Source organism: Actinomadura harenae (assembly GCF_003696215.1).
Taxonomy (GTDB): Bacteria; Actinomycetota; Actinomycetes; order Streptosporangiales; family Streptosporangiaceae; genus Spirillospora; species Spirillospora harenae.
Genome location: NZ_RFFG01000016.1, coordinates 56,349 through 111,925, shown reverse-complemented (window position 1 = coordinate 111,925; position 55,577 = coordinate 56,349). Strand labels below are relative to the sequence as shown.

Genomic DNA, 55,577 nt, shown 5'->3' with positions numbered 1-55,577 from the left:
AGGACACGGCCCCCTGTCAGGCGACCCCTACGCGCGGCGGCGGCCGGCCCCGCGAACCCCGGACGGGCGGCCCCGGGGCTGGCCGGGTTCAGCGGCGGAACGTCCACGCCGCCGGGGCCGGCAGCGCGTCCAGGACCTCAAGCTGATGCGTTCCGCCGGACGCCTGCACCCGCGCCCCCGAAAGCTTGTCCCCGACCGGCCACGCCAGCTCACCGGGTCCCCACACTGGACTTCAGCCACTCGCACCGGCTATGACGGCGGGAAGAAGATCAACGGGGTCAAGCGGTTCGTCGCGGTGGACGCGATGGGCCTATTTAGTGCTCACCGTGGTCACCTCCGCCGCGATGACCGACCGCGACATCGCCCGCGACGTGCTGTTCCGGCTGTGCCTCGCCCACCCGCAGCTCGCCCTGGTCCGGGCCGACTCGGCGTTCTCCGGCGAGCTGGTCACCTGGGCACGCGAGTCTTGGCCGCGGTCTCGGTGGCCTTGACCGACTGGGTGTCGATCACGGCCGTGACCGGGTTCGGGCAGCGTCCCGCGCGCTGGCGGATCTGCGCGGTGAGCAGGGCGAACGGTGCGACACCGATCCCGACCAGCCACAGGGCGCGGCCGAAACCGAGCCGCCGCACGAGCGCGGGCGCGGCCGTCGAGCCGAGGAACGCGCCCAGCCCACCCGCCGCGAGGAACAGACCCAGCACCCCGGCCGGCAGACGCAGCTCACTGGCATGTCGGGGTCGTCGGCCACGCACCGAGGTTTCAGGGACGATCTTCGCGTTGATCGTGAACGTGCATGGGGCGGGCCGTTGTGGAATGCGAGGTTCCTGCTCGTTGCTGTCGGGCTGGCATAGTCGTGGGGTGGATCATCGCTCTCGGTTGAGGATGCGGCGGCGGTTGCGCTCGTTGGCGTGGCTGGAGCTGTTGAACGTCCCCCTGCAGGCGGTGGTGTGGTTCGGCGTGATCGGTCTTCCGCTGACCATGGCGAACGTCTCCGGGTTCGCGTTGTTCGTGCTGCTGCTCCTTGAGGGGGCCGGGTACTGGGCGGCCAAGGTTCGGCAGATCGCAGCACCGGGCTCGTGTCTGCGCGGCGCCGGAGCCTTGGCGTTTGCCCGCGTGGGAAACGTCGTCGTGCTCGCCGCCGGGCTGCCGCTCATCGGCTGGGCGGTGGTGGCCGAGCCTGGGGCCGGTAGCTGGCCGGGTCTGGGGTTCGCGCTGCTCGCGGCGCTGGAGCACGTGAACTACTTCCACGTCCAGCTCATGTACGACACCACCGCGGACCTGCGTCACCTGCGCGCGCATGGTCTGCGCCGCGCGCACCTGGCCCGCGATCTGGCTCTCCGTGCGAGAACCACCGAGCAATACCGAACTCACCGCGCCTACTAGGTCACGACCTGTGAGTGGGTTGTGGGTGCCCGGGACACGGGGAACGGCCCCCGCCGGACGTGACTTCGCGTGATGATGTGCCCCGGCTTCAGTAGAGGTAATCAGAAGCCGTGGAGGCCGTGCGTTGAGTCTGGTGGATCGACGTGCTCGCGTTGAGGTGGGGGAGTGTTGTCCGGTTTCCGGACGGAGTTCTACCAGGCTGCCATCCACCTCACCGTCGTGGCCTAAGACCACGTCCGGGGGGATCCTCCCTGGGGCCATCCGGCAGGCTTACCAGGCCGGTGCCCCGCCCGGGTCCCCGGCCTGCTCGTGCAGCGTTCAGCCCCGATGGCAGAACGCTGGCCACCGCCAGCATCGCCCCCTTGGTGGCCGATGGCGGGCGGGACAGGTCGCCGCCGGGCCGCAGCCGGGCCGGGGCCCGTATCAGCGCGGCCCGGTCCATGCCTACGAGTCGCTCGCGCAGCATCGCGGGGGCCGAGCCAGCGGGCCGCGGATCTGGTTTATCGCCTGAGTGCGGGCCTGACCGCGCTACGGCGGGCGATCTGCAGGACCCAGACCGCCTCGACCACCCCGTCCCGGCTTTTGGGGATGCCGGTGGCGCGTCCCGCGAGCACGGCCGTCGCGGCGGCGTAGGCGTCGATAGGGTCGGACTTGCCCTTTGACCTGCGGGTCTTGCGATCCGGGCGGCCCACCTCGATGACCGTGACGCCAGCGGCGGTCAGCACCCGGGCGAGCTCGGCGCCGTAGGCGCCGGTGCCCTCCACACCCACCGCGACGAGCCCGCCGCCGTGTGAGCGCATCCAGTCCAGCAGGTCACGGTAGCCGCCGATCGTGGCGGGGAACTCCTGGTCGGCCAGGTGCCGGCCGACCGGGTCGATCATGGGCGCGTGATGTGTCAGGCCGTGGGTGTCGACTCCGCTCGTGATCTGCAAGCCATCATGCGTCGTGCTGGTCATGTCCGTCCATGTGGCGTGTCCGTTGCCAGGGTGGCACGCGCCGGTCGGGCGGGTGGACAAGACAGTGACGGGGCTTCTGGACCGAGCTCCGATAAGGTCACAACCGCCCGCCCGGCCGCCTGCGTGGTGACGCCCGGCAGGGCCGACAAATCCGATACAGGACAGCCGAGACGTCAGTCAGTCGAAGGGCCAGACCCCACCAGCAGCGTCACCACGAACATCATCACTGTCAGTCGATGCCTTCGATGATGCGGAAGTCGCGCTCGTAGCCGTCGGGGAGGGCCACCAGGGCCTTCTGGTACGCCTCGCTCTCGTATGTCGCGACGGCCTGTTCAAAGCTGTCGAACTCGATCAGAAGGACACGTTCCGTGATTCCGGCCTCGTGGGCGACGATTCGAGCGCCACGGGACAGGAGGCGCCCGCCCCCAGCCTGGACAGCCGCACGGGCCAGCTTGTCGTAGGCAGTCAGCATCTCTGGGTCGGAAATGGCGGGGTAGACGCTGACCCAGTAGCCCTTGGCCATGGAACCTCCTGTGTTCGGCCGGACACGTCTGACTTCGAAATTGACACTCAGATCGATCGATCCCGGCATGCGCAGGCTAGGGCTTGATGCGTGGCCGAGGGAAAGACCGGTACGGGATAGAGTCAGAACGGATCGTTATCAATCGGCAGGGAGAGCACGTGGCGCCGGATACGGTGAGCCTGCGGTACTTCCTGGTGCTGGCGCAGGAGTTGAACTTCACCCGCGCGGCCGCACGGATCGGTATCGCACAGCCCGCACTCAGCGCCCGGATGCGCCGGCTGGAGGCGGAACTCGGTACGGCCCTGCTGGTCCGCACCACGCGCAGCGTCGTATTGACCACGGCCGGTGCGGCCTTGGCGGAGTCCGCGCCGCCCGCGCTGGCGGCGCTGGACCGGGCATGGGACACCGCCCGGAGCGCGGCGGCCGGTGAACTGGGCACGCTGCGCATCGGATACAGCCTCAGTGCCGGAGCGGAGACGGCACCGGCCCTGGTGGACAGGCTGATTCGCGGCAACAACGGACTCGAGGTCAGCGCGGTCCCGATGGCGACACCGGAGATTTCCCCCGCGGTCGCCGACGGCCGCATCGATGCCGGGATCACCCGCGGTGAACAGCCGGGCCGTGGCGTGCGCCGGTCCCTGCTGCGGCGTCAGCGCATCGGGGTCCAGCTGGCGCAGCACCATCCGCTGGCCGAACACGCGGAGATCGAGATCGCCGACGCGGCCGCGTATCCGCTGCGACTCCCGGACCGTGCGGCCAACCCCGTGATCCACGACCAGCTGTCCGCACTTTTCCGAGACACCCGACCACACCCCCAGTTCCTCACGCCCGCAGTCTCCTTCGACATGTCTCAGCGCGACCTGCGCGACGGGGTCACTCTCGCCCCGGCCGGAGAAGCCGCGGTCACGACACAACCGGCCGGTCTCACCTGGCGACCGCTGCGGGGCGCGCCCAGCCTGACGATCCACCTGGTCCTCCCACGCGAGCAGTCGCCACTACACCGCCGCATCCGTGCCGTCGCCAAAACCCTGGCGCACGAGCTGCACTGGCTGCCGGACTGACGCGCAAGAGGTCAGCGAGACGGACGCCTGCGGTGGCGAGGCCGAAGACCGTGCGCCAAGCGAACTTCGCGGGGATGACGAAGACGGCGGTCTTGCTGAATGTCCGACACGACCTCGCTACGCCAGCGGATCAGCATCCGATGATGGCCCCGGGCCCGGTCCGAGTCGTAGACCGCGGCCCCGCCGACCCCGACCATTGAGAAGGGTGTTGCGTTCCCGCGCCCTTGGCGCTGCCCGATGACCCGCTGCTGCCTGAACCCGCCATGCTCAGCGGCGCGCTGATCGGCTACGTCTGCGTCTCCACCCGTGACCAACACCTGGACCGCCGGCTCGCCGCGCTCACCGGCGCGGGCTGCATCCGGATCTTCGCCGACAGAAGTCCGGCAAGAACGCCGAACGCGAAGAACTGGGGAAGACCCTGGACTACCTACGGCCTGGCGACACCCTGGTCGTCCCGTCCCTGGACCGGCTCGGCCGCTCCCTGCAGGACCCCATCGCCATCGTGGGGGCCTGCGCGAACGCGGCACCGGGTGCCGCTCCCTGCACGAAGCCCTGGACACCACCACCACCGGCGGCGGCCGCCCGGTCTTCCACGTCTTCGCCGCCCTGACCGAGTTCATCCGCGAACTCATCATCGAGGCACCAGCGAAGGACTGGACGTCGCCCGCGAGCGCGGTACCCGCCTGGGCCGCGCGCCCGCGATGGACCGCGACCAGATCGCCCAGGCCCGCGCGATACTCGCCCGCCCCGCCGCCAGCATCGCCCGCTTGCTCGGGGCCTCCCGGGCGACCTTGTACAAGCACCTGCCCGAACTCGCCGCCGGAGAACCCATATGACCGCCCGGCTCACCGACAACCACGCCGAACCCGGCGAGCCGCCGCCCAAAACAGTAGCCCGCCGTCGCCACCGAGTACGACCCGCCGCTCGACACCCCGGCCGAGGACCAGGAACCGTACGTGCGTCTGCCTTTCGACCCGAGCGAACCCATAGCCTCCTCGCTGGTGATCATCTAGGTCAGGTAGGAGCCTGTGAATCGAAAGTCCAGGTTCCGCTGCCGAGGAGGCGGTCTAGGTCGTCCGCGACCTGTGCGAGAAGGTCTTCTCCGAAGACGACAAGGGTTTGTTCGAGGTAGTGACCGAACGTTCCCACGCGGGCGTCCGCTGTGGTGAGGAACTGGAACTCCTGGTCGGCGATGGCGGTTCCCGGCCAGGACGGTTGTCCGGGGCCACCGACGCGGTGCGGGTCGAACTCCCATCCGTTGAGGTAAGGCCGACACTCGTACACCCATTCCCCGGGGCGGACGCAGGCGCGCAGGCCGCGTTCGATGACGCTTTCAGCGGCTGCGATCGTCGGGTCGTCGCGGTCGCCGAGCAAGCCGTAGAACCAGCGGCGCGAGTCGGCTGGCGCACGATAGCGTCCGCTGCCGCTGTCATAGTCGAAGCCGACGCGGGCCTCGCACCGGCGCTCGATTTGTCTGACCTCGCCGTTGTTGAGCGAGTGCCTTGCGGGCGGGGTCGCCGCAGGTTCGCCCGGCGGGGTCCAGTGGTGGGATCGTACAGTCGTGACCTCACGGAATCCGGTGGCGAGCAGGACGTCACGCACCTCCCCGTCGGCGTCGGCGACCAGGAACTGCTTGGACAGCGGCCGGAACCGCCATAGCGGCAGGTGGGCCAGGAGTTCGGGGCGGGCTGCGGTCAGCCCGCCGATGACGGCGTAGGCGGTGTCGGAGACGTTCTCCAGCCAGCAGGCCCCGGTGACCATTCCGCGGTGGGTCAGCACACGAACCTCAACGTCCCAATACGGAGCGGAGCGCATTGCGTGCCAGGTCTCCAAGGGGACCCGGTGCGGGCCGGTTCGCGCCGCAAGGTCGAGTGCCTGCTGCGCCTGTGGTTCATCCCAGCGGACCGATCCGGCTTCCCACATCGGCTCCGGCTCGGGGAAGTCGAGCTCGGCGATCTCACCGACCAAGACACTGCGCTCCCAACCTGCGGAGAAGCCGGCCGTGCCGAGCGCAATGCTCAGGTGCGACGCCGCTGCGTCGTGGTGGAACACGCGCCACTCCACGGGCTCTGTACGTGCGGCCGCGGATACCTGCACCATCTCGGCAAGCCGTGCGGCCGAAGCCGAGTCCTCCGCGTTCAGCGGGGGATGGTCAACGACGCAGTGGGTGCCGTAGTGCGTGAGGTTCAGCGGACCGATCCGCTCTACGACGGTGCCAAGCCGCGGAGGCATTCGAACGTGACCCCGCAGAGTGCCGTCGTGCTCCGCCAGGAGCTGCCCCGTATCCAACGCCACGTCGGCATTCAAGCAGCGTGATGCCCCAGGTACCACCACTTTGTTCCTGGCTCTCGGCTTTGTCCGACGGAAGGAAGGGCGGGGCGGCGCGGCACGCTGGTCACCACCGCAACCCCGAGATCGCGCCGACCTACCTCGAGGCGCAACAGACCTCGAGCGGCCGGTGGGTGGGGCTGCTCCTACGCCCCAGAGTGGGCCGCCTGAAGCGCTGAGCCCTGCTGCCCCAGCCGTCACCTGGCTTCAACTATCGACGTTCCTGACGATCACCGGTGATCGTCAGGGGAGCGCCGACGCACCGTTCGAAAACTCGTTCAACAACCCCTCGCATCCCTCGGGTCAACAACCACGGGGCGCTGTTGTTGAGTGACTGAACTTCTGACGACGGTTCCGCCCCCGCACTGGAGCTCCCCGGCGACCCGCTGACCGCCTTCCCCGCGCTCTTCTCGGAGGCCCGCGGACAACCGCCTCGTGGCCCAAGATGTGACTGTCCGTCGTTTTCTCTGCCTCGGTACTTGTCGTGTCCGTTTGGCCGGGGGTGGGCTGTTCGGGAAGCAGAAGGGCCGCCGCGGCGCCGGTGAGCGGTGTCGGCCGGGGCCGCGGCGGGCGTTTGCGGTTCGTGGTGCTCTGCTTAAAGGGCAGCGGTGAGGTCGACCTCGATGAGCTGGTCGGAAAAACCCAGCTGGGCGACTCCCAGCAGGGTACTGGCGGTGGTGAACGCAGCTCCCAGGGCCGAATCGACCAGCCTGGCCCACGCCTGTCCCAGAACCTTCTGCTCGTCGGACAGCACGTAGATCACCGACCGTATGACGTCCTCCGGCCCCGCCCCCACGGCCCGCAGGGCCGCCATCGAATTGGCCACCACCTGGTCGATCTGCGCGTCGAGGTCCCCGGCACCCACCACGGCGCCGTCCGGGCCGATCGGACACTGACCCGCAAGATGCGCGGTACGGCCCGCCTCCACGACGGTGATGTGGTGATAACCGGGAGTCTTGTGAAGCCCTTCGGGATTGATACGAGTGATCTTCTCTGCCATGCGGCCGAGTCTGGCAGGCCCATCCCGGCAGGCCGCAACTCGATTTCATGGCCGACACCGACTGCCGGCTCCCCAAGAACTGCACCAGCCCCTGGCCCGCGCCCGAACCGAGCAGACCACCCAGACGTGGAAGGACAAGCACACCATCCGCGCCAACGCCGGAAGTACCCTCCACCAAGCCGTCGCAACTTGCGGCATCCGGCGCGCCCGCTACCGGCGGCCTGCTCGCCGTCACCCTGCAGCACGTCTGCACCGCCAGCGCGATCAACCCGATCCGCCTGGACAACCGGCGGAACACCCCACCCCTCGACCACACCCGGACCAGCCACCTCACTCGACTCGATCACGCCCTGGCGGCCTGACGGAACTGGGCAGCAGGGCCAACGGGCACGACGAACACCGAGGCAGAAGACACGACGCTCAGCGAGTCACGTCCCAACCCAAGGCTCCAAGATCCGTTCGCGGGCGCTCACCGGAACAGCGCGCCTGAACCGAACCCACCAGCTCCAGGTGACTGGCGGGCCTACTCAGGTCGGGTCAGCTTCGGGAGTGGGACGCCTGGACCGTGGCGACGGGTGGGGGTGAAGCCCTTGCATCGGGTACCACCCGGGTGCGGCACAATCGTGATCACTTGCTTCGCGGAGAAGAGATCGTGATGACGTGGCTGCCCGCTGATTTCGTCCATCCCACTCGCGTCGCGCTCCCGGGCGGCGGCTACCACCTGCGCCCGATCAGCGGCTCGGACGCGCCGCTGGACTACCCGGCGGTGATGGGCTCGCGGGAGCGACTCGCGTCGTTCTACGGCGGCTGGCCGCGGACCGACATGACCTATGAGTACAACCTGGCGGACCTGGAGCGGCACGCGCGGGAGATCGAGGCGCACGAGTCCTTCAACTACGCGCTGTTGGACGATGCCGGGACCGCGCTGCTCGGCTGCGTCTACATCGACCCGCCGGTCCGCCAGGGGGCTGACGCCGAGATCTCCTGGTGGGTGGTCGACGGCCGCGTCGGCACCGAGCTGGAGAAGACGATGGCGGGCTTCGTCCCGGCCTGGATCGCCGGGGCCTGGTCGTTCGAGCGTCCGTGCGTCATCGGCCACGACGTGACCTGGGACGAGTGGCGCGCCCGGCCCAAGCTCGCCTGACAACGAATCCCAAGGCCCAGGTCGGTGCCACCAGAGGAGTAGGGCTGTTCGTGGCTGCAGCCCGGGGAGCCGGGCTCTGACAGAGCTCCCGAATCCCTTTTCCATCGAGCATCTCCGTAAGGTTCCAGCTGCCTGGACTCAGGTGTTCTGAGTACCGTCTGGAGCGCCCCGGAGAAGCTGGTCACTGTGACGTGGTCTCTGCCGAACTCGTGGCCGTTGGACGGCCCGATAGGCGGGCCATGGCCAGCCTCTCGACGTATCTGTGCAGCAGCCAGGCCGCTGCAAGGGAGGAGGGGATGATGAGGAATAGCGAGCACGCGGTCGCACCCAGGATGTTGAACGCTGCGTCCCATCCGAATACGAACCGGAACAGATACATAATCACAACATAGTGGATGATGTACAGCGCATAAGAGCGGTCGCCCAGGTAGCGCATAACGGGATGATGCAGGAAGGAAGGGGCTCCATGGAGTTCGCGGCTTGCGGTCCCCGCCACGATCAGCAACATCGGAAGCGCAAAGTAGGGTCCGAATGCGAAAATGGGAGGAAGGAATGCGAGCATCGCCATCGCGGCCAGGAGGAGGCCGATGCCGTATCGCAGGGGTACTTGTGGCCAGATGCCCTCCTGGAGCATGCGTGCGCCCAGCGTGCCGAGAATGAACTCTGGAAGCCTCGCGAGAGGCAGTGTGTATGCGAACCAGATTTGGCCGAGGGGAAGAGGAGCGTCGGGCGTGCTACCGGGACCGTCGATCATGAGAGCCACGCATGGAACTGATAGGCAGATTGCCACGGCAAATGCGCTGGCAGGCGCGAGATAGCGAGACGGGATTCTGCGGATGCCCGGGAGAAGGAACGGAAAGAGAGCATAGAAGAATACTTCGCATGCCAGGGACCATGTGGGTGGGTTGGCGACGAACGGGACGTGGTCGCGCACTGGGATCCAGGACTGCAGCAAGAGGAGATCTGCCACTTTGCTGGTGATGTCAAAGCTTGCATGGTCGGCGACGATGAAAGTTGCGTGGCTCCCACAAGTGGCGATGAGGAACACGGCCAGTATCCACGCCATGGAGTGGTTCGAGTATATCCGGACCATCCGGCGCCGCCAGAACTGGGCTCTGGTATCCGACTCGCGGGACGACCAGGTGAGAACGGTTCCGGAGAGTATGAAGAAGAGACTGACGGCTGCAGTGGCTAGAGGAAGAAGTGCGCCGGCGGCTTTTTGGGCGGCGCCATTTGTATAATGGAGGGGGATGAAGAAAGCGTGGGCGAAGAGTACGAAGCCCGCTGCGACCGCACGCAGGCCGGTCAGGGAGTGGAGGCGCCGCGTGGATTGGGTGGCCGACTCGGTCATGGTGTGCCGTCGTGGAAAGCGAACAGTTCCTCAGGGTAGATAGGACGGCCGACTCGAGGCCGGGCAGGTGAGCGCTCGGTTTCGAACGCCGCCGCCTGTGGCGATTCGACCGGCCGCTCACCATCAAAGCCGCGCAGGCGTTCCTGCTGTCCGGCGTCGACGGAGGGGCGTTGGGCCGTTGCCGCAGCACCACCGGGGTTTTCCGGGAGCGGCCCCGCCCGCCTGACCGGCCGATGACGCTCGTCGGCCGCCGTCCTACAGCTGCGCTGCAGGACCTGCTGGAGCGGAAGTCGGCCGGGCGCCGCTACCTCAAGGCGATGGTCCATGCCGTCGACCGCAGCGGGAGCGCGGTACCTACCAGCTTCATCGTGTCGGCAACCGGGACCGTGACGCGCCCCAGCCGGCTGGGTTCCGGACTGGTCGACATCGACCTCGATCACGGTATCCATGAACCCCTGCCCGAGGGGGCCCGGGAGATCTGGAACCTGTGGCATGTCGGCCGTCCCACCAGTCCGAATCTGTGGTCCGGCTACGCCCGAGCCATGCGCGATGAATGGTGCCGGGCTGCCGTGATCTACCATCCCTACGCCCAGCCGGAACGTCCTCCCGGACGCACCTACGAGCTCGACGGCTGCCACATCACCGACGTCGAAGGCTTCTACTGCGCCCTCGGCGAGGCCATCAACGAACCCGGCGGCTACTTCGGCTGGCATCACCAAGCCCTCCTCGAGTGCCTGCGCGGCGAGTGGGGCGCCGCCCCTCCGTTCCGGCGGCGCTGGCACCACTCCAACGTGGCACGCCACCACCTGATCCCGGGCTACGACCGCCCGTCTTACGACATCCGCGGCTGGGGCCCCCGCGTCACCTTGGAGGACATTCTCGCCGACCTCACCGATGCTGGGATCACTGTCGACCTCCGCTAAATGCGAGTGGATCTCTGCTGTTCAGTGATTGCGCCGGGTCGGATGTAGCGCATCGCGGTGGCTACCGTGTGAACGGTGAGCCTCAGAGACGTCGGCTGGTCCCAGCAGCACCCCACCAAGACCCTCACCGACCCCGACGACGGACCGATCGAGGTCGACGTGGAGATGGTCCCGCTCATCGAGGCCGTCTGGGCCGCAGGCCACACCACGATCATGAGCTGCCAGGACATCGGAGAGTCCATCCTCACCGGCGGCACCGTCATCCCCGAACACCTATGGGAACGCAACGGCGCCTACTACCTGGGCATGGCCTGGCTCAAAGTCCCCGCCGACCAGGGGCCCCGCCTCATGACGACCTGGGAACCACTGGCCCGGCAGCGCCGCGGCGAATGGCTCGCCCAGGTCCCCATCCAGGGCGGGCGCCTCTGCGGCTACGCCTCCATCCACCTCCCCCGCGAACAGATCACCCAGGCCACCGACCTCCTCACCTGACCAAAAAAAACCGGCCCAGGGGCACATCACCCGATTCAGCACGCACGCCACCGACATACCGAAACTGCACCCCAATACCTTCGACACCGATCCCGCCGAGGACGACATCGACGCCGCGCAGGAGGCCACGTAGCCCACACCCGGCAGCACCAACACTGGCTTGCCGACAACCGGAGCATGGACGACCACCAGGCCAGGGACGATCGGCGCTCGCCGAGCGCTCGGCCGACGCCGTTTGGTGTCAAGTGTTTTCACCGTGCCGAAAGAGTCTTTCGGTCGTGTCGGCAGTCGTCCACGCTCTCCCCATCTGCCGGGTCAGGGGACCCGGATCGAGTGGATGGGGGATGAGATGCACTCGAAGTCACCGATCATGAGGAAGGCCGCCGTTCTTGGGGCCAGCCTCGCCTTCACACTGGGCGTCATGATCGCGCCGGCGCAGGCCGCCACCAACAGCACGGCCGCCGCGACGACCGGCAGCGTCACTCAGCAGACGGCCGGAACCTGGCACTTCTGGAAGAGCTACTGGACGAAAGGCGAGTGCAAGGCTGCTGGCAAGAAGGTCCTGAACTCGAGTTCCCGCTACCGCGGGTACTTGTGCGGATATGCGACCGGTACCGACCACAAGTGGAAGTGGCATCTCTACATCTACTACTGAGGGACTGGGGACCACTCGGCAGCCTGATCCAGGCTCGGCTCTCGGGAACGTGCGATGAGCCCATGGGTGCCTGTGGCCCCCGACTTGACTGGGGCGGGGGCCACAGGCCGTATCGAGGAGGGCCAGTGGGTTCGTGGTCGAGAACGGCCAGGAGGGCGTCCCGTTCTCCGTCGCCGCCGCCCTCGATCACGACGAGGCGAACGTGGAAGCGGTGATGGCCGACTGCACGCGGGCACCGACCACGCAGGGTCGGCGGGTCGGCCCCGGCAACGGCCCGACCTCCAGGAGCAGATCCTGGAGGTCGGGATCAGCCCGAGCTGCCCGGGGCGGCCCCGGCAGTGCTCTTCGGGGCGCGCCGAGGGCCAGGCCGGGTGTCGACAAACGGTTGTCTGCCGACCCTTGGCGGGCGACCGCATGACCCCGGGCGACATGTGTCGACAACCCGTGCCGGGTTTCAACGTCGGTGAAGGGCACGTGCCACGTGTCCTTCGCATTCAGCGGCAACACCAGCGGGGCCGTCCGACTCGTCGCGTCCGAGTGACCGCCTACCGGGGCCGAAATCCTGAGGCCGTCTTGTCGGTGGTGGGAAGGAGGATGACCGGTATGCCGCATACGACGCGTCCACCGATCGTGGACGTCACCGAGGACATTCCCGCGCTGGCCGCGTACGCCCGCACCGCCGTCCGGCTGCATCCGCGCCGGGGAAATCCGCAGCCGGGCGACAGCAGTATCGGCGGGCCGTTGTGGTGGCCCGCCGATGAGCCCTGGCCATTGTGCGATCAGCCGCACGGCCCCGCGCGGTCCGCCGGAACGCCGGTCGCGATGGCGGCGATCGCGCAGATCTACGCGTCCGACGTCCCTGCCTACCCCTTCCCGCAGGGCACTGACCTACTGCAGATCCTCTGGTGCCCTAACCACGACGGCGACTGGCCCGACGAGACGATCATTGTGCGGTGGCGGCGCGCGGCTGATGTCACTGCGGTCGTCACCGATCAGCCGACGCCGCACATGGTCGAAGAGCTGCTGATGCCGGTCCCCTGCGTGCTCGACCCCGAGCCGGTCACCGAGTACCCGTATGCGGAGGAGCTCCCTCAGGAGATCGCGGTCGCTATCGACGACTGGGATGCCGGGTATCCCGCCTACCAGTACGGACTGTCGATCGCGTCCGGCTGCAAGCTGGGCGGCGGTATGGCCTTCAACGTCACCGACATGGGGGAGCCCCCGGAATGCGCGCAGTGCGGCGCTCCCGCTCACCTGATCCTGCAACTGGACAGCTCCGAGTGGGGCGGCGAGTCCGATCATGAGGGCGGCCCGCCCCGCTGGCGGCCGGTGGAGGACGCCGACCTCGACACTGACGCCTACTGGGCCGCCCGGGAGCCGACCGGCCTGCAGATCGGCCGCTACAGCCATGGCGGCTTTTTCGGCTGCTCCGCCGATCACCGACATCCGGTGGCATTCCACAGTCAGTGACCACCGGGCCGCGACTGCCTCATTGGACGGCATCCTTCGCCGCGTCCGGTAGTGAAGCCGTCCGTGGCCCGCTCCTCGAACTCGCTCGTTCGCGGCCTTCGCGAGCATGCGTGGTAGCGCGGCGCGGCCCCCAAGGTGTTGCCCGCCGCCAGGTCCAGCGAGTAGGCCCGGCAGTGGCCGCGCGGGTCGGCTGCGACCTGCAGAAGGGGACGTCTGTGTGACGTCAGGCCATGGGTCCTTAGCCAAGGTTGTCGGCACGTCGGGTCACGTTACTTGGCTCCGGCCGGGCTCCAATAGCCTGCTTTGGCGCTCGGCGGGTGCGGGAGCCGATGCTCCTGGCGGTTGGAGATCTGCGCGGCTGAACACCGGGCATGCGAGGAGTTCAGTGAGAACCTTGCGCTGCCTGCCGGTCAAAGGATTGAAGAACACCACCGCCACGGCATCGACCGCCGCGCGCTCCTCAGCGATCTCGCTGACCTTCCCCGTGCTCATGAGCGTCCGGGAGGAGTACGGCCGGCCCATGTTGCTTTTCCCGCCGGGGGCCCGTCCCTTCTTCCCACCCGAGATCCCGCGTCGCTGAACGAAGCGCCCGACGACTCGGCCTCCCAGCGCAGCTACCTCGCTTGTCAGGGCGTCCATGCCCGCAAGGTGATCCTTCTGTTTGGCGGAGAACAGGCCCGCAACGAGGACATCGCCACCGTCGACGACCTCCTTGCAGGCACGAACAGAAGATGGCCGTCGAGCCCTCCGGCGCTTCTGATCGCGCTCACGATGCATCTCAGCAGCCTAAATACGGGCTCGGCGGGAGTCGAACGACTTCGCGCCGACCTGCACCCCCAGGGGCTGTGGTCGGCTTCGGGCGAAGGGTGGTCAGAGTGAGGCGCGCAGGTGTTCGACCGTTGCGGTGATCGGGGGTCTGGTGTCCTGGCGGCGCCAGGCCAGGACCGTCGTGCAGTGGTGGTTGCCGCGCAGGGGGACGATGACCACGCCGGACCGCGCGTAGTGCTGGTCGGTGCTCATCGACACCAGCGCGATTCCGACCCCGGCGGCGACCGACTCCAGGGTCTCCTCCAGGGCGTTGGACTCGGCCGCCACGTGGCCGCCGGTGGCACCGATCGCGGACGGGGCGCGGAAGCGGGCCCACTCGGGATCGGGTGATCTCGGCGTGACCCAGGCCAGTCCGTGCAGGTCGTCGGGGTGCAGGTCGTGCCGCGCGGCCAAGGGGTGGGCCACCGGCAGCGCGATGGCGCGGCGGTCGGTGGCCAGCGGGAGGGTCTCCAGCGCGTCGGTGGAGACCGGTGGCCAGATGACGGCCAGGTCGGTGTCCCCGGTGAGCAGGCCGCAGGTCGGGTCGTCGAAGTCGAATCTGCGAAGCGCCAGACGGATGCCGGGCTGTTCACGCACCACGTTGATCACCGTGCTGGTGCGTGTCCCGGCGGCCTCGCCCATGAACCCCAGAGTCAGATCCGACGGGTCGGCCATGGAAAGCGCGGCCTCCACCTCGTCCAGCGCGGCCAACGCCGGCAATGCCCTTTCCAGGACGCGGCGACCATGTGGGGTCAAGGTGACGCCCCCCTGCTCTCGGCGTAGCAGGGGTCGGCCTCCGCGGGCTTCCAGGCGGGCGACGGCGGTGCTGACGCTGGGCTGGCTGACTCCCAGCGTGTTGGCGGCGCCGGTGAACGATCCCGTCCGCGCGACCGCCGCGAACGCCCGCAGAGCCGAGGCGGTGACGCGTGTGGAGTCGCCCATAACGTGAGGCTATAGGTATGTGGGCGGACTATTCGACTGTCCGCGAGGGTGTGCCGAGACTGGCGCAGTGATCAAACTTGATGGTTCTGACCTGCGCTTGGCCATAGGGGCCAGTGTCGGTGCCGCCGTGTACTCGGCGGTGTTCGGGGCGCTCGCCGTCCAGGACGGCTGGTCGGTGGCGCAGGCGGTGGCGGCCAGCGTCGTCATCCATGCCGGAGGTGCCCAGCTCGTCGGGCTGGCGGCGCTCGGCGCGGGTGCCGCGCCGCTGACCGCGGTCGCCGCCGGAACCCTGGTGAACATGCGGCTGGGAGTGTTCGGATTCGCGTTGGGTGACGTGTTCGCCTCGTGGCGAGGACGGTTCGGTGCCGCCCACCTGGTCTCCGACGAGTCCGCCGGGACCGCGCTGACCCGCGCGACACCTGCGGAACGACGGCGGACCTTCATGGTCGTCGGCCTGATCCTGTTCACCGGCTGGACGACCGGGACCCTGATCGGCGCCGTCTTCGGGGCGACGCTTCCCGACCAGGTGCGCGGCGTTCTCGACTCGGCCGCGGCAGCGGTCTTCGCGGCCCTGGTGATCCCTCTGATCCACGGCCGCCGTGAGCTGGCGTTGGCGCTGGTGGCGTTCGTCGTGGCCCTGGGAGCGGTGGCCCATGTGCCTCCCGGCGTTCCGGTACTGCTGAGTGCGTTGATGGTGGTGCCCGCCGCGCTGATTCGGAAGGGGGGCGTGGCGCGATGACCGTGTGGCTGTTCATCGGTGGTCTGGCGGCGACGACCTTCCTGATCCGGCTCGGTGGGGTCGTGCTGGCCGCGCGCGGCGGCGGAACGGGCGACTCCGACACCGGCATGGTGGCGTTGCTCCCGGTGGCGCTGCTGGCGGCCGTCGCGGCGACGCAGGTGGTCCCCAAAGGGCACCTCGAGCCCCACCTGCTGGCAGCGGCGGTCGCCGCGGGCCTGGCCAGCACCCGGCTGAGTTTCCTGCCAGCGGTGCTGATCGGAGGAGTGGCGGGGGCACTTGTCAGTCTCGTCTGACCAGATCGACGCCCGGCTCGCCGAGGCGATCGGCGACGGGTAGGGAAGGATGTCGATTCGGCCCCGCCCCACACGTCGAGGAGTCGGGGGGCTGGTGGACGGCCCCGCTGATCCGAAGGATGGACGAGCATGACGCAGTATCTGATGCTGATCTACCAGGACGAGAGTCTGGTCGGCGACCCGCCGTCGCCCGAGGTCGGCATGGAGCACATGGCCTTCATCGCGGCCAACGGCCCGGCGCTGCGCGGCGGGAACGGACTGGAGTCCGCCGCCACCGCGACCACCGTCCGCGCCGGCGGCCCGGCCGACTTCATGATCACCGACGGGCCGTTCGCCGAGACCAAGGAGCAGATCGTCGGCTACTATCTGGTCGAGGCCGCCGACCTGGACGCGGCGATCGCCCTGGCCAAGCAGGTGCCGATGGGCGACGGCTGCGTCGAGGTGCGCCCGATCCGCGTGGTGCCCGGTGCCGTCGGCTGACGTCGTCGCCGCGGTGGCGGACGCGCACCGGCGCGAGTGGGCGTTCGTGCTCGCCGCGACGGTGCGTGTCACCCGCGATCTCGATCTGGCCGAGGAGTGCGTGCAGGACGCCTACGCCGCGGCGTTGACCGCGTGGACGCAGCAGGGGGTGCCTGCACGGCCTGGCGGCTGGCTCGTCACCGCCGCCCGCAACCGTGCGCTGGATGCCTCGCGGCGTGCCGCAACCGTGCGCCGATACCTGCCGCTGCTGGTCTCCGACGACCATGCCGACGACATCGCCGAGCAGGCCGTCGCGGCGGCCGATCCCCACATCCCCGACGACCGGCTGCGACTGATCTGCACCTGCTGTCACCCGGCCTTGGCGATCGAGGCGCAGGTCGCGCTGACGCTGAGGCTGGTGTGCGGACTGTCCACGTCCGAGGTCGCCCAGGCGTTCCTGGTGTCGGAGTCGACCATGGCGGCGCGGATCACCAGGGCCAAGAAGAAGATCGCCGCCGCCCGCATCCCCTTCCGGGTGCCTGCTCCGGCAGATCTGGCGGAGCGTATCGGCGCGGTGCTGGCGGTCGTGCATCTGCTGTACACCACCGGGCACAGTGCGCCGTACGGCGGTGAACTGGTGCGCGGCGAACTCACCGAACGGGCCGTCGACCTGGTGCGGATGCTGCGCGTCCTCGTACCTGAGCACGCCGAGGTGTCCGGCCTGCTGGCGCTGATGCTGCTCACCGAATCCCGCCGGATGGCTCGGCAGGACGAGAACGGCACCATGGTGCCCTTGGAACACCAGGACCGGACGCGATGGGATCGTGAGCTCATCGACGAAGGTCTGGCCCTGGTGCGCGATGCGATGCGCAGGCCGGGAAAGTATGCACTGCAGGCGGCCATCGCGGCGCTGCACGCCGAGGCACCCGACTACGCCACCACCGACTGGCGCCAGATCGTCGGGCTCTACGACGAACTCGCGCGGCTCTGGCCGTCCCCGGTGGTGTCGCTCAATCGCGGCGTCGCGCTCGGCTACGCCGAGGGCCCGGAATCCGCTTTGGCCGCGCTGGATCAGCTCATCGCGCTACCGCAACTGGCTGGCTATGAGTACCTCCCGGCCGCCCGAGCCCACTTCTTGGCCGAGCTGGGCCGCACCGGCGATGCCCGCGCCGCCTACGACGAGGCGATCCTTCTCACCGGCAACGACGTCGAACGCGCCTTCCTGGTCGCCAAGCGCGACGCCCTCGGATGATCCTCGACCTCAGGGACGGATTCCTGTCGGGCTGTCGATTCGAGGGGCGGTCCCGCGTCGGATAGGCAGATGGTCCAAACGGTGGGCCGCGCCGACAGAAGAAGGAACCTCATGAACACGACCCGAACAGTCGACTCGGCGCTTATCAAGCAGATCCTGGCCGACCAGTACAAGGCGTGGGCGGCAGGTGACGCGGACGCCTTCGTCGCCGACTACGCCGAGGACGCCACCGTGGTCATGCCCGGTGTCTACCGGAAGAACAGGGCGGAGATCCGCGAGAACATGGCCGCAGGATTCGCCGGTTACCTCAAGGACTCCGCCGTGACCGACGAAGTCCAGGACATCCGGTTCCTCGGGGCGGACAACGCCATTGCCATCAGCCGGGCAGGCATCCTGTTCGCCGGCGAATCCGAAGTGCCCGCCGACCGCTTCGTCAATGCGACCTGGGTCCTCCACAAGCGCGACGACAAGTGGCTTGTCGCCGCCTACCACAACAGCCCCGCCGCAGCGAGCTAGCCCCTCGAGGCCGGGCCACCAGGAACAACGCCCCCGGTGGCCCGGCCCTACGCCGACCACCCGGCTGGACATGCCCGCGTCGATCGGCAGCCGGATGAGCGACACGTGTTGGACCTCGGCATCGGAACGAGCTCGGCTCAGTGGCGTCCGGGTGGGGCGTGCGGTGGTTTGTTGGCTGGGCGGGTTCCGACGGACGCGGGTCAGTTCGGTGCGTCGGAGCGTTGGCGGTGTTGGGCGGCCTTGGCTCGGTTTCCGCAGCCTGCCATGGAGCACCAGCGGCGGCGGCAGGCCGGGGACTTGTCGTAGAAGCGGGCGCTGCAGCGGACGCCGCCGCAGATCTTGAGACGGCGGCGGGTCTCGCCGCCCAGGATCTCCGCCGCGTCCAAGGCGATACGGCTCAGGGCGCCGTCGGCGCCTGCGAGGCGGGAGCCGTGCCGAAGGGACGGGCCGCCTTCGCGCACGTCGAGCACCGGGGGTTGGCCGGCCGCCCGTGCCAGCCAGCCGTTGATCACGTCCGCCGCCTCCGGCGGGAACGGCTGGTGGTCGACCACGGCGCGCAGTCCTGCGTCGATGGCCTCGCGCAGTTCGAGGGCTTGGGTCAGCAGGGCGGCGTCGACGGCGAAGTGAACACTCGGATCACCGGCGTCCGCAGGGCCCCGGCGTTCGGCCGTGGTGAGCCAGGCGGTGAGGTCGCCGGGCTCCTGGAGCAGCTCGCGGCCGCCGCTGAAGCGGTCGCGGAGGGTGTTCACGAAGTCGACGCTGGGCCTTCCGCCGTACCAGACCCAGTCGCGGCCGCTCTGCTGGTTCGACATAACCACATGATAGGTTACGCGGCCTGGTAACCATATAACCGGTTAGTCGCTGGTCTGGGAGGGATCGCCTGATGGCTCAGCCGTCACATGAAGCGGAATCCGGAGCGGCCACACGGGTCAGCGGCCGGGTATGGCTGCTCGCCCTGGGCATGTTCGCGATCGGCACGGACCTGTTCATCGTCTCCGGGCTGCTGCCCGCCGTCGGCCACGACCTGAGCCTCTCCACGGCCGAGGCCGGTCAGACGTCGACGGTCTTCGCCATCACCTATGCCGTGGCCGCCCCGATCCTGGCCAGCCTCACTTCGAAGGTGGATCGGCGGGTGCTGCTCCTGGCCGTGCTCTTGGTCTTCGCGGTGGGCAACGCTCTGTCCGGGCTCGCCCCCACCTTTGCCGTCCTGCTCGTCAGCCGAGTGATAACGGGCGCCGGGGCGGCCCTCTACGCCGCGACCGCCTCGGCGGTGGCGGCGAAGATCACTCCTGTGGAACGGCGTGGACGGGCGCTGGCGATCGTGTACGCGGGGATGACCAGCGCGATCGCACTGGGCGTCCCGATCGGCAACGAGATCGGCGCGCTCGCCTCGTGGCGCTGGGCCTTCGGCTTCGTCACCCTGCTCGCCCTGATCACCATCGCGGGACTTGCGGGACGCCTCCCGTCCGTCCCCGGGATGGCCGGACTGACCGTGGGGCAGCGACTCGCCGCGATCAGGATCCGCCGGGCGCCCACCGCGATGCTCACCACCGTGCTGTGGATCGTCGGGACGTTCTCGCTCTACACCTACCTCGGCACCGTTCTCGTGAACGTCACGCACACGGGCGCGTCCAGCCGCACCTGGCTGCTCCTGCTGTTCGGCGCCGGAAGCTTCGCCGGGGTGATGATCGGCGGCCGGCTCGCCGACCGGCTGGACGTCCGCCGCGGCCTGGCCGTCACGGTCGGCCTGCTCGTCCTGGTCCTGGCGATGCTCACGCTGGCGCTTCACTCGCTGGTCGGCGCCGCCATCGGCCTGCTGTTGTGGGGGCTGGTGCACTGGCTGAGCTTCCCGCTGATCCAGCACCGGCTGCTCACGATCGGCGGCAAGAACGGGGACATGCTGCTGGCGCTCAACAACAGCGCCGTCTACGTGGGGCAGACCGTGGCCGCCATCGTCGGCGGACTCTTCGCCAGCGCCGGACTGCTCGGCGGGCTTCCGCTCGCATCAGCCGGGTTCGAGGTCCTGGCGCTGGTGGCGCTGGCCTTCAACGCGGGATTCTTCATGCGAGGCCAAGCCCAGAAGCCCGCGCCCACCGATCAGGCCCGGCGGTCCTCCGAGGACAAGCCGCTCCGAGAAGGAACGCGGTAGTACCACCGCTGGTGAAGGCGTCCGTGTAATGGTCGAGGGCTCTGTTGCTGTGCGTGGACGGGTTCGCCTCCGGACCGTCCAGGGTCTGGCGCGGGGCGGAAATCCGGGTGCGGACGGTCGGCGCGGTGGTGTGTGATCTTGGGCATGGCAATCGTGCTGGGTAAGCCGGGAGTCGATGGGCTGAGCAAGGCCGTGGACGTGCTGCGGGAGTGGCAGCACGATGGAGCACCGTGGCAACTGCATCCGGGGGATCTGGGCTGGTTCTGGCGGTTCGGTGCAGGGGCGACGGCCGCGGCGGTCCGGACCTGGAGCCGGGACGGGCGGATTCTCGCCGTCGGGCTGCTGGACGATCCCGAGGGGAACCTGTTGCGGCTGGCGATCGCGCCAGCCGCTCAGCGGGACGAGGAACTGGCTCAGCAGCTGGTTCAGGACATGACCGAGCCCGAGCGCGGCGTGCTGATCGCGGGGAGGGTGTGCGTCGAGGCGCCGCGAGACGCACTGGTCCAAGATCTGCTGCTCGCGGACGGCTGGAAGCCTGATGAGCCGTGGACGCCACTGCGCCTCGACCTCACAGAACCGGTGAAGGATCCCGGCATGCGGATCGCGGACATCGGGCCGGAGCACGCGCACGTGTTCGCCGCCGTGCTACGGGCATCGTTCGACAGGTCGACGTTCACCGACGAGCGCTGGCACGCGATGGCGGCCGGGTTGCCGTTCGCCACCGCCCGGTGTCTGGTCGCCTACGACGACCAGGACAACGCGGTGGCGGCGGTGACGGTGTGGTCGGCCGGGCCGGGGCAGCCCGGTCTGCTGGAGCCGATGGGCGTGCATCGAGAACATCGCGGTCACGGCTACGGCAAGGCGATCACCCTTGCCGCAGCGGCCGCGCTCCAGGAGCTGGGCTCGTCGAGCGCGCTCGTCTACACCCCGAGCTCCAATGTCGGCGCCGTCGCCACCTACAGGTCGGCCGGCTTCCAGCGACTCCCCGAGATCCGGGACCTATGCCGGGACCGCTAGACCGTGACTCTCCGATCAACTGCCCGCTTCGCGCCGTTCCGCTCGGCCAGGTGCCGGGCGGCCGTGACAGGCTCGCGGGGTGATCGCTGATCTGGCGCCTCGCTTTCTGAGCTGGGACGAGGTGGACCCTTCTCGTCATCCGTTCGACCGCTCGTCGGTGGTACGAGTGGTGAACTCGCTCGGACCGGCTCGGTGTGTGCCTCGCTGCCGTCCCGAGGGTTCCCGCACCGAACTGGCGGTGAGGGTCGGGGACGACGGCGCGAGCAAACTCTGGGCGGACGCCATGTCGCACGCCCTCGCTGAGCGATTCGGTCGTTGGGCCGTGGGCTGGCGCTGGGCCCACGACGAAGGGGACTTCGGCGGTGGCCCCGTCGGCAGTTGGTGCTGTTCGCAGCACTCGGTCACCACACCGGGGGAGACACTCGCCCGAGTCGTCGCAGCGCTGTGCGAGTGGCGCGAGTGGCTGGAGAGTCTTGCCGACTGGTTCGATGCCTATCCGCTGGATCCGGCCGCCGTCGCCGACCAGCGAATCCTGTGGGAGCGGGCCGCGCGGAACCTCATCCTCCAGGTCGTCGACCGCACAGGCCGCGGAAGCGGTTGGTACGGGCACTGCGAGCAGGTACTCACCTGGTTTCTGCAACGCTGGCACGTGGCAGCAGACGTCGCACAGGCCCTGGTCGCCGAAGCGATCGGTGGGCGATTCCACAGCTGGACCAGCCCAGAAACGGTCCTGGTCGACGACGTCGCCGAGCGGCTCGCTCTGTCCCTACCGCTGTTCGACGCTGTGCGTTCAACCGAGCCCGGCTCCTGCGGACCTGCCCCGGACCATCTGGAGCGCTGGCTCGCAGCACGAGCTTCCGTACCGTGGCAGGACGCCTCGGACGGCGATATGGGCGCCCCGGTGATCCCGTCGCGCGATGGTGCGGTAGAGGACATCCGCGCCTTCGACGGCGCCATAGCTCCCTCGCGCGCCGAAGGCCTGCTCGCCGCCCTCGAGCTGGTCAGGACGGACGCGACACACGGCGTCTCCCTCACCTTCGAGCGGCTCCAGAACTGGCAGCAGCACGTCCTCGGCACACCTCAGCCACCCCCGTTTCGCGAGGCGCCCGCTTTCGCCAAAGGGGGTCGCGAACGCTACGGCATCGGTCCCGACACATGTACCCGCCTCGATACCTGCCTGGCGGAGAGCGCATACGACAGTGAGCGTCCGTTCTCCTTGGCCACCCGCGCGGCACGGGCCTATCTCGACGTCTGCTTCTTTCATCCCTTCGACGACGGCAACGCCCGCGCCGCGTTTCTCGCCCTCGTCTTCGTTCTTGCACGTGAGGGTGTCACGCTCGCCGACGTCAGCCTGCTTCGACGCGTAAGCTTCCACGCCGACGATCCCCAAGACCCGCTGATCCTCACCCGCTACGTCAACCTCCATCTCTCGCAGGCCTGCAGAGAATAGAGGGTCTCCCGAAAACTGAGCGTCGAGGCATGTATGACGCGCAGGTGCGAGGTGCGTGGCGGTTGACGCCGACGCGTCACTGATTCCCGAGCACTGCCTGCAGCAGGCCGGGGAAGCGCGCCTCCATGTCGTCATGGCGCTCAGCTTGAACGGATCGATGAACTACGTGGGTACGGCCGTCGGAGCAGTCCTTGGCGGCGTGGTGCTCTCGACCACAGGGGCCCTCTGGCTCACCCCGGCCGCCGTCATCGCCGCCATCGTCCTCGCATCACCTGGCTGGCAGCGCCCGAGTGCCGGACGGCGGCCAGCGCGGTCACCGCTGTGGTGTCGACGGAGGCCTGACCAGCAACAACCGCGCAGCATCCAGACGAACCAGTCCGCTGTGAGCCGCGCCAGCGGCGTCGAGATCGATCCGAATCGCCGTCTCGGCCTGTCGAGCCGTCAGGCCACGGAGGGGCGGGCTGGGTCGGTGGGGATGATGGCTGCCTGGTCAAAGCGTTGTTCGAGGGCTTCGTGGCCGTGCTCGCGGCGGAAGGTCACCTCGGCGGCGGTGACGGGCAGCGTCCAGAGCAGGCGGGCGTGGCCGCCGGGCAGGGGGCAGTGCTCGAGGTCGGGTCCGTGGAGGTAGGGCAGGGAGATGAGCAGGTGATCGCAGGCTGAACCGGGAACCCAGGGCCGTCCGATGGGCAGGGCGTGGTGAAGGTCCAGCCTGTGGGCCAGGTGGTAGGAGGCGACCATGGTGAGCAGTTCGGCGAAGCTCTCGTCGCACACGGGCGCTGACAGCACGAATTCCACACCATGCCCGTGGTCATTGGGGGCCGCGTTCCAGCAGCCTGCGGTGATGTAGGTCCAGCTGTCGATCCGCGGGCCGGGGGCGATGGTGAGCAGCCGGAGGTCGGGCGGCGCCTGGGGGCGTCCTGCTCGCGGGGGACGGCTGACCGACTCGGCGAGGTGTCCGGTGAAGAAGCCGCAGACATGGGCTTCCACGGCCTGGATGTTCGCCTCGGTGTGCACGGGCTCGATGCTCCCAGAGCCTGGCCTAATGCTGTGAACGAGCAGTGGGCCCGCCCCCTGCCGCGGGGTCGCGCGCCCATTCCGGGTTTGTGTCGGCAGGAAGCCCGGCTCGGGTGGTCGGGCTTCCTGCCGCGTCACGCTGTCTGTCCGGTGAAGCGGGTTACTGGGTGATCTGCCACTTCTGGTTGGTGGCGCCGGTGCACTTCCAGTAGCCCAGCACGCTGCCCTGGCCGTTGGTGGTCAGGCAGCCGCCGTCGTAGGCGGTGATCGTGTAGGTGCCGTCCGGCTGGGCGTTGAACCGCCACTTCTGGTTGGTGCCGCCGCCGAAGGACCACAGCTGCGTGTAGTAGGAGGTGCCGTCCACGGTGGAGGCGGTGTTGGTGTTGGCGTCCAGGGCGCTGCCGGTGGCGATGGCCGACTGCACCTCGTAGCTGCCGTCGGCCTGGCCGACCAGGTTCCAGCGCTGGGCGTCGTTGCCGTTGTCGACCTCGGCCTTCACCTTGGTGCCGTTGGCGGTCAGCGCGCCGTCCACGTCGGCGTTGTAGCCGGTTGCCGAGTGCAGCTTCACGCGCTGCGTCGGGAAGGTCCCGGACGTGGGGACGACCTCCCAGGCGGCCGGGCCGTCGGTGGTGCGGAAGGCGCGGCCGTCGTTGCACAGGCCGTTGTCGGTACGGGGGGTGTCGGTGTTGGTGCTGGAGGCGTCCGCCTTGGTCCAGCTGCCGCCCGGGGGCAGGAGGGACAGGTCGCGGCTCGTCCAGCGCTGGGGGGTGAAGTCGTTGCAGTACCAGCCCTGGCCGGTGGAGGCGTTGTAGTTCGTGTAGACCTCCCACATGTTCCAGCCGAAGCCCGCCGGGTAGTTCGTCAGCCCGGACGTGCCGGAGCTGGTGAACAGGGAGTCCCACGCTTTGGTCTTGTAGTTGTAGAGGTAGGCCGTCCAGGTGTTGGGCGAGGCGTCGGTCTGCTGCTGCCAGACGCGGTAGGACGAGTCGCCGTTGGTGTAGGTGCCGAGGAAGTTCTGGTCGATCGGGACGCCTGCCTGGAAGCCGTACTGGCCCTTCGGGTCGCACCAGTTCCAGGCGCCGATCTGGGCGCTGCCCGCGTTGTACCAGGTGGTGACCTCGATGCAGCCTTGCTTGGCGTTCGGCAGGAAGGTCGGGGCGTAGACGGTGTCGGGGTCGGACGGGTTCTGCAGCCGTCCGTTCGGGTTCACCGACTGCGTGGTGACGCCGCCCGCGACGCCGGTGCCCTTCATGGTGACGCCCCAGGTGAGGTGCTGCGCGCCGTCCCAGCCGGAGACGGCGGGGGAGAGCGTCCGGGGCGAGGGCTTCATGAACCCGACGCCCTTCCGGTGGTTCATGAAGCGCTGCGTGACGCCCTTCGGGACCGTCCTGTTGAGGGCGGCGCCGCGCAGGGCCGCGACCTGGTGGCCGGATACGTGCCCGCCGTCCGGCGGCGTCGGCGAGGCAGGGGTGGACGCCGAGGCGGTGGTGGCGGCGCCGGCGGTCGCGACCAGCGCGGCTCCGGCGAGGAGCGCCATGACGGCGCGCGAGGCGGGGGGATGGATTCTCACGTGTGATGTCTCCCGGTGCTCGCGGACGGCGGTTCCGTCCGCTCCGGGCATCACAAGTACGGCGTATCGATCAGCACCGGATATTCACCCGATCAACACGCAGGTCACCACATGTGCCGCACGGCCCCGCGCCACGCGCGTGAAGGGCGGAGTACCGGCGTGGGACGTTGGAGAGCGTCCCTGCTTCGAGGTGATCGCCAAGGTCACGAGCCTGCTCGTGCCCGGCGCCGGAAGCCGCTGAGTCGCGTTGCCCGGTCCTTGTTGGTGGCGACGGCGGAGGCGGACAGGAGCGTCGCGGCGGAGAGGCTGCCCCAGAGGGCGGCCGAGCCGTGGGCGGCGAGGCCGGTGGTGACCGCAGGGGAGACGGCGAGGCCGAAGCCGGTGGAGAGCTGGAAGCGGGCGAGGGCGCGTCCGAGGACATGGGCCGGGGCGATGGCGGTGACGAGCGCGGTGGCGGTGCCGGCGTAGATGATCTCGCCGATGGTGCTGGCCACGGACACGACGGCGACGGCCGGGGCGCCCCAGACGTGTCCCAGGGAGGTGGCCGCCAGGAAGCCCAGGTAGGACGCGGCGAGAAGCACGCCGGCGAGAGCCAGCACGGTCCGCCGGGAGAAGCGGGACAGCAGGACGGTGAGCGGAACCTGGAGGGTGACCACCAGCACCGTGTTCGCCACGAAGACGGCCGCCGACCACACCGGGGACGCGTGCAGCTGTGTGACCAGGATCAGGGGGAGCGCGATCTCGGTGACGTTGAGGCAGAAGGCGTAGATCACGTTGGCGGCCAGCAGCGCGAGCATCCGAGGCGCGGGCCCGTCGGCCCCGTCCCTGGACGGGGCGGCCGCCGGGTCCGCGTGCAGGTGGACCGACCAGGCCAAGGCCGCCGCGGCGAGATAGGCGAGCCCGGTGACGGCCGCGAGCGCCTGCAGTGCGGAGGCACCGCCTGCCAGGCATGCGGTGGCGAGGAGGGCGCCCACGCCCAGGCCCGCGTTGCGCAGGGCGCGGCCTCCCGCGAGAGCGGCGTCGCGTTCGCGGCCGTGGGAGACCGTGGCCACGAGGGCCGCATGGGCGGCGGGCCATGCCTGGTTGCCGATGCCGAGGAAGAGCGCCGCCGCCGCGAACGGCCAGACGTGTCCCGCCGGGGTGGCCATCAGCAGCGCCACGCCCAGCACCCGCACCAGCATGGACGCCGCCACGACCGTGCTGCGTGCGCCCCGGTCGAGCCACCGGCCGACGGCCGGCATGCAGGCCAGGCCCACGACGACGCCGATCGTCATGGCGATGCCGGTGGCCGACGCGGACAGCCTCAGCACCGTCACCCCGTAGAGCAGCAGAAAGGGCCGCAGCAGGCCGGTGCCGAGCGCGTCCACGGCCAGGGCGACGGCATAGCGGGGTCCTCCGGAGGCGCGGACGAGGGCGCGCGGCTGGATCTTGGTGGTGGTTGCCATGGCGTCCACGGTGCGTCCGGCCTCCGGGATGCCCGGAACGATTGACGGACGCCGTCAATCGACGCGGTCATCGGCCCTTCGACCAGCGATGATGAGGGGATGACGTTGAGGATCGACATCGGTGGCCTGCCGTCCGGGCGGCTGCGGTTCGCGGCCTCGCCACTGGCCGAGCTGACCGCGATGCTGCACGTGCTGGCCGAACCCGGGCATCACCCGCAGCTCGCCGGCTGGGCCGGGGACGTCTGGGCCGGGCTGCGGCCGGAGTTGGCCGAGCGGCTCAAGGAGGCGGAGTTCCTCTGGCGTTCCTCGCGAGCCGACTTCCTGGTCCCCGCCCGTCCCCGGCCGACGCTCGCCGAGGAGCTGGACGACGTGGACCGGATCGACGACGAGACCTACGTGACCGCCGCGCTCGTCACCACGTGCGGCAGCAACCGGGTCCACTTCGCCGGGCCGTCGCCACTCGCCGACGCGACAGCGCGCGAGCGGGCCCTGGACCTGGCCCAGGCCCGCGGCACGCTCCAGGAGGCCTTCGCGGAACGGCTGCTCGCGGACCCCGCAGCCGTCCGGACGCGGGTGCGTCACACCCTCGAACAGTGCGCCGAGGCCTTCTTCGACGCCGCCTGGACGGACGTCGCCGTGCGACTCGCCACCGACCTGCGCCTGAAGAACGACCTGCTGAAGCGCCAGGGCATCGGGGCGGCGCTCGCGTCGGTCTCCGGCGCCGTGACCCTGGCGCCGGACGGCGACGGCATCATCGTGGACAAGCTGCAGGACAACGCGACCACCGCTCACGACACCGGAGTCACCTTCCTCCCCAGTGTCTTCGGCCGCCCGCACCTGGTGGTGGTTCACGCGCCCGGGTGGCAGCCGGTGGTGCAGTACCCCGTGGCCGAGGCGAGTCCATCGGAGCCCGTGTCGCTCGAAGCGGTCACGCATCGGCTGGAGGCACTCGCACATCCGGTTCGGCTGCGGCTGCTCCGCACCCTGGCCCGCGGCCCGCACACCACCGGCGAGCTGGCCCACGCCTGGGAGCTCTCACCGCCGGAGGTCTCCCGGCACCTCGCCGTCCTGCGCCGCGCGGGCCTGCTCACGTCCCAACGGCAGGGACGTTACGTCCGATACGCCCTCAACGTGCCTGACCTGACGACGCTGGGAGCCGACCTGCTGGCGGCGGTCCTGCGCTGAGCAGCGCAGGACCGCCGGAACACGCCCGCCCGCCGCCTCCGACGCCCAACGCGGCAGGTACGGTCAGCGTTCTCCCCAGCGGACCCGGGTCTCGATGGTCTGGCCGGGGCCTTCCTCGTTCACGGGACGCTGGGCCCGTCCGCGACGATGGCGCGCGGTTCCAAGGGCGAACCGGTCGTCGGCCGCGGCGTCCGTGAGGCTGTGGCGAGCTGGGACAGCGACGTGATGTGCAGGGCGAACAGCAGGGGCACGGCGGCCGTCGGGATCAGCACGAGCGGGAGTGCGCTGATCGCCGCGCCGGACGACGGGACGTTGAGCAGCTGGTACCCGGTGAGGGCCCCAAGGACCATGGCCACGACCAGGTCGGCGATGCCGAAAGCGTGGAACCGCCGGGCGGCGCGGTACCCCGTGCCCTGGGCGAGTTTGCGCGCGACCACGGGCGCGGCGACCCCGACGGCGATGTCACCCAGACCCGCGGGTAGGGCGAACAGCGCGGGCAGATGACCGAGGCCCATGACGAGCAGGAAGACCACCCCGGTCACGCGGAACGAGTGGGGGAGCAGGAGACGGCTCGTCATGCCTGGGGCCTCCAGGGCGTGCTTCACCGCCGGGATCCGGCCGAGGGCCAGCAGCGTGCTCAGGAAGCCGACCACCGCGATCGGTATCCACGGCATCTGAACGCCGGGCTGCCTGCCGTACCAGCCGTTGTCCGCGATCACCGCGCTGGCGGCGAACCAGCCGCCGATGACGACGGCCGCTCCGCCGGCGAGCAGCGCCGCGCGGCTTCGGCTCAGACCGGCGTGTTCCGCGCCGCCGTAGAGCACGACGCAGGTGACGAGCGGGAACGCGGTGACTCCGATGATCGTGATCGCCCACAGATATCCAGGTGGGTCGTACATGGCACCCTCCTTGTAGATATCTCCAAGATAGTATGTAAGAGATAGTATCTGTCAACCAGTATTATGAGGACGTGACTCGGAACGTTCGCACCTACGACCACTTCTGCCTGGTCGCACGCGCCCTGGAACGTGTCGGCGACCGGTGGACCCTGCTGGTGATCCGCGACCTGCTCACCGGCGCCAAGAGGTTCACCGACCTGATGGAGCGCCTCGGCGGGATCACACCCAAGACGCTCAGCCAGCGCCTGCGCGAGCTCGAGGACAACGGAATCGTCGCCGCCGACCGCGAGCCGGGCCGGCGCGAGGTCTGGTACCACCTGACGCCGGCCGGGGCCGACCTCGGACCCGTCATCGACACGCTCGGGCAGTGGGGGCTCCAGCACGCGTGGCGCTGGCCCCAGGCCGGCGAACCGCTACACGCCGAGCACCTGCTCCGCGCCATCGTCCAGGGCATCGACCTCGCCACCGCCGACCACGAACCGACCCGCTGGCACTTCCGGCTCGACGGCACGGACTACCTGCTCGAAAGCGACGGCCACCAATGGTCGCTGACCGCGAAGACCGCACCCGCACAGGCGGACGTCACCATCACCGCGACCACCGAGTCCCTGGCCGCCTACGTCTTCGCCCGCGCGGACCGCGACGTGGACATCACCGGCAAGCCCGAACCCCTCCAACGATTCCAGCACCTGATCAGCACCCTGCCCGCCACCGTGCGCCCCGCCGAGGACGGCCAAGGCGAGACCACCTGAAAGACCGCGAGTGCGAACGGGTGATCGGCTCAGGACTCGTGTACGTGCGACCAGCCGCAAAGTAGCTCTGCGTGATGACGGCGACGATTCGCGTGCTCAGAAATGACCGATGTGAGAATGGGCGGACCACGGCCCGGTGTCCGCCCATTCTCGCCCCTTCGGGTCCTGGGCAGCTGTTCAGAACCTCGGTCGTGTGCGAACGACTTCCGCATCGGCAAGAGCCGGCTACGTAGGCGATGAGACCTGCTCGGAGGCCTTCTTCTTGTGGGGCAGGAGGAAGGAGGCGGCAAGGGTGGCGGCGAGCAAGAGGAGGCTGGCCCAGAGGGTGGCGCCGTAGGCGGTCGTGTAGCGGTCGAGAGCCGGACCGCTGTGTCCTGTCAGGCGGCTGAAGAAGACCGTGCCGATGACGGCCACGCCAACGGAGGCGGCGAGCTGGGCGACGGTGTTGAACAACCCGGAGCCGGAGGCGGCGTGGACGGCCGGGACTTCTTCGAGGGTGAGCTGAGCCAGGGGGGCGACGGTCAGCCCCATGCCGGCGCCGCCGACGATGACGCCGGGAAGGAAGGCCAGAACGCCGGTGTCGTGGGTGGCGTCCGTGGCGGTTGCTGCGAGCAGGACGAATCCTGCGGCGAGGACGACGATTCCGATCTGGACGGTGGTGCGTCCGAGGCGGGGCAGCAGCACCGCTGCTCCAAGGCCGGCGGCGACGGTGGTGGCGATGGGCCAAGGCAGGATCGTCAGGCCCGCCTTCATGGGGGTCATGCCGAGGCCAGGCTGGAGCAGCTGCATGAAGGTGAGGAAGAAGCCCATCACCGGCAGGAAGAACAAGAACTGCACCAGGAGACCACCGCCGACCGAACGGATCCGGAACAGGCCGGTCTCGATCAGCGGGGAGCGACTGCGGGCGGACAGGGACCTCTGGTGCCGGACGAAGACGGCGAGCACGGCGATGCCCACTGCCATGCTGGGGTACGTCCACAGCGGCCAGGGGCGTTCCGCACTGCCTTTGATCAGCGGGTAGAGGATCAGGACGAGGCCCGCTGCGGACAGGAGCATACCGACGGCGTCCAGTCGCGGCCGGGTGGCGCCGCGCGCCTCCGGCAGAACCATGAGGGCGGCGGCCAGGGCCAGAGCGCCGACGGGGACGTTGATCCAGAAGACCGCGCGCCAGCCTTGGCCGAACCAGTCGGCCTCCAGCAGAGCGGCGCCGAGAATGGGACCGGCGGCGGCCGCCAGTCCGGACAGGGAGGAGAAGGCCGCCATCGCGCCGCCGCGCTCATGGGGTGCGTACATCACCTGGATCTGCGAGAGCACCTGGGGGACCATCGCCGCCGCGAAGAGGCCCTGGACGATGCGGGCGACCACCAGCGCCTCGGCTGTCGGAGCGCCGCCGCACAGGGCGGAAGCGATGGTGAAGCCGGCGATGCCCACGAGGAAGGTGCGTTTGTAGCCGAAGAGGTCACCGAGCCGGGCCCCGGTGATGATGCCGAGGGCGAAGGCGAGTGTGTAGCCGGTGAGCATCCACTGCAGTTGCGCCGACGAGGCGCCGAGGTCGTTTTCGACGGACGGGAGGGTGATGTTCACGATGGTCACGTCGAGCAGGTCCATGAAGCTCGCCAGCAGGATGACGACGAGCGCCACGGTGCGGCCCGTGCCCGTGACAGGTGTGGGGGCGGGGGATGTCGTGCCGGTGGACACGGGAAGCCCTCCTGTTCATGGTTGTCGCAGCGCGTCGCTAGACTAGCTGCAAGATTAAGTATCTGAATCGCGAAGATAAACGGGAGTGTGGATGTCCGTCAACCCGAAGGGTGGGCGACTGCCCGCAGCGGACTCGGAGTCGGCCGCGGACGGAGGGGTGGCAGACCCGGCCGGCCGGATCATCGAGGCCATGACCGACCTCGCAGGAGCCCTGGGCCGCTTCAACGACCTGATCGCCCAGCGTCTGGGCATCGCCACGACCGACTTGCTCTGCCTGCACGTCCTCAACCGCGCCGGAGCCTCCACCGCCGGTGCACTCAGCACCCAGCTGGCACGCACCACCGGCGCGGTCACGCACATGCTCGACCGTCTGGAGAAGGCGGGCTACGTGCAGCGCATGCAGGATCCCCAAGACCGTCGGCGCGTGTTGGTCGAGGCATCCCCTGAAGGGCTGGAGCGGATCGCGGCCCTCTACGAGAGGCTCGACGCCCGCAGTCGACAAGTCATGGCCGCCTTCTCCGGCGAGGAACTGGCTACCGTTCAGACCTTCCTGCAGCGCAACTACGAGGCCACCGTGGAGGAATGCGACCGCATGGTCTCGTAGCGGGGCGTCGCGCCATCGCCCCCTTGATCGACGACAGGTATCGCGCGCACCTGGTCGGTGGCCGCCCTCGGTGGCGCCTCGGTTGACGTCGACGTGACTGTTCCCAATGCCAACTCAAGCCCCCTGTGTCCGCCCTCTTGTGGCCACCGGCCCGCGCCGGAGGGGCGAAGCGCCTTGAATGATCGTTGTGAACAGTCGGGCAGAGCGCGGAGTGGAGCTGGCGCGGCGCGGTTGGGCCAGCGCGCGGGAGCGGCGTGCGAGTCGGCCGTTGCGAGTGCGGCCGTTGGCAGCGGGGTTGTGGATGCTGCTTGCCGCCGGGGCTGCAGCTACGGCGATCTGGCTGACGACCGCGTGGCTGCTGGAGGTCGCCGACGGTGCCCAAGCGGGGACCGAGCGGGCCCGGATCCGGGTGGATGCGGTCCGCACCGGGCTGGCCGCCGGTGCCGGCGCGGGTGCGGCGGTCGGGTTGATGCTGGCGTTCCGTCGGCAGCGTCATGCAGAGCTCGCCACCGCGCTGAACGAGCTGGACGCCGCCGAACGGCGCCAGGACGCGATCGAGCGCCGGGTCACCGAGCTGTACAACGCAGCCGCCGAGCAACTCGGCTCCGACAAGGCCCCAGTGCGCCTCACCGCTCTGTACACACTGGAGCGACTTGCCAACGGCAACCCCGGACACCGGCAGACGATCGTCAACATCATCTGCGCCTACCTGAGGATGCCGTTTCCAGTTGAGCGACCGGAGCCCGAGGTCTCGGAAGAGGAACTGGCCTCCCTCACCGCACCCGACCGGGTCACCTTGACCAGCGCCGGCCATGCCCGTGCTACCGATTGGGAGCAGGAACGCCATGTGCGCCTGACCGCCCAGCGGATCCTGGGCGCGCGGCTGCGCCCCGCCACTGACCAGTTCTGGGCTGACATCGAGCTCGACCTCACCGGCGCCACACTCATCGACTTCAGCCTGTTCGACTGCCGAGTCTCCCGGGGTTTCTTCCACTATGCAACGTTCACCGGCGACACCCTCTTCAGCGGCGAGTTCAGCGGCGACGCTGAGTTCCATGGCGCCGGCTTCACCGGAGGCCTGGTCGGCTTCGTCGACCTGACATTCGGCGGCGGCGCGTTCTTTGGTCGCACGACCTTCACCGGCCACGCCGTGTTCGGGGAGACGAGATTCACCGGGCGCGCCCTGTTCTCAGACGCCACCTTCGCCGGCGACACGACCTTTCGCGGTGTGACCTTCGAGGCCGACATCCATTTCCCTGGCGCGGACTTCCAGGGCCGAGCCAACGCTTTGGAAGGCATCATCACGGTGTCCGACACCGCCCTCGTGCACCAGCTCCCTCCGCATTGGCGCATTGAACCCGCCGAGGGCACAACGGGCACCATCGTCCAAGACCCGGCCCCTGGCAGCGGTGGCTGACGACGCCGTGCAGCCACACCTGCCCATACCCCTGCAAGAAGCAGATCCTGCGGTCCTTCGTCGCCGGCTCAGATCGGGGCTGAGGATCGCTTATGGGGCGATCGGGGCACGGGACTCGGGGTTCAGGTTCGTGGTTGGCGCGGAGAGGGTGTGGAGGTCGGCGAAGGCTTGGAGGAGTTGGGCGTCCAGGGTTTGCGAGGGGTCGTCGATCCAGGCCTGGACGGCTTGATGGAAGACGGCCCATCCGGTTTTGGCGGCCAGGACGGCCAGCCGGTCGGCGACGCCGCGCTGTCGTAGCGCGTCCGCCACCGCGTCGGTGAGGGCCGCTGATTTGGCCAGGTCGCGTTCGCGGAGGGCCGGCGTTTCCGCGATGACCTGCATTCGTGGTTCGGCGAACGAGCGGTTGTCCTCGAGGATCCGTTCGGCCTTGCGGAAGGCGCCGAGCAGCACGTCGAGCGGCTGCAGGTCATCGGGGGCTTCGGTCACCGCCTGCGTCAGTGTGGCGCGGAGGCCGGCCTCGCCGTCGAAGAGCACTTCGCGCTTGTCCGGGAAGTGCCGGAAGAACGTGCGCTCGTTGACGCCGGCCCGGGCGGCGATCTCGGCCGTGGTGGTCTGGTCGAACCCGTGTTCCCGGTACAGGTCCAAGGCCGCCTGCTGAAGGCGGCGGCGCGCTTCGGCTCCGCTTCGTGGCACGTCCTGAGGATAGTGCATATGTCAGTCGCTGGCCTCACTTGACGCCAGCCACTGACGCTACTTAATGTCAGTGACTGGCGCTAAGTAGCGCCAGTCACTGGCGATAGGTGGGAGATCCACATGCATCTCTTTGTCACCGGCGGTTCCGGCCTCACCGGTCCCGCGATTGTCTCTGAGCTCATCGCGGCAGGTCACAGCGTTACCGGCCTGGCACGTTCGGACGCCGCCGCCGCGCGTCTGGAGGGACTGGGGGCCACGCCGCACCCCGGCTCCCTGGACGACCTCGACAGCCTGCGCAGCGGCGCCGAGGCCGCCGACGGTGTTCTGCACATGGCCTTCGGCGGCGACTTCTCCGACCCCGACGACATGATGAGGCGCGACCGGACCGCGATCGAGACGCTCGGCCGTCCGCTGGAACACTCCGGCAAGCCCCTCGTCGTCACCTCGGGCACCCTGGTCATGCCCACCGGCCGGGAGGCCACCGAGAAGGACGAACCCGACACGTCCGGGATCGCCGCCTTCCGTATCGCGGGAGAGCGAGCCTGCCTGGACTTCGCCGCCCGGGGAGTGCGCGCGAGCGTGGTCCGGCTCGCCCCGACCGTTCACGGCCCGCACGACCACGGATTCATCCCGATGCTCATCGCCACCGCACGGCAGACCGGCGTCTCGGCCTACGTCGGGGACGGCACGAACCGCTGGCCTGCGGTGCACCGGCTCGATGCAGCGGTCCTGTTCCGCCTGGCAGTGGAGAAGGCACCGGCGGGCAGCGTGCTGCACGGAGTGGCCGAAAGCGGCGTCACCCTGAAGAGCATCGCCGAGACGATCGCCCGTGTCCTGGACCTGCCCACGGTCTCGCTCACGCCTGACCAGGCCGCCACGCACTTCGTGAACCCGTTCATGGCGACCCTTTACGGCATCGACGGGCCCGTCAGCAGTGCTTACACCCAGGAGCTGCTCGGCTGGACGCCCACCCACCCGTCCCTACTCGAAGACATGGAGCACGGCGATTACCTGACCACGCCGATCTCCTGACTCCTCTCGCGGAGCTCGGGGACGTGCGCTGTCCGACCAAGATCATGAGTGGACGGGTACGGTCGGGACGGTGGCTTCCGTGGAGACGCCGCTGACCGCGGCCATGCGCGCCGCCGTCCTGACGGAGTGGGGGCGGCGCATCGAGGACGAGCCGACGCGCCTGCACGGCGGCGAGGAGTCGGCGGCGTACCGGGCCGGTGACCTCGTCATCCGGATCGGACCCTTGGGGTGGAGCAGCGCCGAGGCCGAGTGGTGCCACGCGGTCGCCGCCCATGCGGCGGCGACCGTGCCGGAGGCGGTCGCGCCCCTGCGCACGCGCGGCGGGGCCACGGTCGTCCGCGTCGACGGGCGGCCCGTGTCGGTCTGGCCGTTCGTCGAGGGGGAGTGGCCGGGCATCGGCGAGGAGTCGATGCGCCGGGAAGGGGCGCGGCTCCTCGCGCGGCTCCATCGCGGCCTGGCCGATTTCCGGCCCCCGGCCCGTCCGGTGGCGGGGTTTCTGGAGGGCGGTCTGGACGGCGAGCCGCCGCAGGACGTCCCCGACCTCGCCGATCCGCAGCTCGACCGCTGGCTGCTGGAGTTCCATCGCCGCCGGTCGCTTCGGCATCCGCTGCACGGCGACTACTACGTCGGCAACACGCTCGCCCGGGACGGACGGCTCGTCGCGGTCCTGGACTGGGACACGGCCATCGTCGGCGCACCCGAACTGGAGGTCGCGGCCGTCGCACTGGAGTGGACCGACGAGTACGCCGCGACCCTCGAGCAGCGCCGCCGCTTCGTCGACGACTACCTCGAGGCGGGCGGGACGGCGGGCGCCATGGACGACGAGACCGTCGCCCAGCTGATCCGGCACCGGCTGCGCCGCGAGGCCGCGTGCTACGAGCAGGCGCGCCGCCGCGGCGACCGGTTCGACGACGACTACCTCGACTACCACCGCCGCCGCATCGACGCCTTCTTCGCCCTCCGGCCCTGAGGTGTGCTCGCACCGCGACGCGCGCCCTCGTGATCGCTGTTCCGTCGAGCGGGTGCCTCAGGTCTGGTCGGCCGTCTGCTGGTATCGGCCTGTCGATAGTGACCAGGTCAGGTTGCCGCGCATCCATGACTGCAGGCCGTCCAGGTAGCGTTCCAGTTTCTTCCCTGCCGCTGTGCGGTGGCGGAGGTCGCGGTAGGCGGTGACTTCGTCGTCGTGCATCCTCGCGGCGAGGTCGATGGCCTCCTGAATGCCGCCGCCGTCACGGCGGTGCAGCAGCGCGGGCAGGTTGACGGGATGGTTGCTGCGGGCCGCTTCCTTTTCGTAGGAGTGGATGTCGTTGGCCCAGCAGACGACGTTGACGGCTTTGGTGGTCAGCGCCTTCACGTCGTGGCGGGCCAGCTCGGCGGCGTCCAGTTCGAATCCGCCGACGACATCGATCAAGGCCAGGCAGGTCGGTACCGCGCCGGTATGAACGCGCATGGCGGCGTATTCCTCGACGGTGGGCCACGCCGCATCGGCCCTGTTGGCGGCCTCCCAGACCTGGGCGAACCAGTAGCCGAGCACGGAGGTGACGAACCGATCGACCTGCGCCTGGCTCGCGACCGCCTCCAGCCGGTGGCGCAGGTCCCGGAGCGCCGCAGTGAACGCATCGTCCTCGGGCACCTGCGTTGTGGGGTCCTGGAGGATCCGCAGGTACGACGCCAGGGTCCGGGCCATCAGGCCGGGATGCATGCCCGCCTCGGATTCCTCTGAGCGGACGTCGTCGAAGGCGAACAGCCACATCTGCCAGTCGGCGTGGAGCTGCACCAGCTCCCGATCAGCGTGTGGTGTCGTACTCGAGGCTTGCCAGCCGATCCTCGATCGGCCGAAGCGTCCGCGTACGGCGGGGTCGGTGATGAGGCCGAAACCGTCGAGCCACTTCAGTGAGGTGCGATCGATCTCCGCTGCGTCGGGATGGACATGGTCGGGGAAGGGGCAGTACAGCGGCGGGATCCTCAAAGCCGGTCGCATGGCGCTCCCGTTCGGGTCACGGAAGGTGCCCGATCCCTGGTCTCGCGATGTCATGTGGCCTCTCAGCGGTCAGAGCCCCCACGGTGGTGTCGGGGCTGGACGATCATCGGCATCCTGTCCGGCTTGGGCAGCACCGCCGGCCTGGCGCGGACGGTGGTCCCGGGGACGAGGTCGAGTCGGTGCCTGACGACGATGGCGGCCAGGGTGATGACCGTCTCGTCCCAGGCGAAGGTGTCGCCGATGCATTTGTGGACGCCGGCGCTGAACGGGAGGAACGTGTCGCGCCGGGCCGGCCAGCGGCCGGGGTCCAGTCGGTCGGGGTTGGGGAACACCTGAGGGTCGCGGTGCAGCGCGTAGTGGCTGTAGGCCACCTCGGCGCCCGCGGGCAGATGGGCGCCGCCAAGTTCCACCGGTGCGGTGGTGCGCCTGATGAGCAGCAGGAACGAGTGCAGGCGGGTGACCTCTTTGAGGAAACGATCGGTGTAGTCCAGCGCGGCCACCTGGTCCGGTCCGACCGGCCGGAGGCCGACGACCGCGTCGACCTCGTCCTCGACCTGTTCGCGGATCTCGGGGTGGCGGCTCAGCTCGTGGAAGGCCCAGGTCAGGGTGGTGGCGGTGGTCTCCACCCCGGCGTTGAGGATCGTCACGGCCTGGTCGCGGATCCACGAGTCGTCCATCGGTCTGCCAGTGGCCGGGTCACGCAGGGTGAGCAGGAGCGTCAGCAGATCCTGCCGGTCGCCGGGGTCGGCGCGGCGTGCGGCGATGATGTGATCGATGATGCCGTGCACGGCGTCGGCGGCGGCGTCGAACCTGCGGTTGAGCGGAAGCGGCGCGGCCGACAGCGACGGCGGCAGCACGGCGCGCATGAGGGCGCCTTGACCGATCACCGGCACCAGACGGGCGAGTTCCCGAGCGTGGGCCCGGTCGAGGCTGTGGGAGAACATCGCCTGGGTGAGGTTGGTGATGGCGAGGTGGTACATCGCCTCGTCAAGGGCGACGCGGTCGCCGGGATGCCAGGACTCGGCCAGCTCACGGGCATTGTCGTTCATGAGCGTGGTGTACCGGGCGAGCTGTGCGCGGTGGAATCCCGGCTGCATCAACCGCCGGTCCGTGTGGTGCCGCTCCCCGTCGGAGGTCACCAACCCCTCGCCGAAGACCGCCCTGGCACGCTGGAATATCGTCCCGCGCTCGAAGCTGCCGGATTGGGTGACCAGGACCTGGTGGACCAGGGCCGGGTCCGTGGCGAAGTACAGCCTCATCCGCCCCAGGTCGACGCGGACCACCTTCCCCGCGAGGCGCAGGTCCAGCAGGAACTTCATCGGGTCGCGCCAGAGCCGCCAGGCGTGTCCCAGTAGCGGTAGTCGGCCAGGCGCCGAGGGCGTTGCCGATATCGAACCCACGACGTGGTCCCTTCCAGTTGTCGGTGAGACAGCGGCCGCTCGACGAGCGGTGCCGATGCCAAGCCCCTTTGCCGGTCACCTTCACCATCACGTCCCGCCCCCGGCAGCAATCACCGCACGCCAATCAGAACTGGACACCTTTCGCACTCGTCGGCCTGGCAAATAGAGCACCAGGTCGACGCCCGTGAGTGGCTAGAGGGCTCCGAATGCCTCGCATGCCTTCCGCACCCCTTCGCCATAGGCGGGGTCGGCCTTGGCGCAGTTCTCGATGTGCTTGTCGACCGTCTGGCGGCGTGCGCCCTTGATCGCCCGGGCGGTGTTGTCGTACAGGGCCTGTTGCTCCCGTGCGTCCATCAGCCGGAACAGGTCGCCGGGCTGGGTGAAGTAGTCGTCGTCGTCCTCGCGGAAGTCGAAGCGGTCGGCGGTCGAGCCGATGGCCTGGGCCGGGTCCGCGTAGGCCGGCTGCTCGGCCCACCGGCCGAAGGTGTTCGGCTCGACTCCGGGGACTCCGCCCTGGTTGCCGTCGACGCGCATCGCCCCGTCGCGATGGTAGGTGTTCACCTGCCTGGCCGCCCGCGGGTGGTTCACCGGGATCTGGTGGTGGTTGACCCCGACCCGGTACCTGGCGGCGTCCCCGTAGGAGAACAGTCTTCCCTGGAGCATCTTGTCGGGGCTGTAGGAGATGCCGGGGACGAGGTTGGCCGGGGTGAAGGCGGCCTGTTCGACGTCGGCGAAGTAGTTGTCGGGGTTGCGGTCGAGCTCGAACTCGCCGACCTCGATGAGCGGGTAGTCCTTCTTGCTCCACACCTTGGTGAGGTCGAAGGGATGGAAGCGGTAGGCGGCCGCGTCGGCCTCCGGCATGACCTGCACGTACAGGGTCCATTTCGGGAAGTCGCCGCGTTCGATCGCTTCGAAGAGGTCGCGGCCGTGCGACTCACGGTCGTGGGCGATGACGGTGGCCGCCTCCTCGTCGGTCAGGTTCTCGATGCCCTGCCGGGTGCGGAAGTGGAACTTGACCCAGTGCCGCTCGCCGGCCGCGTTGATCAGGCTGAAGGTGTGCGAGCCGAAGCCGTGCATGTGCCGGTAGGACCTGGGGATCCCACGGTCGCTCATGATGATGGTGACCTGGTGCAGGGACTCGGGCAGGTTCGTCCAGAAGCCCCAGTTGTTCTCCGGGTCCCGCAGGTTGGTGCGCGGGTCGCGCTTGACGGCCCGGTTGAGGTCGGGGAACTTCAGCGGGTCGCGGTGGAAGAAGACCGGGGTGTTGTTGCCCACCACGTCCCAGTTGCCCTCTTCGGTGTAGAAGCGCACCGCGAAGCCGCGGATGTCGCGCTCGGCGTCGGCCGCGCCGCGCTCTCCCGCGACCGTCGAGAAGCGCGCGAACATCTCGCACTCGTTGCCGACCCTGCTGAAGATGGCCGCCTTGGTGTACCGGGAGATGTCGCGGGTGACGCGGAACGTGCCGAACGCGCCCGCCCCCTTCGCGTGCATACGCCGTTCCGGGATGACCTCACGTGCGAAGTGGGCGAGTTTCTCGATCAGCCACAGGTCCTGCAGCAGAATCGGGCCTCTGGGCCCGGCGCTCAGGCTGTTCTGGTTGTCGGTGACCGGCGCTCCGGCCGCCGTGGTCAGCGGCTCGGTGTTCTCCTTGAACGCCATTAGTTCTCCTTTTGGCATGGCATGGCAGGGGATGTCGTGTCAAGTGGTCGTGCAGGAAGGGCACAGGCCCCAATAGGTCACTTCGACTTCGGTGATGGTGAAACCGTGGACGGCCGACGGCGTCAGGCAGGATCCGTCGCCGGTGGCGCAGGCGATGTCGGCGATGACACCGCAGGCGCGGCACACCGCGTGATGGTGGTCGTTCTCCATGCGCAGTTCGTACCGGGCAGGTGGTCCGGCCAGCTCGACCCTGCGGACGAGCCCCGCAGTGTCCAGCGCCGCGAGCACGTCGTAGGCGGCCTGCACCGATATCGCACCGAAGCGCTCGCGTACGGCGCAGATGATGAAACCGGCGTCGGCATGCGGGTGCTGTTCCAGGACGCGGAGTACGGCGACGCGCTGCTTGGTGACCCGCAGTGAGGCGCGGCGCAGCCGTTCCGAGAGGTGCTGGGCGGCCGTTCCCGGATCGGGCCCGAGCGGGCTCATTCCGGCCAGGCGTTGCCCTGGACGATGTCGACGAAGTCGGTTCTGGTGAACGAGGGGTCGAAGCGGGCCAGGACGTCGTCGTTCATGGTTCCGAAGGTGGTGTCCGGCCGGTCGGCCATGCCCTGGTAGAAGGCCCGCAGGATGCGGTTCTTGAAATCCGGGCGGGGATGCGCCGCGACGACCTCGTCCCGCTGCTTCTCGGTGATCTCGTCCAGGTCGAGCCCGAGGACGTCGGTCTCGACGCCCAGGGTCACCACGGCGACCTCCGGCGCGAGGTGGAGGGGCACCTCAGGTGTCGTGTGGAGGGCGATCGCCAGCCAGACGTCGCGGGCGTCCCGTTCGGAGCGGCCGTGGTCGAGCAGGAAACCCCGCGCGGCCTCGGCGCCATCGAGTTCGAACCTCCGGTTCTTGGTGGCGTAGGACGGCGTCAGGCCCAGGTCATGGAACAGCCCACCGACGTAGGCGAGCTCGGGGTCCACCTGGAGCCCTCGCGCGGCCGCCTTCAGCGACCCCCACAGGAAAACCCGGCGAGAATGGTGGAAAAGCGTGTCATCGGCCGCCTCCCTGACGAGTGTGGTGGCCTCGCGGACCAGTGCGGTGTCGGGAATGGCGATTCCCGCGATACTTTCAAACACGGAGTCTCCTCGAACTGCCGATGAATTGGATTGACTCCAGTCTCACCGGCGGTCCGACGGCGGCCCACCGCGCGAACGGACGGCTCTCCCACAGATCCGGACCTCAGGAGGAGCGAAGACGATGGCGGCTGCCCGGCAGGTCGTGTTCGTCGTGTTCGACGGCGTGAAGATGCTCGACGTGGCGGGGCCCGCCGAGGTGTTCATCGAGGCGAACCGGTTCGGGGCCGACTATTCGGTCGGCTATGTCTCGCCGTCCGGGCAGCCGGTCCAGTCGTCGGTCGGAATCCTGGTGCCCGTCCAGGAAGCGGCCGTTCCCACCCCGGACACGGTCGTCGTGGCCGGGAGCGACGCGCTCGCCAGCCGCCCCATCCCGGCCGGCCTGATAGCGACCATCCACCGGCTGCACCCCCGCGCCCGCCGACTCGTGTCGATCTGCACCGGCTCGTTCGCGCTCGCGGCGGCCGGGGTGCTGTCCGGCCGGAGCGCCACCACCCACTGGCGGCACGCGCAACTCCTGGCCCGCACCTACCCGGACATCAAGGTGCAACCCGACGCGCTCTTCGTCCAGGACGGAAACGTCTTCACCTCCGCCGGGGTCTCGGCCGGCATCGACCTCGCGCTCGCCCTCGTCGAACAGGACCACGGTCCCGACCTCGCCCGAAACGTCGCGCGCAGTCTGGTGATGTTCATGCAACGGCCGGGAGGACAGTCCCAGTTCTCCGCGCCCCTCGACATCCGTGCGCCCCGCACACCCAGCCTGCGGACCATCATCGACCTGGTCTCAGCACAGCCGGCCCTGGCCCACACCACCCCATCCCTGGCGGGCCTCATCGGAGTGAGCCCCCGCCACCTGACCCGCTTGTTCGCCACCGAACTGCACACCACGCCAGCCAGATTCGTGGAGCAGATACGGCTCGATCACGCGAAGGCACTCCTGGACGCCGGCCACGGGGTGGCCGAGGCCGCGCGGGCCGCCGGATTCGGAAGCTCTGAGACGATGCGCCGCACCTTCGTGACCCGCCTCGGGATCTCACCGAGCCACTATCGAGCCCGCTTCCAAGTCACCGGACCGGGCAATCGAACCTGAGGAACGGCGGGCCTGAAGGCTGCCCCTCTGAGGGGTGCCGTTGAGCGTCCGACGCCTCTACCGCATCGCCGAGCTCCGCGCGGCCGTCTGCTGCGCTCGCTGTCCAGGGGTGGCGGTTGGGGCCGTGAAACGAGCGGTCGGCCGGCGACCCCTTTCCCGGTGTTGTGGCGTCTGCATCGGTGTCCGTCACGGCATCGGCAAGGAGAACAGCAATGGGAAAGATCGTCGTCAGTGCGAACGTCTCGCTCGACGGGGTCGTCGAGGACCCGACCGGCGAGGAGGGCCTGAAGGGGCGGGCCTGGTTCCGTCCGGACGAGTCCCCGGACGGCGCGGCGTGGGCCGCGGACGAGCTCAGGGAGGCGCGGGGCATCGGGGCGCTGCTGCTCGGCGGCCGGACCTACGAGTGGTTCGCCGAGCGGTGGCCGTCCCGGACGGGTGAGTGGGCCGACCTGCTCAAGGCCGCGCCCAAGTACGTCGTGTCCACGACCCTCACCGAGTTCCCCTGGGCCAACGCGACCCTCCTGAAGGGTGACCTGGCGGACGGGGTCGCGGCGCTGCGGCGCGAGGTGGACGGCGACGTCTTCGTCTTCGGCAGCGGCCGGCTCGTCCGCTCGCTGATGGAGAACGACCTGGTGGACGAGCTGCGCATGAAGGTCCACCCGGTCGTCGTCGGGACCGGCGAGCGGCTGTTCGGCGCGTCCGGCGTCAACCGGGGCCTGCGCCGCGAGGACACGCGGATGATCGGCGACGGCATCGTCCTGCTCACCTACCGGCCCCTCCGGGACGCCTGAACCCCGCGTCGAGAACAGCGCCCCCGCCCGGCGGGCGGGGGCGTTCGGCCTGACGAAGAGAGGAAACGACCATGTCGTCGAGAGAGCGGTGGCTGCTCGCGCTGACGGCCACGGCCTCGCTGATGATCGCGCTGGACGCGCTGGTCGTCACCACGTCCCTCCACGCGATCGAGCTGGACCTGCACGCCTCCATCGCCGATCTCGAATGGACCGTCAACGCCTACACGGTTCCGTTCGCCGTGCTGCTCATGGCCGGTGCCGCGCTGGGCGAGCGCCACGGCCGCAGGCAGGTCCTGGTCGGAGGCCTCGTCCTGTTCGGGGTCGCGTCGGCCGGGTGCGCGCTGGCGCCGAACCTGGGCTGGCTGATCGCGGCCCGGGCCGTCCAGGGCGCGGGCGCCGCCGCCGTGGCCCCGACGTCCCTCGCGGTCCTGGCCGCGGCGGTCGGGCCCGAGCGACGGCCGCGCACGCTGGGCCTGTTCGCCTCGATCACCGGGCTCGCGACCGCCGGAGGGCCGCTCGTCGGCGGGGCGATCGTCCAGAACCTGACCTGGCAGTGGATCTTCTGGGTCAACGTGCCCATCGCCGTGGTGCTGGTCCTGGCCGTCCTGGCGCGGATCGACCGGGACGCCGGGTCCCCGCGCGCGCTCGACCTTCCCGGGATCGCCCTGATCAGCGGGGCCGCGTTCGGCCTGGTCTGGGCTCTGATCAGGGCGAACGGCGTGGGATGGGGCAGCGTCGAGACCCTCGGGGCGCTCGTCGGCGGCGCGGTCGCGCTCGTGGCGTTCGTCGTCTGGGAGGTGCGCGGCGCGGACGCCCCGCTCGTCCCCATGCGCTTCTTCGCGGCGCGCGGATTCTCCGCCGGGAACTCGGCCGGCTTCCTGCTGTTCTCGTGCACGTTCAGCGGCGCGTTCTTCTTCGCCCAGCTCCTGCAGATCGTCCTGCGGCACAGCCCGCTGACCACCGGGTTGCTGCTCCTGCCCTGGACGGTGACGCTGTTCGTCGTCGCGCCGGTGGCGGGCGCGCAGATCACCAGGGTCGGCGCGCGGACGCTCGTCGCGGGCGGCATGTTCCTGCAGGCCGTCGGGTTCGGATGGGTCGCGCTGATCGCCGGGCCCGGGATGTCCTACCCGCCGTTGGTCCTGCCGTTCGCGATCTCCGGGGTCGGGCTGTCGATGGCGATCCCGGCGGCGCAGAGCGCGGTCATCGGCGCGGTCCCGCCCGCGGCGATCGGCGCCGCCTCGGGGACGTTCAACACCGTCCGGCAGCTCGGCGGCGCCTTCGGCATCGCGATCACCACGGCGGTCTTCACGGCCACGGGCGGGCTCGGTTCCGTCACGTCGTTCGCGGACGGTTTCACTCCGGCCATCACCACGGCCGCGGCCCTCGCCCTCATCGGGGCGGCCATCGGCCTCACCCTCCCGCGCCGTACGCCCGCGTCCGGCGCCCGCGCTCCGGAGCCGTCCCAGCGAACTCCGGCAGCCCAGGACGCCTGACCGTGATCACGGCGGCTTCGGCGGCCGTCGGGTCGTCGTGATCACAGCGCGTTGCCTCGGGTTCGAAGCCGGGCACCGACCTTCACTCGCTCGCCATGCGGGCGATCATGAGGCTCCGGGTGCTGTCCGGGATGGGATGGACGGCCGTCGTTCGCAGTCCCGCCCGGCTCAGCAGGTCCTGGTATTCGTCCTTGGTGCGCTCGCCCCCTTGGGGGAACATCACGGCCATCCTCATGTCCAGGTCGAAGTCGCCGCGGCCGGTGCCGCGCTGAGATGAAGGCAGCAGATCCTCCACACACCACAGTTCGGCGGCGGGGCCACCCGCCACCAGCGCCGAGCGAGCCTGCCGAAGGATCGCGGCACAAGCGTCGTCGCTCCAGTTGTGCAGGACGGACGCCAGAATGACCCGCTGTGCGGGAGGGCAGGTGGTGGTGAACATGTCTCCCGCGATGACCTCGCATCGATCGGTCAGGCCCTGGTCGGCCAGATGACGTGTGGCGTCTTCGGCGACGGAAGGGCGTTCCACCAGTACCCCGCGCACGTGGGGGTGGCGGCGCAGGATGGCGGCCAGCGTCATGCCCTGGCCGCCTCCCAGGTCGACCACGGTGCCGACTCCCTCATGATCGCGGGCGGCGAGGGCCATGCTGACCGGGGTGCTGAGGGTCGTCATGTAGCCGTTGAAGGCCGCCGCCAGTTCCGGGTCCCGGTGGATGCGCTGGTAGGGGGAGTCGTCGGAGCCCGTCGGCGTGGGCGGGCCCGTCAGCAGCTTGTCGGCCAGACCGGCGGCCGCCTCCCGCCAGGGAGCCGACCCGTTCAGCAGTACCCCGGCGCGCAGGGAGCCGACGGTACCGGGGATCAGCAGCCGCCCGGCGGGAGACAGGCGGTAGCGAGATCCGGACGAGCCGCTGACGATCCGGTACGACTCCAGGGCTCTCAGCATTCGCCGCATCAATGGCGGATCGCACTGACAACGTTTCGCCACCTCGTCGCTGGTGAGCTCGCCGTCGGCGAGAGCCTGCGGCCCCGAGACCCGCACGAAGGCGTACAGCACGCTGAACCGCATGGCGCCGTTGATCAGGTCCCGCACGACCGAACCCGCCGCCCCTTCTCCGTCGTTCATTCTCTCCATCCCTTCGGACGGCCGGCCGCGAGGGCGAAGTCGAGACCTCACGTGCCGGTGGTGCGTTCGGTCCATCGCAGCGGCAGGCTGTCGGGGCCGTGGATCATGGCCAGGTCGTCCCGCCAGGTGATGGGGCCGCAGACGGTGGGGGCGCCCAGGCGCGCGGTCAGCACGGTGAGCGCTTCGGCGAGTTCCATCTGGGCCAGGGAGCGCCCGAGGCAGTGGTGGGCTCCGCCGCCGAAGTTGATGTGGCGTGCCGCGGGTCCGCGGCGGACGTCGAAGACGTCGGGGTCGGGAAACTCGGCCGGGTCCCGGTTGGCCGCGGTGATGGAGCAAAAGACCATTCTTCCGGCGGGCAGGTCCAGACCGCGGTAGGTGAGGTCGTGCGCGGCGTAGCGCGTGATCAGGCGCGACTGGGGCGTCCAGCGCAGAACTTCGTCGACGGCCGAGGGGACCAGGGCCGGGTCGTCGCGCAGCAGGTCCCACTGCTCGGGGTGCTCGGCGAAGGCGATCAGGGCGCGGCTCAGCTGACGGGCGGTGGTGTCCTGCCCGGCCCACACCAGCAGCAGGACCATGTCGTGCAGTTCGGCGGAGCTGAGGGCGCCGCCGTCGTCATGGGCGTTGATCATGGCGGTGAGCAGGTCGGGGCCGGGGGCCTCGCGCCGGTGGGCCACCAGCGAATTCACATAGGAGCCCAGCTCGGCGATCGCGGTTTCGACGCTGCCGACGACCTCGGGTGTGAGCCCGCCGGCGGCGAAGACGGCGCCGAGGTCCCGGGCCCAGGAGTGGAACCGGTCGTAGTCCTCGGGCGGGATGCCCATGATCCGGCACAGCACCAGGGTGGGTAGCCGTTCGGCGTACTCGGCGACGAAGTCGTGGTCCCCGCGGGAGGCCAGGCGGTCGGCCAGGCGCGCGGCGGTCGCCGCGGTGAAGGCGCGGACGTCCTCCACGCGCGCGGGGGTGAACGCCTTGCCCATCAGGCGGCGCAGGCGCTGGTGGGGAGCGCCCTCCAGGCTCATCAGGGTGCTCATCCACCAGTCGTGGAGGACGCCGTTGTCGATGTTGTGCAGGTCCATGTATCCCTGGCCGCCGAGCCGGAAGCGGGGGTCGTGCAGGAGAGCGGAGACGTCGTTGTAGCGCAGCGCGATCGGCCCGATGGGGCTGTCCGCGTACCAGTTGGCTTGCTGGGCCGCTTTGACCTGCGGGCTGGTGAAGCTGAATCCGGATTCGAACAGGTCCAGGTGGGCCACGGATGCTGGGGAGGTGGTCATGGCGTCCTCGATGCGTGACGGAGGTGGAACGGGGCGGTGCTCAGGGGCGCGTGGCATCGCGGGACTCGCCGCCGCCGGTCGGCCGGTCGGCGGGCTGCTCGATGTACTCGAAGACCGCGCCGTCGGGGTGCTCGGCGATCAGACGTCGGCCGTTGGGGCTTGCGGTGGGGCCCTCCCGCAGGACTCCGCCGCCACCGGTGACGCGGCGGGCGACCAGGTCCAGATCGGTGACCACGAGAGTGGCGGCACGGTCGGCGACCTTGTCGGCGCCGGGACCCGCCAGCAGAAGGAAGGGGCCGACGCCGGCCAGGTCGATCCCGGCGAAGGTGAAGCGCTGGACGGCGTCGGTGTCGATGAGGGTGCGGTAGAAGTCGATCGCGTCGTCGAGGTCGGCCACGACGATCCTGGCGATCACCTTGGTGATGAGGGGCATCGTTCGCTTCCAGAGTGGTCGTCGGCGGATGTTCGGTCCGAGGTCACCAGGTGACGGGCAGCTGGTGGACGCCGTAGGTGACGTTGGACCGCCGGTAGGCGATGTCGTCGAACGGCACGGCCAACCGCAGGGTGGGGAAGCGGCGCAGGAGAGCCGGGAAGGCGATCCGCATCTCCATGCGGGCCAGCGGCACGCCGACGCAGTAGTGCAGGCCGTACCCGTAGGCCAGATGGGCCTGGGGGGTGCGGGTGAGGTCGAGGGTGTCGGGGTCGCGGAAGCGGGCGGGGTCCCGGTTGGCGATCGGGAGCGCCACGAGCACCTGCTCTCCGCGCCGGATGAGGGTGCCGCCGACGCGCACGTCCTGCAGCGCCGTGCGGATCTCTCCGTGGTTGGGGATCGAGACGTACCGCACCAGTTCGTCGACCGCCCGGTCGACGATCCAAGGGTCCTCGCGCAGCCGCCGCAGCTGCTCGGGATGGCGCAGCAGGGCCAGGGTGCCGATGCCCAGCATGTTCGCCGTGGTCTCGTGCCCGGCGACCAGCAGCAGGTTGCCGATGCCCACCAGTTCCTCGTCCGTCACGTCCGGCCCGTGGGCTCGGATGATCCGGCCGAGCGCGTTGTCGCCCGGGGCGTTCCGGTTGGCCTTGACCAGGGCTCGCATACCGGCGCGCAGCGCGTCGCGAGTGGGGATGAGATCCTCCACCGGGGTCATCACGTCGGTCATGACCTTGGTGAGGGCGGCGAAGTCGAAGCCGTGGCCGTCCGGGACGCCGAGCAGCTCACGGATGACGGTGGAGGGGAAGGGCAGCGCGAAGGCGGAGATGAGGTCGACGGGCGGCCCGGCGGCCTCCATGTCCGACAGCAGGCGGTCCACGATGGCCTCCACGCGCGGAGACAACCGGCGCATCCGCGACGGGGAGAACTCTCCGGCGACCATCGCCCGCAGCCGGGTGTGCTCGGGCGGGTCGCATTCGATGAACGTCCCGGGCTGTTGGTTCTGAAGCTCGGCGGCCAGGGAGGCGTCCCGCGCCTCGGGCAGGACGATCCCCAGCGGCGTCAGCTGGCTGCTGAAGCGGCGGTCGCCCAGAACCCTCCTGCCGTCGGCGAACCGGGTGACCAGCCATATGTCGCCGCTGTTGATCCGCACCCGCGAGATCGGCTCCTCGTCCTGTAGCCGCCGCAACCGCGGATCGGGGTCGAAGGGGCACGCCTCGTCGCGGCGGTAGGGCAGCGGCAGTGTGCCGAGGGCCGCTGCGGCGTGGTCCTCGCCCGCGGTGTGGCCGGTCATCGCTCCTGCTCTCCGCGCTCGTCCTGCGTGCCGTGGGCGGTGTCGGCCGCGGACTCCACACCGGTCGGATCCCCGCCGGTCGGGGCACCGGTGACGGGGACGTCGGTCACCCACCGGCAGTTGCGCTCACCGAGTTCGTTCCGGACGCTGATCCCCAGTTCAGCGGCGGTACGGTGATGCAGGTCCACGCAGTACTCGCATGGACGGCCCAGGGTCAGCTGCACGCCCTGCTCCCGGGCGCGTTCGCGGTAGTCGTAGATCCCGCACCGACGCACTTCCAGGACGGTCCGGTCGGCCTCGTCGACCCGCGTCGTGTCGGACCCGTAGACGTCCAGCATGCTGTTCAGGCCGGTCAGCAGGTCGCGCGCCTGCGCGGCCCGGTCGGGCAGCTGGCGGCGCATCGCGGCGGCGTTGATCTCGGCGACGTGCTGCGTCCATTGGGGCAGCCGGTCGGCGCCCATGTACCGTTCGATGGCCGCCTGGGTGCGGAAGTACACGCCGAGGACGAACTGGGCTTGCTGCTCGGCGGTCATCGTCCCTTGGGCGGCCATCGGGGTCCCGGCGGGTTCGGTGCGGGGGCGGGGGACATCGCGCGCGGTGACGGACGGCATGTCGGGGATGGCGTCCAGCGTCTGCAGGGTCTCCTGCAGCACCCCGCGGATCGGCGCCGGCAGTCTGTCCCACAGGGTGGTGTCGTCCAGGTCGAGCACCCGGGACAGCTTCCATCCCACGTAGGCGCCCTGGGTCGCCAGCGGCGGCAAGGACTCCACCACACGCAGCGCGAACGTCCTGGCCGAGAACATCTCCGCCAGGCGCCGCTGAAGGGCCGCGCACCAGCTCGTGGACGCCGGACGGTCGGTGGTGATCAGGCAGACGACATGGCGCCCGCGCAGGACCAGCATGTAGTTCAGCGGACGCGGCCCCTCGCCGACGGCCACGTCCGACGGCCAGAGCAGCGCCTCGACATCACCCTGCCGGACATGGAGATCGCCGAGCGCGAAGACGTCCTGTTCGCGGCCCAGCGTCCGGACGACGGGCTGCGCCGACCCGCAGCGACATCGTTCACCGGTGATCTCGACCAGGTCCCCGGTGCGGTAGCGCACCAGCGGCCGGCTCGGCAGGTCAAGGGTGGTGACCACCAGCTCTCCGCGGTCCGGACCGCCGTCGATCAGGCGGATCCCCGAGTCGTCGCCGATCTCGGCCAGGTAGCTCTGGGACTGCAGGTGCAGGCGACCCCGCTCGCAGGTGACCGCGACCGTGCCGGTCTCCGAGGACCCGTAGGAGCACACCAGGGCCACGCTCCCAGTCAGCTCCTCCAGATGCCTGAGCAGGTGGGGGCCGGTCTGCTCGGCCATCAGCAGCAGCCGGGCGAACCGCGGCACCGGCTCGGCGTGGTCCAGCGCGAACTGCGTCATCTCCAGCAACCGCGACGCGGTGCCGACGTAGACGTTGGCCTCGATCTCCCGCACGATCGCCAGGATCCGGCCGTAGTCGCCGGTGACATTGTCGGTCCACAGCCGGGCCGACATCACCCCGAGGTACTCCAGGACCTTCTCGAACTGGTACCCCGCCGGCGCGAACGGCCCGTTGATCAGGATGAGGGCCACATCCCCGGGGACCAGGAAGCGCCCCCACATCTCACCGATGTTCATGGTGTTGACCACCAGGTCGTCCACCGCCTTGGGCGCCGCGACCGGATCTCCGGTCGTCCCGGACGACTCGTAGTAGTGCACGAACCGGGACGGCGGGATGTTCAGCGCCGCGTTCGGCCGCGCGCGCAGCACCGAGCGCTCCAGCAGGGGGAGCGCGCTCAGGAGGTCCCTGATCGCCTGCCGCGGTGAGACCCCCGCCGGCACGGCGGACGGGGTCAGCTCTCGCGACCGGCGCAGCGGCTCGGTGGCGAGGGGCGCGGACGCCGCGCTCCCCACCGTGGAGACCAGCTTGTCCCACTGGATGCGGTGCAGTTCGTCCGAGCCCGCCTGGGCCGCCTGGATGGCTCGCAGATGCGAACGCATCAGCGCCGCCACCGCGGCTCGCGTGGAGTCATCGCGCAACAACAGCATTCGGCTTCCCACCTCGCTGGGGCGTCCGATCGCCGCCGGGCCGCCGTTGGGACGGACAGGAACGTCCGCGATGGCAGCGGTGGGTCCACCAGCAGGAACGCGAAGCGATCGAAGCTCGCTGTATGCGTTCGTTCAAATACTCTGAGCTACTTCCCGACGCGGCAAGGTGTCAACCGCGCCCCGTCCGGAGGTGAGCGCAAGGTGGCCCCAAGGCGACCGGTCCGAGGCAGCAGAGGTTTGTCCGGTCGAGCTGGCGGAGGCGGGCACGGTTCGGCTGCGCGTGGTGGTCATGGCCGGCAGCTTCACGGCAGCCCATCAACGGTGACTATTCTTTCGCCCGGAGGCAGAACATGCTGGCCATCGAGGTGGGACCCGTCGACGTGGCGCGTACCCGCTACGCGATCTCACCGCTGGGCGAGGCGATGCAGGCGCTGCGCGTCGCAGCCGGCGTGCAGGCCGCCGGCCCGCTCCGGCCGTGGGCCGAGCGCATCGCGCCCCGGTACGAGCAGCTGCGCCGGCAGGTGCCCGCAGTCGGGGCGCTGACGGCGCTGTTCCGCCACGGCGCCTACAACGCCGACTTCATCCATCCGCCGCCGTCCGGCTCCGGTGGCGATTTCGCCGCTGAGCTGGCCGCCGTGCGCGCCACGCCCCTGCGCCGCGCACGTCTGGAACTGGACCGCAACCTGGAGGGACTGCGGACGCCGCCACGCTACGTGCAGCGCATCCTCGACGCGCCGGACGTGGTCACCCGGCTCGCCGATGCGCTCGAGGCGAGCTGGCAGGCGCTGGTCGAGCCGGACTGGCCGCGGCTGCGGGCGGTACTGGAGCGTGACCTCGTCCGCCGCGCCGGGTACCTGGCGATGTACGGGTGGGCGGCGGCACTGTCCGATCTCGACCCCCGGGTGAACTGGCGCTCCGAGGGACAGGCCGGGACCATCAAGGTGCGCACGGGCTCGCGTACCGAGTGGGACCGGCACCAGTTGGCCGGCAAGGGCCTGCTGCTGATGCCGACGGTGTTCGGCACTCTGATCAGCTACGTCGAGCCGCCATGGCCCTACGCCCTGGTCTATCCCGCCTGGGGCATCGCGGACCTGCTCGGCCCTGTGGCGCGTGCACCGGGCGGCGAGGCCCTGAGCCGACTGGTCGGCCCGCGCCGCGCGGACGTGCTGCGTGCGCTGGACGTGCCGGCAACGACGACGCAGTTGGTCGCCCAGCTCGGCCTGAGCCTCGGAACCGTCGGCAGCCATCTGGCGGTGCTGCGCGATGCTGGTCTGGTCACCCGCACTCGCACCGGCCGGGCCGTCCGCTACGAGCACACGCCGCTGGGCGCAGCCCTGGCGGCCGGCTGAACGCCGCCGTGCGGCACACATCGAACTCGCCATCCTCGCTGAGGAACTGAAGGCGAGCGACGTCGGTCTGGAGTTCCTCACCGGAGAACTGAAGGGCCTCAGTCAAGGAGTTCAGCAAGCGGCACGGCGGGTTCGTGGTCGAGAACGGCCAGGAGGGCGGCCCGTTCGCCGTCCAAGGCGGCACCGTGTTGCCGGCCAGCGCGCGGTTTCGATACGTCGGCGATATCCCTCCGTTCCTACGATTGAGAGCATGCGTGTGCCGGTTGTGGAGAATGAGCCCTACATGGCTGAGGCCATCCGCGCCGGACTGCGCCTGGAAGCCAGGGCTTCCGGGTTCGAGCTCGGCGCTGATGACTACCTCACCAAGCCGTTCGAGCTGCAAGAACTCGTACTCCGTCCCGGAGCTCTCGACCGCAGGCATGCCCATAAGAGGCCGCCAGTGCGGGAGTTCGCCGACCCGCGCAAGCGGCTCGGCGAACCCTGGTCGATCGCCACGGTGCCTGGCGTCGGCCACCGCATCGGTACAGGACCGGAAGCCGGGAGTGAGGGAGACGAACGTGGATAGGGCACCTGGGTTGAGCGTCCGCCTCAAGCTCGCCTTCAGCTATGCCGGATTCCTCATGATCGCAGGCGCCTTGCTGCTCGCCGCTGTGTGGGTGTTCCTCCTGCGAGGAAGGTCGAAAGGCCTGTATGTCGCAGATCTGTCCGACTTCCTGCGGGTTTTCCACCCGAGCAGCAATTTCGGCCCAGCCGTCTTCGTTCCGGCCGCGATACTGGTGCTGGCGTTCCTGCTGGTGTTCGGTCTCGCCGGAGGGTGGATTCTCGCCGGGCGGATGCTGGCTCCGCTGGCCCGCATCACCGATGCCACGCGCACGGCTGCGAGGGGGGCGCTCTCTCACCGGATCGAGTTGGAGGGGCGCCGGGACGAGTTCCGAGAGCTCGCCGACGTCTTCGACGGCATGCTCGCGCGGCTCGAAGCGCATGTCGCCGAACAGCAGCGCTTCGCGGCCAACGCCTCCCACGAGCTGCGTACTCCACTGGCGATCACGCAGACCTTGCTCGACGTCGCTCGCAACGATCCGAGCCGGGAAAGCAGCGAGCTCGATGAACGCCTCCGCGTCGTCAACGCCCGAGCGATCGACCTCACCGAGGCGCTGCTCCTGCTCAGCCGCAGTGACCAGCGCTTTTTCGCCCGAGATGACGTCGATCTGTCTCTCATCGCGGAAGAAGCCACCGAGACACTCCTCCCGCTTGCCGAGAAGCATGGCGTCGTCATCGAAACCTCCGGGGACATCACCCCCACCACCGGCTCTCATGCGCTCCTGCTGCAGTTGACCACGAATCTCCTGCACAACGCGATCGTCCACAACCTGCCGGAGTCCGGCACCGTTCAGGTCAGCACCGCCGTCGGCCCTGAGGACGCCGTGCTCACGGTCGAGAACACCGGCGACAAGCTCAGCCCGCACGTGGTCTCCACCCTTACCGAGCCGTTCCAGCGCGGCACTGAACGCATCCGCAGCGACCATGCAGGGGTCGGCCTCGGTCTGGCGATCGCCAAGAGCATCACCCGAGCGCACGACGGAACGCTCTCGCTCACCCCGCGCGCCGATGGCGGGCTACGCGTCACGGTACGGCTACCTGCGACAGCCCGGCAGGCCCGGTAGAAGCGGGACGAGCTTCCAGCCTGGCCGGTGTACCCGTGTCGCCCGGCTCGGCGTTCAGCCGCTGCTCACCGCCGCGCAGCGGTAGCGGGACGTACACGGCCGGCAGGCCGACGGCGGCCAGTTCCGCGCACGTCATCGCTCTCGAGCGACAGATCACGAAGTCGGCCGCGGCGTAGGCGTACTGCATCTCGTCTACGTAGGGCATGACGACGTAGGGCGGGTCGGCGGGGTCGGGGCCCGGCCCTTCGACCACGTGCTGCGGCTCGGTGATGTGCAGCACCTGCACGCCGGTCGCTCGGCGGGGGCGGTGAACACGTGCGTCGTCATCCGGGCCGCCAGCCGGTTGGCCGCTCCGGGCCGGGCGTTCGCCTCGTGGATGACGATCGGCAGGCCCTGCCTGTGGGCGGCAAGGTAGGCCGGCATGGCCACATGGCCGCCGAAGCCCACCACGACCTCGGCCAGGACGCGGTGGAGCACGGCCTCGGCCGTGGGCTCCAGACGACGTAGGGCGTCGGCGCAGTTCATCGCGGCTCGATGTGTCCTGCCGAATGGCCACCGGCGACAACGACGCGCGGTGGCGGCTCGCCTGGCATCACGATGTCCTCCTGATCATTATTCCTCGTTTCGCGTGAAACCGCTCGAACACATGCATGGGTAGCGATGCGGAGTCTGAATTGTGGGAGTAGCCCGACGGATTATGGAAACGCACTACGCCGTCATCGACCGCATAGACCAGCACGAGGTGGCCCCCGCGCTGGGGCTCGCGAGTGTTCGGGTCGCGAATCTCAGGTGATACCGACGCGATCATGACCTGCCCGGGTTCCACCTCTCGGCCGGATACCTGGATGGGCGTGTGCTCGACCAGTTCGCAGTGAAATCCGAATTGTGAGCCGACCCAGGCCATGAACGGCCGGTAGATGAGTCCTTGAACCTTGCCGGAGGGCTCCACCACGTAGCAGCCCCAGTCGAGGGCTTGTGCGAGGAGTTCACCCATCGGTAGCCGGATGTCGGTCCAGCCGTGGAGCAGCGACTGTAGACACGCCAGACCGCAGACCTTGCGGGACCAGAACAGGTACTCCCTGCTTGAGCGGTATCCGTCGGCGGCCCAGTCGTGCAGTCGCGATGGATCGGCCCCGCCCAGGAAGACCTCCAGCCCGGACGGGCCGGTGCGCCGCATGACGACCTCGTCATTGCGGTCCAAATTCCTCCACTGGGAGATGCAATGGAGACTTCGGTCACGTGATGGGGAAGTCGAAGTAGGCATCAGGATGGGGCTCGTTTCTTAGCGTGTAGTGCCACCATTCGCAGTCGTAACGATCGAATCCGCAGTCCTCCATGATGGAACGGAGATGCTCGCGGTTGTGGGCCTCGGCCGGCGTGATTTCGCTGGCTTGATGACGTGAGATCGGGTCCATGAGGTCATGGCCGCCACCCATGGGAACAAGCTCACCGGTGGCAAGGTGATAGAGGGTCAGATCCACGGCGCCGCCCCTGCTGTGGCCCGACTTCGCGGCCACATACCCCTGCGTGACCATCTCGGCCCGATCGATGTTCGGGTAGTGGTGCGACTTGGTCCGGCCGTCCTCGGGCTGTTCCGACCAGCGGAGGAAACAGTCGACGGCGCGTTGGGGGCGATACCC

The 55,577-nt window shown here is 69.5% G+C and carries 56 protein-coding genes and 1 pseudogene (1 of these 57 only partly in view); 29 read left to right on the top strand and 28 right to left on the bottom strand.

The annotated features are described in order from the left end of the window. Window positions 1-326: 326 nt before the first annotated feature. A complete protein-coding gene (locus EBO15_RS44130; RefSeq protein WP_158628193.1) occupies window positions 327-491 on the top strand; it encodes a hypothetical protein in 165 nt (54 codons plus the stop codon). Here EBO15_RS44130 and EBO15_RS11825 read toward each other — a convergent pair. After that, entirely contained in the window at window positions 448-699 is a 252-nt protein-coding gene (locus tag EBO15_RS11825) for a hypothetical protein (protein WP_122194389.1), read from the bottom strand. The two genes, EBO15_RS44130 and EBO15_RS11825, sit on opposite strands and share 44 nt — an antisense overlap. A gap of 157 nt (window positions 700-856) precedes the next feature. Here EBO15_RS11825 and EBO15_RS11820 point away from each other — a divergent pair, with 157 nt between their 5' ends. Further along, window positions 857-1,381: a hypothetical protein gene (locus EBO15_RS11820; protein ID WP_122194388.1), complete on the top strand. Its 525-nt coding sequence runs from the start codon at window positions 857-859 to the stop codon at window positions 1,379-1,381. Window positions 1,382-1,881: 500 nt separating this feature from the next. On the opposite strand, the gene EBO15_RS11815 is transcribed toward EBO15_RS11820, so the two are convergent. Together EBO15_RS11815 and EBO15_RS11810 are read right to left on the bottom strand one after the other, a co-directional pair. Further along, complete coding sequence (locus EBO15_RS11815; protein WP_122194387.1) at window positions 1,882-2,337, bottom strand: IS110 family transposase; 456 nt, start codon at window positions 2,335-2,337, stop codon at window positions 1,882-1,884. A 229-nt stretch (window positions 2,338-2,566) separates the two neighbouring features. Further along, the gene (locus tag EBO15_RS11810) at window positions 2,567-2,860 is read right to left on the bottom strand and encodes a DUF1330 domain-containing protein (protein ID WP_122194386.1); all 294 of its coding nucleotides are present in this window, start codon (window positions 2,858-2,860) and stop codon (window positions 2,567-2,569) included. Between the two features lie 158 nt (window positions 2,861-3,018). On the opposite strand from EBO15_RS11810, the gene EBO15_RS11805 reads away from it, so the two are divergent. Together EBO15_RS11805 and EBO15_RS45935 are read left to right on the top strand one after the other, a co-directional pair. After that, the gene (locus EBO15_RS11805) at window positions 3,019-3,921 is read left to right on the top strand and encodes a LysR family transcriptional regulator (protein WP_122194385.1); all 903 of its coding nucleotides are present in this window, start codon (window positions 3,019-3,021) and stop codon (window positions 3,919-3,921) included. A 352-nt stretch (window positions 3,922-4,273) separates the two neighbouring features. Then, window positions 4,274-4,531: a recombinase family protein gene (locus EBO15_RS45935; RefSeq protein ID WP_325051898.1), complete on the top strand. Its 258-nt coding sequence runs from the start codon at window positions 4,274-4,276 to the stop codon at window positions 4,529-4,531. Window positions 4,532-4,935: 404 nt separating this feature from the next. Here the strand turns inward: EBO15_RS45935 and EBO15_RS11795 are convergent, their stop codons facing one another. After that, window positions 4,936-6,216, bottom strand: coding sequence for a DUF2716 domain-containing protein (locus tag EBO15_RS11795; protein WP_122194384.1), 1,281 nt, complete (start codon window positions 6,214-6,216; stop codon window positions 4,936-4,938). A 628-nt stretch (window positions 6,217-6,844) separates the two neighbouring features. Further along, a complete protein-coding gene (locus tag EBO15_RS11790) occupies window positions 6,845-7,249 on the bottom strand; it encodes a RidA family protein (RefSeq protein WP_122194383.1) in 405 nt (134 codons plus the stop codon). Window positions 7,250-7,880: 631 nt separating this feature from the next. Here EBO15_RS11790 and EBO15_RS11785 point away from each other — a divergent pair. Then, window positions 7,881-8,393, top strand: coding sequence for a GNAT family N-acetyltransferase (locus EBO15_RS11785; protein WP_199744478.1), 513 nt, complete (start codon window positions 7,881-7,883; stop codon window positions 8,391-8,393). 181 nt (window positions 8,394-8,574) lie between these two features. Here EBO15_RS11785 and EBO15_RS11780 read toward each other — a convergent pair whose 3' ends face one another. Beyond that, window positions 8,575-9,744, bottom strand: coding sequence for an acyltransferase family protein (locus tag EBO15_RS11780; protein ID WP_122194381.1), 1,170 nt, complete (start codon window positions 9,742-9,744; stop codon window positions 8,575-8,577). A 233-nt stretch (window positions 9,745-9,977) separates the two neighbouring features. Between EBO15_RS11780 and EBO15_RS11775 the strand changes: the two genes are divergently transcribed. From EBO15_RS11775 to EBO15_RS11760, 4 genes are all read left to right on the top strand, one after another. Continuing rightward, the gene (locus EBO15_RS11775; protein WP_122194380.1) at window positions 9,978-10,667 is read left to right on the top strand and encodes a barstar family protein; all 690 of its coding nucleotides are present in this window, start codon (window positions 9,978-9,980) and stop codon (window positions 10,665-10,667) included. A gap of 75 nt (window positions 10,668-10,742) precedes the next feature. Continuing rightward, the gene (locus EBO15_RS11770) at window positions 10,743-11,159 is read left to right on the top strand and encodes a hypothetical protein (RefSeq protein WP_122194379.1); all 417 of its coding nucleotides are present in this window, start codon (window positions 10,743-10,745) and stop codon (window positions 11,157-11,159) included. A gap of 349 nt (window positions 11,160-11,508) precedes the next feature. Then, complete coding sequence (locus EBO15_RS11765; protein ID WP_147481460.1) at window positions 11,509-11,814, top strand: hypothetical protein; 306 nt, start codon at window positions 11,509-11,511, stop codon at window positions 11,812-11,814. Window positions 11,815-12,408: 594 nt separating this feature from the next. After that, window positions 12,409-13,284 carry a YwqG family protein gene (locus EBO15_RS11760; RefSeq protein WP_147481459.1) on the top strand — a complete coding sequence of 292 codons (876 nt, stop codon included), beginning with the start codon at window positions 12,409-12,411 and terminating at the stop codon, window positions 13,282-13,284. Window positions 13,285-13,548: 264 nt separating this feature from the next. On the opposite strand, the gene EBO15_RS45930 is transcribed toward EBO15_RS11760, so the two are convergent. After that, on the bottom strand, window positions 13,549-13,776 hold the full coding sequence (locus EBO15_RS45930; protein ID WP_233616127.1) for an HflX-like GTP-binding protein: 228 nt from the start codon (window positions 13,774-13,776) through the stop codon (window positions 13,549-13,551). Between the two features lie 378 nt (window positions 13,777-14,154). Then, a complete protein-coding gene (locus EBO15_RS11750; RefSeq protein ID WP_122194375.1) occupies window positions 14,155-15,033 on the bottom strand; it encodes a LysR family transcriptional regulator in 879 nt (292 codons plus the stop codon). A gap of 67 nt (window positions 15,034-15,100) precedes the next feature. Here EBO15_RS11750 and EBO15_RS11745 point away from each other — a divergent pair, with 67 nt between their 5' ends. The 5 genes from EBO15_RS11745 to EBO15_RS11725 all read left to right on the top strand — a co-directional run bounded on the left by EBO15_RS11745 (window position 15,101) and on the right by EBO15_RS11725 (window position 18,292). Next, window positions 15,101-15,772, top strand: coding sequence for an AzlC family ABC transporter permease (locus EBO15_RS11745; protein WP_158628192.1), 672 nt, complete (start codon window positions 15,101-15,103; stop codon window positions 15,770-15,772). Continuing rightward, window positions 15,769-16,065, top strand: a complete 297-nt coding sequence (locus tag EBO15_RS11740) for an AzlD domain-containing protein (RefSeq protein WP_122194373.1) — start codon at window positions 15,769-15,771, stop codon at window positions 16,063-16,065. The genes EBO15_RS11745 and EBO15_RS11740 overlap by 4 nt, the downstream gene beginning before the upstream one ends. A gap of 129 nt (window positions 16,066-16,194) precedes the next feature. After that, window positions 16,195-16,545, top strand: coding sequence for a YciI family protein (locus tag EBO15_RS11735; protein WP_122194372.1), 351 nt, complete (start codon window positions 16,195-16,197; stop codon window positions 16,543-16,545). After that, window positions 16,532-17,776, top strand: coding sequence for an RNA polymerase sigma factor (locus EBO15_RS11730; protein ID WP_122194371.1), 1,245 nt, complete (start codon window positions 16,532-16,534; stop codon window positions 17,774-17,776). Before EBO15_RS11735 ends, EBO15_RS11730 begins: the two co-directional genes overlap by 14 nt. A 111-nt stretch (window positions 17,777-17,887) precedes the next feature. Beyond that, entirely contained in the window at window positions 17,888-18,292 is a 405-nt protein-coding gene (locus EBO15_RS11725; RefSeq protein WP_122194370.1) for an SgcJ/EcaC family oxidoreductase, read from the top strand. Between the two features lie 200 nt (window positions 18,293-18,492). Here the strand turns inward: EBO15_RS11725 and EBO15_RS11720 are convergent, their stop codons facing one another. Continuing rightward, a complete protein-coding gene (locus EBO15_RS11720; protein WP_122194369.1) occupies window positions 18,493-19,104 on the bottom strand; it encodes a CGNR zinc finger domain-containing protein in 612 nt (203 codons plus the stop codon). A 71-nt stretch (window positions 19,105-19,175) separates the two neighbouring features. On the opposite strand from EBO15_RS11720, the gene EBO15_RS11715 reads away from it, so the two are divergent. The 3 genes from EBO15_RS11715 (at window position 19,176) to EBO15_RS11705 (ending at window position 22,908) form a co-directional block, all read left to right on the top strand. Continuing rightward, entirely contained in the window at window positions 19,176-20,441 is a 1,266-nt protein-coding gene (locus tag EBO15_RS11715; protein ID WP_122194368.1) for an MFS transporter, read from the top strand. A gap of 132 nt (window positions 20,442-20,573) precedes the next feature. Next, complete coding sequence (locus EBO15_RS11710; RefSeq protein ID WP_233616121.1) at window positions 20,574-21,458, top strand: GNAT family N-acetyltransferase; 885 nt, start codon at window positions 20,574-20,576, stop codon at window positions 21,456-21,458. Window positions 21,459-21,537: 79 nt separating this feature from the next. After that, window positions 21,538-22,908, top strand: coding sequence for a Fic family protein (locus tag EBO15_RS11705; RefSeq protein WP_122194367.1), 1,371 nt, complete (start codon window positions 21,538-21,540; stop codon window positions 22,906-22,908). 441 nt (window positions 22,909-23,349) lie between these two features. Here the strand turns inward: EBO15_RS11705 and EBO15_RS11695 are convergent, their stop codons facing one another. The 3 genes from EBO15_RS11695 to EBO15_RS11685 all read right to left on the bottom strand — a co-directional run bounded on the left by EBO15_RS11695 (window position 23,350) and on the right by EBO15_RS11685 (window position 26,937). After that, window positions 23,350-23,922 carry a suppressor of fused domain protein gene (locus EBO15_RS11695; protein WP_122194366.1) on the bottom strand — a complete coding sequence of 191 codons (573 nt, stop codon included), beginning with the start codon at window positions 23,920-23,922 and terminating at the stop codon, window positions 23,350-23,352. 160 nt (window positions 23,923-24,082) lie between these two features. Continuing rightward, entirely contained in the window at window positions 24,083-25,492 is a 1,410-nt protein-coding gene (locus EBO15_RS11690; protein ID WP_147481458.1) for an RICIN domain-containing protein, read from the bottom strand. A 203-nt stretch (window positions 25,493-25,695) separates the two neighbouring features. After that, a complete protein-coding gene (locus EBO15_RS11685) occupies window positions 25,696-26,937 on the bottom strand; it encodes an MFS transporter (protein ID WP_122194405.1) in 1,242 nt (413 codons plus the stop codon). A gap of 99 nt (window positions 26,938-27,036) precedes the next feature. On the opposite strand from EBO15_RS11685, the gene EBO15_RS11680 reads away from it, so the two are divergent. After that, on the top strand, window positions 27,037-28,122 hold the full coding sequence (locus tag EBO15_RS11680) for a helix-turn-helix domain-containing protein (protein WP_122194364.1): 1,086 nt from the start codon (window positions 27,037-27,039) through the stop codon (window positions 28,120-28,122). Between the two features lie 119 nt (window positions 28,123-28,241). On the opposite strand, the gene EBO15_RS11675 is transcribed toward EBO15_RS11680, so the two are convergent. Then, a complete protein-coding gene (locus tag EBO15_RS11675) occupies window positions 28,242-29,021 on the bottom strand; it encodes a hypothetical protein (protein ID WP_122194363.1) in 780 nt (259 codons plus the stop codon). 71 nt (window positions 29,022-29,092) lie between these two features. On the opposite strand from EBO15_RS11675, the gene EBO15_RS45215 reads away from it, so the two are divergent. Then, window positions 29,093-29,773, top strand: a complete 681-nt coding sequence (locus EBO15_RS45215; RefSeq protein ID WP_199744476.1) for a winged helix-turn-helix transcriptional regulator — start codon at window positions 29,093-29,095, stop codon at window positions 29,771-29,773. A 225-nt stretch (window positions 29,774-29,998) separates the two neighbouring features. On the opposite strand, the gene EBO15_RS11665 is transcribed toward EBO15_RS45215, so the two are convergent. Further along, window positions 29,999-31,471: a DHA2 family efflux MFS transporter permease subunit gene (locus EBO15_RS11665; RefSeq protein ID WP_122194362.1), complete on the bottom strand. Its 1,473-nt coding sequence runs from the start codon at window positions 31,469-31,471 to the stop codon at window positions 29,999-30,001. A gap of 91 nt (window positions 31,472-31,562) precedes the next feature. Between EBO15_RS11665 and EBO15_RS11660 the strand changes: the two genes are divergently transcribed. Both EBO15_RS11660 and EBO15_RS11655 read left to right on the top strand, forming a co-directional pair. Next, on the top strand, window positions 31,563-32,075 hold the full coding sequence (locus tag EBO15_RS11660) for a MarR family winged helix-turn-helix transcriptional regulator (protein WP_147481457.1): 513 nt from the start codon (window positions 31,563-31,565) through the stop codon (window positions 32,073-32,075). 301 nt (window positions 32,076-32,376) lie between these two features. After that, window positions 32,377-33,492 (top strand): pentapeptide repeat-containing protein, encoded by a 1,116-nt coding sequence (locus EBO15_RS11655; RefSeq protein ID WP_147481456.1) that lies wholly within the window; start codon window positions 32,377-32,379, stop codon window positions 33,490-33,492. 90 nt (window positions 33,493-33,582) lie between these two features. Here EBO15_RS11655 and EBO15_RS11650 read toward each other — a convergent pair whose 3' ends face one another. Then, on the bottom strand, window positions 33,583-34,185 hold the full coding sequence (locus EBO15_RS11650) for a TetR family transcriptional regulator (protein WP_122194404.1): 603 nt from the start codon (window positions 34,183-34,185) through the stop codon (window positions 33,583-33,585). 120 nt (window positions 34,186-34,305) lie between these two features. Between EBO15_RS11650 and EBO15_RS11645 the strand changes: the two genes are divergently transcribed. Then, window positions 34,306-35,217, top strand: coding sequence for an SDR family oxidoreductase (locus tag EBO15_RS11645; RefSeq protein WP_122194359.1), 912 nt, complete (start codon window positions 34,306-34,308; stop codon window positions 35,215-35,217). A 70-nt stretch (window positions 35,218-35,287) separates the two neighbouring features. Next, window positions 35,288-36,187 (top strand): phosphotransferase, encoded by a 900-nt coding sequence (locus EBO15_RS11640; RefSeq protein WP_122194358.1) that lies wholly within the window; start codon window positions 35,288-35,290, stop codon window positions 36,185-36,187. A gap of 57 nt (window positions 36,188-36,244) precedes the next feature. On the opposite strand, the gene EBO15_RS11635 is transcribed toward EBO15_RS11640, so the two are convergent. The 5 genes from EBO15_RS11635 to EBO15_RS11615 all read right to left on the bottom strand — a co-directional run bounded on the left by EBO15_RS11635 (window position 36,245) and on the right by EBO15_RS11615 (window position 41,378). After that, on the bottom strand, window positions 36,245-37,198 hold the full coding sequence (locus tag EBO15_RS11635; RefSeq protein WP_147481455.1) for a terpene synthase family protein: 954 nt from the start codon (window positions 37,196-37,198) through the stop codon (window positions 36,245-36,247). 62 nt (window positions 37,199-37,260) lie between these two features. After that, a complete protein-coding gene (locus EBO15_RS11630; protein ID WP_158628191.1) occupies window positions 37,261-38,598 on the bottom strand; it encodes a cytochrome P450 in 1,338 nt (445 codons plus the stop codon). Window positions 38,599-38,790: 192 nt separating this feature from the next. Further along, window positions 38,791-40,257, bottom strand: coding sequence for a catalase (locus tag EBO15_RS11625; protein WP_122194355.1), 1,467 nt, complete (start codon window positions 40,255-40,257; stop codon window positions 38,791-38,793). 39 nt (window positions 40,258-40,296) lie between these two features. Then, a complete protein-coding gene (locus tag EBO15_RS11620; protein WP_122194354.1) occupies window positions 40,297-40,743 on the bottom strand; it encodes a Fur family transcriptional regulator in 447 nt (148 codons plus the stop codon). Beyond that, a complete protein-coding gene (locus EBO15_RS11615; protein ID WP_122194353.1) occupies window positions 40,740-41,378 on the bottom strand; it encodes an HD domain-containing protein in 639 nt (212 codons plus the stop codon). The genes EBO15_RS11620 and EBO15_RS11615 overlap by 4 nt, the downstream gene beginning before the upstream one ends. A 121-nt stretch (window positions 41,379-41,499) precedes the next feature. Here EBO15_RS11615 and EBO15_RS11610 point away from each other — a divergent pair, with 121 nt between their 5' ends. The 3 genes from EBO15_RS11610 to EBO15_RS11600 all read left to right on the top strand — a co-directional run bounded on the left by EBO15_RS11610 (window position 41,500) and on the right by EBO15_RS11600 (window position 44,749). Beyond that, window positions 41,500-42,465 (top strand): GlxA family transcriptional regulator, encoded by a 966-nt coding sequence (locus EBO15_RS11610; protein ID WP_122194352.1) that lies wholly within the window; start codon window positions 41,500-41,502, stop codon window positions 42,463-42,465. Between the two features lie 212 nt (window positions 42,466-42,677). Next, window positions 42,678-43,256, top strand: a complete 579-nt coding sequence (locus EBO15_RS11605; RefSeq protein ID WP_122194351.1) for a dihydrofolate reductase family protein — start codon at window positions 42,678-42,680, stop codon at window positions 43,254-43,256. A gap of 71 nt (window positions 43,257-43,327) precedes the next feature. Beyond that, window positions 43,328-44,749: an MFS transporter gene (locus tag EBO15_RS11600; protein ID WP_122194350.1), complete on the top strand. Its 1,422-nt coding sequence runs from the start codon at window positions 43,328-43,330 to the stop codon at window positions 44,747-44,749. An 82-nt stretch (window positions 44,750-44,831) separates the two neighbouring features. On the opposite strand, the gene EBO15_RS11595 is transcribed toward EBO15_RS11600, so the two are convergent. The 5 genes from EBO15_RS11595 to EBO15_RS11575 are packed head-to-tail and all read right to left on the bottom strand — an operon-like array spanning window position 44,832 to window position 50,876. After that, the gene (locus tag EBO15_RS11595; RefSeq protein WP_158628190.1) at window positions 44,832-45,869 is read right to left on the bottom strand and encodes a methyltransferase; all 1,038 of its coding nucleotides are present in this window, start codon (window positions 45,867-45,869) and stop codon (window positions 44,832-44,834) included. Window positions 45,870-45,916: 47 nt separating this feature from the next. Beyond that, complete coding sequence (locus EBO15_RS11590; RefSeq protein ID WP_158628189.1) at window positions 45,917-47,140, bottom strand: cytochrome P450; 1,224 nt, start codon at window positions 47,138-47,140, stop codon at window positions 45,917-45,919. A gap of 40 nt (window positions 47,141-47,180) precedes the next feature. Beyond that, window positions 47,181-47,573, bottom strand: coding sequence for a VOC family protein (locus EBO15_RS11585; protein ID WP_122194347.1), 393 nt, complete (start codon window positions 47,571-47,573; stop codon window positions 47,181-47,183). A 43-nt stretch (window positions 47,574-47,616) separates the two neighbouring features. Beyond that, window positions 47,617-48,861, bottom strand: a complete 1,245-nt coding sequence (locus tag EBO15_RS11580) for a cytochrome P450 (protein ID WP_122194346.1) — start codon at window positions 48,859-48,861, stop codon at window positions 47,617-47,619. Further along, window positions 48,858-50,876, bottom strand: coding sequence for a phenylacetate--CoA ligase family protein (locus tag EBO15_RS11575; RefSeq protein ID WP_158628188.1), 2,019 nt, complete (start codon window positions 50,874-50,876; stop codon window positions 48,858-48,860). Before EBO15_RS11575 ends, EBO15_RS11580 begins: the two co-directional genes overlap by 4 nt. A gap of 398 nt (window positions 50,877-51,274) precedes the next feature. Between EBO15_RS11575 and EBO15_RS11570 the strand changes: the two genes are divergently transcribed. From EBO15_RS11570 to EBO15_RS11560, 3 genes are all read left to right on the top strand, one after another. Continuing rightward, complete coding sequence (locus EBO15_RS11570) at window positions 51,275-52,273, top strand: ArsR/SmtB family transcription factor (RefSeq protein ID WP_199744475.1); 999 nt, start codon at window positions 51,275-51,277, stop codon at window positions 52,271-52,273. Between the two features lie 250 nt (window positions 52,274-52,523). Beyond that, the gene (locus tag EBO15_RS11565; protein WP_122194344.1) at window positions 52,524-52,838 is read left to right on the top strand and encodes a response regulator; all 315 of its coding nucleotides are present in this window, start codon (window positions 52,524-52,526) and stop codon (window positions 52,836-52,838) included. Between the two features lie 10 nt (window positions 52,839-52,848). Beyond that, window positions 52,849-53,937, top strand: a complete 1,089-nt coding sequence (locus EBO15_RS11560; protein WP_325051896.1) for a sensor histidine kinase — start codon at window positions 52,849-52,851, stop codon at window positions 53,935-53,937. 43 nt (window positions 53,938-53,980) lie between these two features. Here the strand turns inward: EBO15_RS11560 and EBO15_RS11555 are convergent. From EBO15_RS11555 to vanX, 3 genes and pseudogenes are all read right to left on the bottom strand, one after another. After that, window positions 53,981-54,530: pseudogene (locus EBO15_RS11555) on the bottom strand (glycosyltransferase); the annotation flags it as partial. After that, window positions 54,530-55,138, bottom strand: a complete 609-nt coding sequence (locus tag EBO15_RS11550) for a hypothetical protein (protein ID WP_122194342.1) — start codon at window positions 55,136-55,138, stop codon at window positions 54,530-54,532. The pseudogene EBO15_RS11555 and the gene EBO15_RS11550, both read right to left, overlap by 1 nt. A 34-nt stretch (window positions 55,139-55,172) precedes the next feature. After that, window positions 55,173-55,577, bottom strand: partial view of a D-Ala-D-Ala dipeptidase VanX gene (gene vanX, locus EBO15_RS11545; protein ID WP_122194341.1) — the 3' portion only. 204 nt of this gene lie beyond the right edge of the window; only the last 405 of its 609 coding nucleotides appear in the window; its start codon lies off the right edge, out of view — the gene reads right to left on this strand; the stop codon is at window positions 55,173-55,175.

Excerpts from the sequence above, each read along its gene's own strand:
- EBO15_RS11740 (WP_122194373.1), top strand. The coding sequence starts at position 15,769 with ATGACCGTGTGGCTGTTCATCGGTGGTCTGGCGGCGACGACCTTCCTG.
- EBO15_RS11760 (WP_147481459.1), top strand. The coding sequence starts at position 12,409 with ATGACCGGTATGCCGCATACGACGCGTCCACCGATCGTGGACGTCACC.
- EBO15_RS11600 (WP_122194350.1), top strand. The coding sequence starts at position 43,328 with ATGTCGTCGAGAGAGCGGTGGCTGCTCGCGCTGACGGCCACGGCCTCG.
- EBO15_RS11565 (WP_122194344.1), top strand. The coding sequence starts at position 52,524 with ATGCGTGTGCCGGTTGTGGAGAATGAGCCCTACATGGCTGAGGCCATC.
- EBO15_RS11780 (WP_122194381.1), bottom strand. The coding sequence starts at position 9,744 with ATGACCGAGTCGGCCACCCAATCCACGCGGCGCCTCCACTCCCTGACC.
- EBO15_RS11765 (WP_147481460.1), top strand. The coding sequence starts at position 11,509 with ATGCACTCGAAGTCACCGATCATGAGGAAGGCCGCCGTTCTTGGGGCC.
- EBO15_RS11605 (WP_122194351.1), top strand. The coding sequence starts at position 42,678 with ATGGGAAAGATCGTCGTCAGTGCGAACGTCTCGCTCGACGGGGTCGTC.
- EBO15_RS11750 (WP_122194375.1), bottom strand. The coding sequence starts at position 15,033 with ATGGGCGACTCCACACGCGTCACCGCCTCGGCTCTGCGGGCGTTCGCG.
- EBO15_RS11685 (WP_122194405.1), bottom strand. The coding sequence starts at position 26,937 with ATGGCAACCACCACCAAGATCCAGCCGCGCGCCCTCGTCCGCGCCTCC.
- EBO15_RS11815 (WP_122194387.1), bottom strand. The coding sequence starts at position 2,337 with ATGACCAGCACGACGCATGATGGCTTGCAGATCACGAGCGGAGTCGAC.
- EBO15_RS11680 (WP_122194364.1), top strand. The coding sequence starts at position 27,037 with ATGACGTTGAGGATCGACATCGGTGGCCTGCCGTCCGGGCGGCTGCGG.
- EBO15_RS11610 (WP_122194352.1), top strand. The coding sequence starts at position 41,500 with ATGGCGGCTGCCCGGCAGGTCGTGTTCGTCGTGTTCGACGGCGTGAAG.
- EBO15_RS11720 (WP_122194369.1), bottom strand. The coding sequence starts at position 19,104 with ATGTCGAACCAGCAGAGCGGCCGCGACTGGGTCTGGTACGGCGGAAGG.
- EBO15_RS11645 (WP_122194359.1), top strand. The coding sequence starts at position 34,306 with ATGCATCTCTTTGTCACCGGCGGTTCCGGCCTCACCGGTCCCGCGATT.
- EBO15_RS11580 (WP_122194346.1), bottom strand. The coding sequence starts at position 48,861 with ATGACCGGCCACACCGCGGGCGAGGACCACGCCGCAGCGGCCCTCGGC.
- EBO15_RS11575 (WP_158628188.1), bottom strand. The coding sequence starts at position 50,876 with ATGCGTTCGCATCTGCGAGCCATCCAGGCGGCCCAGGCGGGCTCGGAC.
- EBO15_RS11585 (WP_122194347.1), bottom strand. The coding sequence starts at position 47,573 with ATGCCCCTCATCACCAAGGTGATCGCCAGGATCGTCGTGGCCGACCTC.
- EBO15_RS11715 (WP_122194368.1), top strand. The coding sequence starts at position 19,176 with ATGGCTCAGCCGTCACATGAAGCGGAATCCGGAGCGGCCACACGGGTC.
- EBO15_RS11590 (WP_158628189.1), bottom strand. The coding sequence starts at position 47,140 with ATGACCACCTCCCCAGCATCCGTGGCCCACCTGGACCTGTTCGAATCC.
- EBO15_RS11675 (WP_122194363.1), bottom strand. The coding sequence starts at position 29,021 with ATGTACGACCCACCTGGATATCTGTGGGCGATCACGATCATCGGAGTC.
- EBO15_RS11790 (WP_122194383.1), bottom strand. The coding sequence starts at position 7,249 with ATGGCAGAGAAGATCACTCGTATCAATCCCGAAGGGCTTCACAAGACT.
- EBO15_RS11810 (WP_122194386.1), bottom strand. The coding sequence starts at position 2,860 with ATGGCCAAGGGCTACTGGGTCAGCGTCTACCCCGCCATTTCCGACCCA.
- EBO15_RS11725 (WP_122194370.1), top strand. The coding sequence starts at position 17,888 with ATGAACACGACCCGAACAGTCGACTCGGCGCTTATCAAGCAGATCCTG.
- EBO15_RS11655 (WP_147481456.1), top strand. The coding sequence starts at position 32,377 with ATGCTGCTTGCCGCCGGGGCTGCAGCTACGGCGATCTGGCTGACGACC.
- EBO15_RS11595 (WP_158628190.1), bottom strand. The coding sequence starts at position 45,869 with ATGAACGACGGAGAAGGGGCGGCGGGTTCGGTCGTGCGGGACCTGATC.
- EBO15_RS45930 (WP_233616127.1), bottom strand. The coding sequence starts at position 13,776 with ATGAGCACGGGGAAGGTCAGCGAGATCGCTGAGGAGCGCGCGGCGGTC.
- EBO15_RS11570 (WP_199744475.1), top strand. The coding sequence starts at position 51,275 with ATGCTGGCCATCGAGGTGGGACCCGTCGACGTGGCGCGTACCCGCTAC.
- EBO15_RS11775 (WP_122194380.1), top strand. The coding sequence starts at position 9,978 with ATGACGCTCGTCGGCCGCCGTCCTACAGCTGCGCTGCAGGACCTGCTG.
- EBO15_RS11735 (WP_122194372.1), top strand. The coding sequence starts at position 16,195 with ATGACGCAGTATCTGATGCTGATCTACCAGGACGAGAGTCTGGTCGGC.
- EBO15_RS11635 (WP_147481455.1), bottom strand. The coding sequence starts at position 37,198 with ATGCGACCGGCTTTGAGGATCCCGCCGCTGTACTGCCCCTTCCCCGAC.
- EBO15_RS11620 (WP_122194354.1), bottom strand. The coding sequence starts at position 40,743 with ATGAGCCCGCTCGGGCCCGATCCGGGAACGGCCGCCCAGCACCTCTCG.
- EBO15_RS11660 (WP_147481457.1), top strand. The coding sequence starts at position 31,563 with ATGTCCGTCAACCCGAAGGGTGGGCGACTGCCCGCAGCGGACTCGGAG.
- EBO15_RS11625 (WP_122194355.1), bottom strand. The coding sequence starts at position 40,257 with ATGGCGTTCAAGGAGAACACCGAGCCGCTGACCACGGCGGCCGGAGCG.